A 55,798-nucleotide genomic window follows, 5' to 3' on the forward strand; every position below is an offset into this window, starting at 1 on the left:
TCACTTAAGCGGAGCAGCCTTTCGATCCACTGGATAACGGGTCTTTGAGATCTTCACCGTCCTTGGTCTTGATGGCCTTGGACGGTGATCCAGAAACAGCCCACCGATTCCTGCTCTCAGCTCCGACAATCGTGTTCCTGTTGCTGAAATCGGGTTGGCCGCCGCCATCACGATCAATTGCACGGCGATGTATTGAGCTACTGGTTTGAAGCGGATGTCGCCCGGAGAGCGGCCGAAGGCGACGGCTGCCTGACCGGCTTCGCGGCGGATGATGTTGTAGGCCAACAACAAGCCCCAGACCTCCTGGTAGACCAGCTCCGTTACCTTGCTGCGCAGGGTCATCGCATTCTGCTGCAGAGAGCTTTTGATATCCCGGAAGCCCAGCTCGATCTCCCAGCGCTCCTGATACAGCTTGGCGATGGTCTTGGCGCTGTAAGTATCCGCAGGCAGCGAGGTGAGCACTGTCTTGATCTTGTCCTTCACGGCGTAGCTGACTTCACGTACCTCCCAGTGCGTCGGCAGGTCGGGGTTGCGCTTTCGTGCCTGTGCCGACACCTTCATGCGCAGCAAACGATCGCCCTTGCCGTAACGAGCGACTTCCTCGCCAACCAGCCCTTGGCGGGCCGGAATCAGCCAGTGCCGGCTTTCCCCTGCGGCGCCCAGGCGCAACAGCAAGTCGGCACTCCAGAAGCCCTTATCGAACAGCGTCACCGACTGATTGGGAATCTGCTGCATAAACTCATCGGCCAAGCGCATCTCACTGCGCCGGTAGGGACTCACCTGCGCATCCAGAATCAGGTGCGAGCGCACGTTCATCAGGGCTACCAGTCGCAGCATGGGAAACGGCGTCTGGCGCTCGGTGGAGGTATTGCCGGAGCCGAAATGCTCTCGGAGTTCAGGCGTGTCTGGGGTGCGCAGGAGTGCGCCATCCACGGCCAATACTTGCAGGCCCTGCCAGGTATCGCCCTCATAGCGCTCGCAACCCCACTGGTTACCCGTCTGACGAAACAGCCACTCAACCGGATCGGCACCCAATCGTTTACGCGCCTCGGTGACACCGCTTCGGGCCAGCAGGTCGTGAGAGGCCAGCCCCTGGGCACAGATATTCAGGCGTCGTGCGACCTCATGCACCGGCTCGTCACGGAACAAGGCCATGCCAAGCACCAGCCAGAGCACCTGATCGCTGGGCAGACGCCGCCGCCTTATGGTGGCCTGGGCGGACAAGTCCAGAGCGGATGCCACCCACTCGATCGGGATGTTTTGGGTGAAGGTGCTCAGATCCGAGAAGTTGAACAGTTCACCTAAGTCGAGCAGTTGCTGTTGCAGAGACATAAAAAATCCGATGCCAGGGACCTGACATCGGATTTTCGGGGAAGCCCCGTCAGGGCTCAAATGCTTAAGTGAACAGCATTACGGCATTGCCGGCGTTTTTTATGGCGTGTCTTGCTTACTCGTCGCTGCTGTTCTTGCGGGTCAGCAGGGCGGGACGCTCGCCACGCGGGCGCTTGTTCTCCAGGCTTTCCAACTGCTCCAGGCTGGGCAGGCGCTCACCCTTGCGGATGATCAGCGGTTGCTTGCTGTTGCGCGGATCGGCAACGGCTGGTTCACGCAGCGGGCGAGTTTCTTCGCGACGCGGGCCGTTGTTGTGACGCGGCTGACCGTTAGGCCGGCCGGTCGGCTTGCCGTTGCGTGGCTTGCCCTGGCCGCCCGGCTGTCCGCCGCTGCGCTTGCCGGCTGACTGGCCTTGACCCTGGCGTGGCTGACCGCCCTGGGCGTTGCTACGCCGTCCGGGGCGTGCCGGCGCCTTGCTCGGCGTGGGCACGTAGTCGGCACGATTGCCAAAGTTGTCGTATTCGTCATCGAGGAACTCCTCCGGATCACGATCCGGCGGCGGCATGACCGGCAATGCGGCCTTGCCCGCAGGGCTTGGCGGATTTGCCGTGGCGCCGTCCTTGCCCTTGCCTCCGCGGCGCTTGCGGTTGCGCTTGGCTTTGCCTTCGCCTTCGCCCTTGTCTTCGGCTTTCCTGTCCTCGCCGGCGGGTTTGGCAGGTTTGGCCGGCTCGTGACGTGGCTTGTTGGCGCGTGGCTGGCGCTCCGGGCGGGGTGGGCGGACTTCTGGTTTTTCCACCTCGATACTGTCCGGGTCGAAGCCCAGGGTATCGCCGTCGGCAATGCGCTGCTTGGTCAGGCGTTCGATGGCCTTGAGCAGCTTTTCCTCGTCCGGGGCCACCAGGGAAATGGCTTCACCACTGCGTCCGGCCCGGCCGGTGCGGCCGATGCGGTGTACGTAGTCTTCTTCGACATTGGGCAGCTCGAAGTTGACGACATGCGGCAGCTGGTCGATATCCAGGCCGCGGGCGGCGATGTCGGTCGCCACCAGGATACGAATCTGGTTGGCCTTGAAGTCGGCCAGGGCCTTGGTGCGGGCATTCTGGCTCTTGTTGCCGTGGATGGCGGCCGCACTTAGGCCATGCTTGTCGAGGTACTCGGCCAGGCGGTTGGCGCCGTGCTTGGTACGGGTGAATACCAGCACCTGCTCCCAGGCGCCCTGGGTGACCAGATGGGCGAGCAGGGCGCGCTTGTGGCTGGCCGGCAGGCGGAATACGCGCTGTTCGATGCGTTCCACCGTGGTGTTCGGCGGGGTGACCTCGATGCGCTCGGGGTCATGCAGCAGCTTGTTGGCCAGATCGGTGATGTCTTTGCTGAAGGTCGCGGAGAACAGCAGGTTCTGCCGCTTGGCCGGTAACTTGGCGAGGACCTTCTTCACATCGTGGATGAAGCCCATGTCGAGCATGCGGTCGGCTTCATCAAGCACGAGGATTTCCACATGGGACAGGTCGACGGCTTTCTGCCCAACCAGGTCGAGCAGCCGGCCGGGGCAGGCCACCAGCACATCCAGGCCCTTGGCCACGGCCTGGATCTGCGGGTTCATGCCGACGCCACCGAAGATGCACGTGCTGACCAGCTTGAGGTCGCGGGCGTACAGCTTGAAGCTGTCATGCACCTGTGCCGCCAGTTCGCGGGTCGGAGTCAGTACCAGCACGCGGGCCTGCTTCGGGCCGTGGCGCTGTTCGCGGTCGGGATGGCCGCCGGGAAACAGCAGCTCAAGCACGGGCAGGGCGAAACCGCCGGTTTTGCCGGTGCCGGTCTGTGCCGCCACCATCAGGTCACGGCCCTGCAGGACCGCCGGAATGGCACGCTGCTGGACGGGCGTGGGTTGGCTATAGCCTGCGGCCTCGACGGCGCGGACCAAGGCCTCGGAAAGGCCGAGGGAGGCAAAGGACATGAGTCATCCTGTGTAGGTTAGGGCGTAGCCCGATGGGTCTGGGTGCCTCGCCTGAATCGCGTCTGGGTGAGCGATCCCGACCGGTCCTGCTGGCCTGCGAAGCAGGCGAACATCCGGGCGTGGGCGGAAAAGGCTGGCGGAGTATAACAGAGCTGCACGCTTGTGCAGCCCTGCTTGTCGTCTGGCTGTCGGGTGGTCAGCGCGGCAGGCCAAGGTTGTTCCAGATCGCCAGGCTGGGTTCGGCCTGGTTCAGCGTATAGAAGTGCAGGCCCGGTGCGCCACCGGCCAGCAGGCGTTCGCACATTTCGCTGACCACCTGCTCGCCGAACGCCTGGATGCTTTGCAGGTCGTCGCCATAGGCTTCCAGCTGCTTGCGGATCCAGCGCGGGATCTCCGCGCCGCAGGCGTCGGAAAAGCGCGCCAGCTTGCTGTAGTTGGTGATCGGCATGATGCCGGGGGTGATCGGCAGTTCCACGCCCAGCTTGCGCACACGCTCGACGAAGTAGAAGTAGCAGTCGGCGCTGAAGAAATACTGGGTGATCGCGCTGTCGGCACCGGCCTGGCACTTGCGCACGAAGTTGTGCAAATCGTCTTCGAAGCTACGTGCCTGCGGATGCACTTCCGGGTAGGCGGCCACTTCAATGTGGAAGTGATCACCGGTCTCGGCGCGGATGAACTCGACCAGTTCGTTGGCGTAGCGCAACTCGCCCGAGGCCATGCCCATGCCCGAGGGCAGGTCGCCACGCAGGGCAACGATGCGCTGAATGCCATTCGCCTGGTAGGTATTGAGCAGTTCGCGCAGTTCGGCCTTGCTGTCACCAACGCAGGACAGGTGCGGCGCGGTGGGCACTTTCACTTCGCCGTCGAGTTGCAGCACGGTGTTCAGTGTACGGTCGCGGGTAGAGCCCCCGGCACCGTAGGTGCAGGAGAAAAAGTCGGGTTGGTAGCTGGCCAGTTGGTGGGCCACGGTGAGCAGCTTTTCATGGCCGGCATCGGTCTTGGTGGGAAAGAACTCGAAGCTATAGCGTCGATCGGAGGTACTCATAAGCGAATCCTGGAGGCTTGCAGGCCAGTGATGGTCTGGGAGTCCTTTGATCGCTGAAGGCTGGAGGCTGGAGGCTGGACGTAAAAGCAACTCGGCGGTGCTCTTCCGTTCAGCCTCTAGCCTCCAGCCTCCAGCGGCCTTCTTAGTAGCGATAGGCGTCCGGCTTGAACGGGCCTTCGACGGTTACGCCGATGTATTCGGCCTGCTTGGTGGTCAGTTGGGTGACAACTCCACCGAAGCCCTTGACCATTTCCAGGGCCACTTCTTCGTCCAGTTTCTTCGGCAGCACTTCCACGGTCAGGCGCTCGGCTTTCTTCTCGGCGGAGAGTTCGGCGAACTTCTGCTCATAGAGGAAGATCTGCGCCAGTACCTGGTTGGCGAACGAGCCGTCCATGATGCGGCTCGGGTGGCCGGTGGCGTTGCCCAGGTTCACCAGGCGGCCTTCGGCGAGCAGGATCAGGTAGTCATCGTTGCTCGGGTCGACGCTCTTGCCGGTGCGGTGGATCTTGTGCACCTGCGGCTTGACCTCTTCCCAGCCCCAGTTGGCGCGCATGAAGGCGGTGTCGATCTCGTTGTCGAAGTGGCCGATGTTGCACACCACGGCGCGCTTCTTCAGCGCCTTGAGCATGTTGGCGTCGCACACGTTGACGTTGCCGGTGGTGGTGACGATCAGGTCGATCTTGCCCAGCAGGGCCTTGTCGATGCTCGCCTCGCTGCCGTCGTTAAGGCCGTTCAGGTAGGGCGATACCACTTCGAAACCGTCCATGCAGGCCTGCATGGCGCAGATCGGATCGATCTCGCTGACCTTGACGATCATGCCTTCCTGGCGCAGCGACTGGGCCGAGCCCTTGCCCACGTCGCCGTAACCGATCACCAGCGCCTGCTTGCCGGACAGCAGGTGGTCGGTGCCGCGCTTGATGGCGTCGTTGAGGCTGTGACGGCAGCCGTACTTGTTGTCGTTCTTGCTCTTGGTCACCGAGTCGTTGACGTTGATCGCCGGGACTTTCAGGGTGCCGGCCTTGAGCATGTCGAGCAGGCGGTGCACGCCGGTGGTGGTTTCCTCGGTGATGCCGTGGATCTTCTCCAGCATGGCCGGGTAACGCTCGTGGATGATCTGGGTCAGATCACCGCCGTCGTCGAGGATCATGTTGGCATCCCACGGCTGACCGTCCTTGAGGATGGTCTGCTCGATGCACCACTCGTACTCCTCCTCGGTCTCGCCCTTCCAGGCGAATACCGGGATGCCGGCGGCGGCGATGGCGGCAGCGGCCTGGTCCTGGGTGGAGAAGATGTTGCAGGACGACCAGCGCACTTCGGCACCGAGGGCGATCAGCGTTTCGATCAGCACTGCGGTCTGGATGGTCATGTGGATGCAGCCGATGATCTTCGCGCCGGCCAGCGGCTGGCTGGCCGCATACTTGCGACGCAGGCCCATCAGGGCAGGCATCTCGGACTCGGCAATGATGATTTCCTTGCGACCCCAGGCGGCCAGGGAAATGTCGGCCACCTTGAAGTCGGTAAAACCGGCAGGCGTCAGTACAGCGCTCATAGGATGAGTCTCCATTCGTTGTCTGCGAATGGGCGCCGTTGATGCGTATGGGTAACGCCCTGACCGAGCCTGACAGACGGGAGGCTGAGGCGAATCTGTTGCCGAGCGGCGGGTGATTCGAAACAGCTCTGGCGTCTGCTGCAGCGCCCCTCGGACAGGTGGCGGGAGCGGCGGGGCTGAGCCCGTCGCGCAAAGCCCATGCAGTATAGCGAGCGGCAGGTGGCAAGCCCATGCTTTTTAGTGCCTTCGGTCGGCTCTGCTAGTGGCGTTTTACCGCCTGCCGGCCTACCGTGCAGGAAGCGCCGGCAGGGGTCGGCGCCTGTTGCCGAGTCAAGGAGCCCTGCATGACGACCGCTTACTGGTGTGTGTTGATCGCCATTTTTCTGCCCTACCTGGCCACGGGGGCGGCGAAGTTTTTTGGTGCCGGTTACGGGCCGCAGGCCAACAGTGATCCGCGGGCCTTTCTGGCCGGCCTGCAGGGCTGGCGGCGGCGCGCCAACAATGCCCAGCAGAATGCGTTCGAGGTGACCCCGGCGTTTGCCGCTGCCGTACTGATCGCCCACCAGGTCGGCGTTGCCGAACAGTTGCTGCTTGATCAGCTGGCCGTGGCCTTTGTGGTCAGCCGGCTGTTGTACTTCGTTTGCTACCTGGCCGACTGGGGGCCGCTGCGCTCTCTGGTCTGGGCCTTTGGCATGGCAATGATCGTGGCGTTGTTCGTGGTGTCGGCCTGAGCCTGGCGAGGCTGGGCGCGCCGCCTGCCAGGGTATTAGGGCCTTAGCCGGATTGGCGGCGGGTCATCCCTGGTAACGCCCTGGGCGTTGACGGCCGGGCCGATGTGGCGATACTGGCGGCGTTTTCTGCCCACAGGTTGTCGTGTCATGAAATATCCGCTGGTGTTGCTTGTTCTGGCTGGTCTGGGTTTGCAGGGCTGTGATTCGGTGGATCCGAATTCGCCGTTGGGCAAGCGCCAGGCGCTGTTCAAGGAGATGCTGCGTACCAGCGAAGACCTTGGCGGCATGCTGCGTGGCCGCCTGCCTTTCGACGAGCAGGCATTTGCCAGCGGTGCCGTGCGTCTGGACGAGCTGACGGCACAGCCCTGGCAGCATTTCCCGCAGGTGCGTGACGAGGGAGATAGCCGCGCGCGTGACGAAGTCTGGCAGCGTCAGGCGCGCTTCCAGGAATTGGCCGATGCGCAGATGGCCAGTACCCGGGCGCTTGCCGAGGCTGCGGCGCGGCCACCGTTGCAGGCCAAGACGCTGGCACCCCTGGTTGCCCGCGTGGAGGCTGATTGCAAAGCCTGTCATAGTGAGTTCCGCCGCTACTGAGCCGTGTTTGTCGAACGCCGCCAGCGCTGTTAGAGTGCCGCGCCTTATCCCCCATGCAAATGGATTTGCCCGGCTGGGGGGCTATGGAAAGCCGGGCCTCATTGATTGCGAGGTCACCTCATGCGTTTCTCTTCCCTGTTCTGCATTGCTGCTTTCTGCCTGGTGGGCGCCCACGCCCAGGCGGCGGGTATTGAGGCCGCTGGTCTTGATCAGGCCAAGGCCAAGTGCGAAGAGCAGCTTTCCGCCAACCAGGAAACCCTGGGCCAGCTCAAGGCCTTGGGCCAGGCGCTCAACAATGAAAAACTCAGCGGCGCGGTGGCTCAGGCTGAAGGCGGTTGTGATCAGCTGGCCGCTCAGGCGGCCGGTTCGCAACAGGCCGGTCAGGCCAACGCCACCCTGGACAAGGTCAATGCCGCTGGCGATGCCCTGAAAAGCCTCGGCTCGGTATTCGGCAACTAAGCCAGCCGTAACGTCAAAAACCTCGCCAGAGCGATCTGGCGAGGTTTTTTTCTGCCTACAGTCCTTTCAGATCGGCTCGAATGTGTGACGTGCCAGCGGGATGCTCTTCTTGGGGCGCCTTGTTCAGGTGCCACAATTTCCTTGGCCCCGTAGCGTAAAGAACGAGCGCATGAAGGCCTGGGCAATTCAACTAACTGCAGCTGGCAGGATGTTGTTTTTGCTCTGCCATTCAGGTTGCTGGAATTGGCCGTTCTGGGTCAGAGCACGCTGGTCAAGGGGTGCTCGCGCGGGGATGCAGGTTATTGTTGAGCCTGCATCTCGGCAGGGCGCGCGTAGCTGGCGGTCAGGCTGGCGCTGCCCAAGCTGTTGGCGTGGAGCATGTAGCCGACCAGTGCCGGCATGGCTTTTTCGTCCAGCTCCAGACGCGGAACCTTCAGTGCGTGCACGGTGAACACATAGCGGTGGGCCTTGTCGCCGGCAAGTGGGCAGGCGCCACCGAAGCCGGGCTGGCCGAAGTCGGTCAGGCTCTGCACGCTGCCCGCCGGCAGGGTCGCGCCGCCGGGCTGCCCGCTCCCTTCAGGCAGGCCGCGGCTGTCAGCTGGCAGGTTGAAGACCAGCCAGTGCCACCAGCCAGAGCCGGTCGGGGCATCCGGGTCGTAGACCGTGACAGCAAAACTGCGGGTACCGGCTGGTGGGTTCTGCCAGCTCAGGGCTGGCGCGCGGTTGTCTCCGCTACAGCCGAAGCCTTGATACTCCTGAGCCTTGCTCAGGGGCTGGCCCTCCTGCAGTTGCGGGCTGTTCAGTTCGAAGGCCAGGGTGTGGCCGGCCATGCCCAGGCCGGTCATGACCAGAGCGAATGCAAGGGATTTCATCGGCGACTCCGTCGTCAGCTAGGTGTTAGCTGCAGTCTGACGATGCGGCATCCTGCTGGCGCGCCCGGATCGCTCAAGTGTTAGCCCGTTTCGCGCGTTTGCCGCAGCTGGCTGGGGCTCATCCCGTAGTGACGCTGGAAGGCTGCGGCGAAGCGTGATGGTGACTGGTAGCCGCAGCTCGCAGCGATTGCGCCGAGCGGTTCGGACGAGGCGCTGACCAGGCCGAGGGCCTGCTCCATGCGGGCATCCTGCAGCAGGCGACGAAAGGAGATGCCTTCGCTGGCCAGCTTGCGGCGCAATGTGGCTGGGCTCATGGCCAGGTGGGTGGCCAGCTCTTCGGCTTGCCAGTGGCGACTCAGATCGCCGCGCAGCAGGTGCAGCGCGCGTTCTTGCCAGTGCAGGGGGCGGCGGTTGAACAGCACCCCGGCCTGGCCGGCCTCGGCCAGCGCCAGCATCAAGCCCTGCCAGGCATGCTCGGCGCGGGCGCCCCGCAGGCTGCCGGCCTGGGCCTCGGGCAATAATCCGAGCAGCTGTTCGAAGGCGTGAAGGGCGCTGGCATTCGGCGCAAAAAGCTGAGCCGGCTCGCTGCTGCCGAGCCCGGCCAGTTGTGCGCCATACAGCTCGTGCAGGCGTTGCAGCCAGCCGTCCTGCTCGCCCAATGCCCAGGCCTGATAGGTCCCGCTGGCGGTATCCGGCTGGTTGATCAGCTCTACCCGTTGCGGGCCGCGCAGGGCCAGCCAGCTGCCGGCCGGACAACGCCACAGGCGTTCGCCGATGCGCAGGGTTTTCTCGCCATGGGTCACCGCGATCAGTAACGGACCAAAAATCGGCGTGCGCTGCAGGCGCTGGGTCTGGAAGCAGTGGAATGACAGCAGGGGGAGGCTGGGCATGGACAATCCCTTGGGGCCATGAAGCAGAAAGCCCCGCCGGAGCGGGGCTTTCTTATAGCACGGGCGGGGGCTTACAGGCCGGCTGCGGCGCGCAGGGCTTCGACCTTGTCGGTCTGTTCCCAGGTAAAGGTAGTGAAGCTGTCGTTGCCGACGGTCTTCTGTTGCGGAGTGCGGCCGAAGTGACCGTAGGCGGCAGTGGCCTGGTACATCGGGTGCAGCAGGTCGAGCATGCGGGTGATGGCGTAGGGGCGCAGGTCGAAGACTTCGCGCACCAGCTGGATGATCCGCTCTTCGGCAATCTTGTGGGTGCCGAAGGTGTTCACCGAGATGGAGGTCGGCTGAGCCACGCCGATGGCGTAGGAGACCTGAATCTCGCAGCGCTCGGCCAGGCCGGCGGCAACGATGTTCTTGGCCACGTAGCGGCCGGCGTAGGCCGCCGAGCGGTCGACCTTGGACGGGTCCTTGCCGGAGAAGGCGCCGCCGCCGTGGCGGGCCATGCCGCCGTAGGAGTCGACGATGATCTTGCGCCCGGTCAGGCCGCAGTCGCCCACCGGGCCGCCGATGACGAACTTGCCGGTCGGGTTGATGTGGAACTGGGTGTCCTTGTGCAGCAGTTCGGCCGGCAGGGTGTGCTTGACGATCAGCTCCATCACCGCTTCCTTGAGATCGGCCTGGCTGATCTCCGGGTTGTGCTGGGTCGACAGCACCACGGCGTCGATGCCGACCACTTTGCCGTTCTCGTAGCGGCAGGTGACCTGGGATTTGGCGTCCGGGCGCAGCCACGGCAGCAGGCCGGACTTGCGCGCCTCGGCCTGGCGCTCGACCAGGCGGTGCGAGAGCACGATGGGCGCCGGCATCAGTACGTCGGTTTCGTTGCTGGCGTAGCCGAACATCAGGCCCTGGTCACCGGCGCCCTGGTCTTCCGGCTTGGCACGGTCGACACCCTGGTTGATGTCCGGGGACTGCTTGCCGATGATGTTCAGCACGCCGCAGGTGGCGCCGTCGAAGCCGACGTCGGAGTTGGTGTAGCCGATGTCGCAGATCACGCCGCGGACGATCTGCTCGAGGTCGACCCAAGCACTGGTGGTGACTTCACCGGCGACGATGGCCACGCCGGTCTTGACCAGCGTTTCCACCGCGACGCGGGCGTGCTTGTCCTGGGCGATGATGGCGTCGAGGACGGCATCGGAGATCTGGTCGGCGATCTTGTCCGGATGGCCTTCGGACACCGATTCAGAGGTAAACAGGGAGTATTCGCTCATTTCTTGGTCCTATCTGTCCTGCAAGGGTCAGTCCTGGGGTGAGTGGGTCAGGGTTTGGCGAAGTGCCGCACCTGGATCTGGAAACCGTTCTTCAGGCCCAGGTAGAGGCTTTCCCCTACCCGCAGCCCGGCTGCCTCGGCCCAGCGGGCCAGGTCGTCCTGCTCGAAACCCAGCCACAGGTCGCCACAGGCCTCGCGGGCCCAGGCCTGGTTATGGCTGCATAACTCGGTGATCAGCAGATGCCCGCCGCTGTTGATCAACGGGCTGAGCTGGCGCATGGCTTCGGCTGGTGCGGCGAAGTGGTGCAGCACCATGTTCAGTACCACGCAATCGACGGGGCTGTGCGGTTGCTGCAGGGCGTCGGCCAGTTGCAGCTGAACATTGCCCAGGCCTTCGCGCTCGCAGCGCTGGCGGGCCAGTTCGAGCATGGCCGGGCTGTTGTCCAGTGCGCTGACCTGGGCAAAACGCCGGGCCAGCTCGGGGAGAAAGGCGCCGTCGCCGGGGCCGACTTCCAGGGCGGTGGCCTGACGGGTCAGCGGCAGCGCATCGAGCAGGCTGAGCAGACTGTCGCGATACTGCGCCAGGCTGGCGATCAGGTCCTGCTGGGCCTGGAAGTTGCTGGCCATGCGCGCGAAGAACTCGCGGCTGGCTTCGGCGCGCTGGCCATGCACCGCGCGGATGCGCGCCTGCAGGTTGTCCGGCACAGGCAGCCTATCCAGCTCCTCAAGCAGCGCAGCATGCAGCGCACCACCCGGCAGGGCGCGACGGTAGAACACCGCATTGCCTTCGCGGCGTGTCGCCAGCAAACCAGCCTGGGCCAGCACTTTGAGATGGTGGCTCATGCCGGATTGGCCGATGGCGAAGATCTGCGCCAGCTCCAGCACGCCGAACGAGTCATTGGCCAGCGCGCGCAGTACCTGCAGGCGCAGGGGGTCGCCTGCCGCTTTGCAAAGGGCAGCCAGGTCGTCGGCGGGCTCGTGGTCGAGCGAAGGCAGCGGCAGGCTCATAGTCCGGGCAGTCTAGTCGGACATTTCGTGGTCAGCAACGGCAATATCAAAAATTCTTGATATTGCGCAAAGGCGCCGTGCGGCGCGTCGTCTGCTTTTACTGTTTGCCCCGGCAGGGGGTGGTGGGGGAAAATGCCGGCCTTTTCCGTGATCAGCCCCCCGCAGGAGATTAGCGATGCCCAGCCGTCGTGACCGAGCCAATGCCATCCGCGCCCTCAGCATGGATGCTGTGCAGAAAGCCAACAGCGGCCACCCGGGCGCGCCCATGGGTATGGCGGATATCGCCGAAGTGCTGTGGCGTGACCACCTCAAGCACAACCCGCAGAACCCGCAGTGGGCCGACCGCGACCGCTTTGTGCTGTCCAACGGCCATGGTTCGATGCTGATCTACTCGCTGCTGCACCTGAGCGGCTACGACCTGTCGATCGACGACCTGAAGAACTTCCGCCAGCTGCACAGCAAGACTCCGGGGCACCCGGAATACGGCTACACCCCGGGCGTGGAAACCACCACCGGCCCGCTGGGTCAGGGCATTGCCAACGCCGTGGGTTTCGCCCTCGCCGAGAAGGTGCTGGGCGCGCAGTTCAACCGTCCTGGTCACCAGATCGTCGACCACCACACCTACGTGTTCCTCGGCGACGGCTGCATGATGGAAGGCATCAGCCACGAGGTCTGCTCGCTGGCTGGCACCCTCGGTCTGGGCAAGCTGATCGCCTTCTACGACGACAACGGCATCTCCATCGATGGCGAAGTGCACGGCTGGTTCACCGACGACACCCCGGCGCGTTTCGAAGCCTACGGCTGGCAGGTGATCCGCAATGTCGACGGCCACGACGCCGAGGAGATCCAGACCGCGCTGCAAACCGCCCGTGCGGAAAGCGAGCGTCCGACGCTGATCTGCTGCAAGACGGTGATCGGCTTCGGTTCGCCGAACAAGCAGGGCAAGGAAGAGTGCCACGGTGCGCCGCTGGGCAATGATGAAATTGCCGCGACCCGTGCCCAGCTCGGCTGGAACCATGGCCCGTTCGAGATTCCCGCCGACATCTATGCCGAGTGGGATGCCAAGGCCGCCGGTGCTGCCCGCGAAGCCGAGTGGAATGAGCGCTTTGCGGCCTACGCTGCTGCCCATCCGCAGCTGGCTGCCGAGTTCAAGCGCCGCATGGCCGGTGAGCTGCCAGCCGACTTCGCCGAGAAAGCTGCCGCCTATGTCGCCGACGTTGCCGCCAAGGGTGAAACCATCGCCAGCCGCAAGGCCAGCCAGAACGCGCTGAACGCCTTCGGCCCGCTGCTGCCGGAATTCCTCGGTGGTTCGGCCGACCTGGCTGGCTCCAACCTGACCCTGTGGAAGGGCTGCCAGGGCGTACAAGCCGGCGATGCTTCGGGCAACTACCTGTTCTACGGCGTACGCGAGTTCGGCATGAGCGCGATCATGAACGGCGTGGCCCTGCACGGCGGTTTCATCCCGTACGGCGCGACCTTCCTGATCTTCATGGAATACGCGCGCAACGCCGTGCGCATGTCCGCGCTGATGAAGCAGCGCGTGCTCTATGTGTTCACCCACGACTCCATCGGTCTGGGTGAAGACGGCCCGACCCACCAGCCGATCGAGCAGCTGGCCAGCCTGCGTGGCACGCCGAACCTCGACACCTGGCGCCCGGCTGATGCCGTGGAGTCCGCGGTGGCCTGGAAATTCGCCATCGAGCGCGCCGACGGCCCGTCCGCGCTGATCTTCAGCCGGCAGAACCTGCCGCACCAGGCGCGCAGCGAGCAGCAGTTGGCCGATATCGCGCGGGGTGCCTACGTGCTCAAGGACTGCGCCGGCGAGCCGGAATTGATCCTGATTGCCACCGGTTCGGAAGTCGGCCTGGCCATGCAGGCGTTCGACAAGCTGACCGAGCAGGGCCGCAAGGTGCGCGTGGTGTCCATGCCATCGACCAGTGTGTTCGACCGCCAGGACGCCGCCTACAAGCAGGCCGTGCTGCCGGTCGAGGTGGGCGCGCGCATCGCCATTGAGGCTTCGCATGCCGACTACTGGTACAAGTACGTCGGTCTGGAAGGACGCATCATCGGCATGACCAGTTTTGGCGAGTCGGCCCCGGCCGCGCAGCTGTTCGAGGAGTTCGGCTTTACCGTCGAGAACATCGTTGCCACCGCCGACGAACTTCTCGACAGCTAAAAGACGCTGGAGGCTGGAGGCTGAAGGCTGAACGATAAGCGGCACGCGCTGTTTTCTCGTTCAGCCTTCAGCCTCCAGCCTTCGAGCGGCTTGTGACCAGGCAGGCCCCATGCAGAATCGATCTTATCGCGTCGCTCTCAACGGCTATGGCCGTATCGGTCGTTGCGTGCTGCGCGCCCTGCATGAGCGTGGGCCGGCGGCTGGCCTGGAGATCGTCGCGCTCAACGACCTGGCCGACCAGGCCAGCGTCGAGTACCTGACGCGTTTCGATTCCACCCATGGGCGCTTTCCCGGCGCGGTGGAGGTAGACGGCGACTGCCTGCACATCAATGGTGAGTGTGTGCAGGTGCTGCGCCACAGCACGCCGGAAGCCATCGACTGGGCGGCGCTGGGCATCGACCTGCTGCTGGAGTGCTCTGGACAGTACACCAGCCGCGAACAGGCCAGGCGTTTCATCAACGCCGGCGCACCGCGCGTGTTGCTCTCGCAGCCGATGGCCAGTGAGGCGGATATCGACGCCACCGTGGTCTATGGCGTCAATCAGCAGTGCCTGCGCGGCACGGAACAGCTGGTTTCCAACGCCTCCTGCACCACCAACTGCGGTGTACCGCTGCTCAAGCTGCTCAACGAGACAGTGGGTATCGAGTTCGTCTCGATCACCACCATCCACTCGGCGATGAACGACCAGCCGGTGATCGACGCCTACCACCACGAAGACCTGCGTCGCACGCGTTCGGCCTTCCAGTCGGTGATTCCGGTATCGACCGGCCTGGCCCGTGGCATCGAGCGCCTGCTCCCGGAGCTTTCCGGGCGTATCCAGGCCAAGGCTATCCGTGTGCCGACGGTGAATGTATCGTGCCTCGACATCACCCTGCAGATGGCCCGCGACACCACGGCCCAGGAGATCAACCAGTTGCTGCGCGAGGCCGCCCAGGCTGGGCCGCTCAAGGGGCTGCTGGCCTATACCGAGTTGCCGCACGCCAGCTGTGATTTCAACCATGATCCCCATTCCGCCATCGTCGATGGCAGCCAGACCCGCGTGTCCGGCCCGCGTCTGGTCAACCTGCTGGCCTGGTTCGACAACGAATGGGGTTTTGCCAACCGAATGCTCGACGTCGCGGCCCACTGGCTCGACGTTGCCGCTGCTACCAACCAGCCCAGATGAAGGACTGATGCCATGACTGTTTTGAAGATGACTGACCTCGACCTCGCTGGTAAGCGTGTGCTGATCCGCGAAGACCTCAACGTCCCGGTGAAAGAGGGCGTAGTGAAGAGCGACGCACGCATCGTCGCCTCGCTGCCGACCATCAAGCTGGCTCTGGAAAAGGGTGCGGCGGTCATGGTCTGCTCGCACCTGGGTCGTCCGACCGAGGGCGAATACTCCGAAGAGAACAGCCTGGCGCCGGTTGCCGCCTACCTGAGCAAGGCGCTGGGCCGCGAAGTCCCGCTGGTCAAGGACTACCTCGACGGTGTCGAGGTCAAGCCCGGCGAGGTCGTGCTGTTCGAGAACGTGCGCTTCAACAAGGGCGAGAAGAAGAATGCCGACGAGCTGGCGCAGCAGTACGCGGCGCTGTGCGACGTGTTCGTCATGGATGCCTTCGGTACCGCCCACCGCGCCGAGGGTTCGACCCACGGGGTAGCCAAGTTCGCCCCGGTAGCTTGTGCCGGCCCGCTGCTGGCCGCCGAGCTGGAAGCCCTGGGCAAGGCGCTGGGTAACCCGGCCAAGCCGATGGCGGCCATCGTCGCCGGCTCCAAGGTGTCGACCAAGCTGGACGTGCTGAACAGCCTGAGCCAGATCTGCGACCAGCTGATCGTCGGTGGCGGCATCGCCAACACCTTCCTCGCCGCTGCCGGTTTCCCGGTCGGCAAGTCGCTGTACGAAGCCGACCTGGTGGACACCGCCAAGGCCATCGCCGCCAAGGTCAGCGTGCCGCTGCCGGTGGATGTGGTGGTGGCCAAGGCCTTCGCCGAAGACGCCGCAGCGACCGTCAAGCGGGTGGCCGATGTAGCCGAGGACGACATGATCCTCGACATTGGCCCGCAGACTGCTGCGCAGTTTGCCGAGCTGCTCAAGGCCTCGCAGACCATCCTGTGGAACGGCCCGGTCGGCGTGTTCGAATTCGACCAGTTCGGCAACGGCACCCAGGCGCTGGCCCAGGCCATCGCCGAGAGCCCGGCGTTCTCTATTGCCGGCGGTGGCGACACCCTGGCGGCGATCGACAAGTACGGCGTGGCCGAGCAGATCAGCTACATCTCCACCGGCGGCGGCGCTTTCCTCGAATTCGTCGAGGGCAAGGTGCTGCCGGCAGTGGCTGTTCTGGAGTCACGCGCCTGATGGCGTGGAAGGCCATGGGCCGGCTGGTTCGTGGCCTGTTGCAGAGGAGCAGGTTTATGCGCAAACAGGTCAGTCTCTGGCTGTCGGGCGCGGTATTGGCAGGTTGTGCGACTACTCCGCAGCCCGGCCCCTGGCAACATTGGCAGTGCGACAGTGGCGTGGAGCTGCATTGGCGGCTGGTTGACGAGCAGGCCGAACTGCGTCTTGACGGTGCCCAGCGCTTGTACCGTCTGGCACAGCAACCGGCAGCCTCAGGCGCGCTGTACAGCGACGGCGAATTGGCCCTGCACACCAAAGGCGAACAGGGCCTGCTGTACTGGGTGGCCGACGATGACCTGATCGGCCGCGACTGCAAGGCGCAATAGGGCAGCAGCAAACCGCGCGGCACGCTGCAAGTAGACGCGAGAGTGCCGCCTGGGCTGTTTATTGCGGGCTTGCGGCTTGTCGCTGTTTTCAAGGCTTGAACCGAGTCTGCCGCTGCGGCAGGCTTGCACACGATTAACGACCCCCCATCGGGAGACTGGAAACTCATGGCACTTATCAGCATGCGTCAGATGCTCGACCACGCCGCCGAATTCGGCTATGGCGTGCCGGCCTTCAACGTCAACAACCTCGAGCAGATGCGCGCGATCATGGAAGCGGCCGACAAGACCGATTCCCCGGTGATCGTCCAGGCTTCCGCTGGCGCCCGCAAGTACGCTGGCGCGCCGTTCCTGCGTCACCTGATCCTCGCGGCCATCGAAGAGTTCCCGCACATCCCGGTGTGCATGCACCAGGACCACGGCACCAGCCCGGACGTCTGCCAGCGCTCGATCCAGCTGGGCTTCTCCTCGGTAATGATGGACGGCTCGCTGCGTGAAGACGGCAAGACCCCGGCCGACTACGACTACAACGTCCGCGTGACCCAGCAGACCGTAGCCTTCGCGCACGCCTGCGGTGTATCGGTGGAAGGCGAGCTGGGCTGCCTGGGCAGCCTAGAAACCGGCCAGGCCGGCGAAGAGGATGGTGTCGGTGCCGAGGGTATTCTCGACCACAGCCAGATGCTCACCGACCCGGAAGAGGCCGCTGACTTCGTCAAGAAGACCCAGGTTGATGCCCTGGCCATCGCCATCGGCACCAGCCACGGTGCCTACAAGTTCACCAAGCCGCCGACCGGTGACATCCTCGCCATCGAGCGCATCAAGGAGATCCACAAGCGCATCCCCAACACTCACCTGGTGATGCACGGCTCGTCTTCGGTGCCACAGGAGTGGCTGGCGATCATCAACCAGTACGGTGGCGACATCAAGGAAACCTACGGCGTGCCGGTCGAGGAAATCGTCGAAGGTATCAAGTACGGTGTACGCAAGGTCAACATCGATACCGACCTGCGCCTGGCCTCCACCGGTGCCATGCGTCGCATGATGGCCGAGCAGCCGAGCGAGTTCGACCCGCGCAAGTTCTTCGCCAAGACCATCGAGGCCATGCGCGACATCTGCATCGCCCGCTACGAAGCCTTCGGTACCGCCGGCAACGCCTCGAAGATCAAGCCGATCTCCCTGGAAGGTATGTACCAGCGCTATGCCAAGGGCGAGCTGGCCGCCAAGGTCAACTGAGCCTGGCCGATGGTCTAGTGGCATCCGTGCCGGGGCCTGCCATGCTGTAGGCAGGTCCTGTCACGGAGGTGCTTATGGCCCTGCTACGCGCCATCGGTTTCTGTTTTCTTCTGCTAGTCGCGCCGCTCGGTGCTTTCCTTGCCAGTTACCCGCAGCTGGTGGCTGATGCGCTGTCCCAGTGGCTGGGTACTGCGGTCAGTCGTGGCCAGCTGGGTTTGGCTTTCATGCTGCTGACGGCGCTCTGTCTGCGTATCGATCTGGGTGTGCGGCGTCGTTATCAGCAGCGCCAGGCTCTTGTGTCGAGCTGACGGCTAGCGGCTTTGCCCGGAGCAGTGCATGACGGCATTGCGTTATCTGCAGGGTTATCCGCTCCACCTGCAACAGCAGGTAGGCGTGCTGCTACAGCAGCAGCGTCTGGGTGACTACCTGGCCCAGCGTTATCCAGAGCGTCACGCCGTGCAGAGCGACAAGGCGTTGTACGCGCATTGCCTGCAACTCAAGCAGCGTTTCCTGCGCAGCGCGCCGGCCATCGACAAGGTGCTCTACGACAGCAAGCTGGATGTGCTGCGGCATGCGCTGGGCCTGCATACGGCGATTTCCCGGGTGCAGGGCGGACGACTCAAGGCCAAGAAGGAAATTCGCGTGGCCAGCCTGTTTCGCGAAGCGCCGGCGGCCTTTCTCGACATGATCCTGGTGCATGAGTTGGCTCATCTGCGCGAGAGTGAGCACAACAAGGCCTTCTACCAGCTGTGCCAACACATGCTGCCGGGTTACGCGCAGATCGAGTTCGACCTGCGTGCCTGGCTATGCTGGCGCGAAGCGACTCAGCAGACTGCCACGACCTGCCAGTAGCGTGGCGTGCCTTCCCGTTGCAGGCTGACTTCATCGCCTTCCTGCAGGCCGAGCAGTGCCTGGCCCAGCGGCGCCTGGGGGCTGATCACTTGCACGCGCAGGGCGTTTTGCTGCAGCCGTGTGCCGGCGGCCATGGGCAGCAGCCATAACCATTGGCACTGCTCCTGGGCATCCTGCAGGGCGACCAGGCTGGTCAGCTGAACGCGGCCTTGCTGATCGACCGGGCGCAGTTGCAGGTTGTGTAATTGCTGGAGGGCCTGGCGTATTTCCAGGCAGCGCTGCTGCTGGCCGTTGGCCAGGTAGGCGGCCTCCAAGCCGCGCGTGTCGTACTTGTTTTCGGCTTTGCTCTGCTCGTGGGTGGCCGCCTCGTGGCTGGCCTGCAAGGCACGTTCGGCCAGCTGCAGATCATCCTGCAGGTGCTCGTGCAACTGTTGCAGCAGCAGCGTCTTGTCGAACATCAGGCTTGCCAATAGCTGCGGCCGCGGCCGTCACTCTTGGCGCGATAGAGCTGCTGGTCGGCCTGCTGCAGGCACTGTTCCAGTTCCTCTCCCGTGGTCTGATGGATACCCGCGCTGAACGACAGTGGCGGTGCGCCGATGGCGTACTTGATGTGCGCACACTGTGCGCGCAGCTGTTGCAGGCTGTCCGCCAGTTGGGCGGCGGGTAGCGTGCTGAGCAGGGCGAATTCCTCTCCTCCCAGGCGGCCGATCAAGGCGTGTGGCAGGCACTGCCGAGCGGCCTGGGCAAAGCCCACCAGGGCGGCATCGCCACTGGCATGGCCAAACTGGTCGTTGATCTGTTTGAACAGGTCGAGATCGAGCATGGCTACGCTCAGACCCTGGCCCTTGCGTGCGGCCTGTTGCAGCTGGCGGCAGGCGTTGTCATAGAACGAGCGACGGTTGTGCAGGCCGGTCAGCGAGTCGAACTGCGCCGCCTGTTTGAGTGCGCGCAGCAGGTCACGACGTTCCAGCGTCGACATGACCCGGCAGTTGAGCTCTTCCGGACAGAAGGGTTTGCGCAGGAAGTCATCGGCACCGTGTTTGATGAATAGTGCGCTGAGCGAACCCTTGGCGTCGGCGGACAGGCCGAGAATGATCAGTTCGCTGCGGCGCATCTGCTGGCGCAGCAGTTTGACCAGCTCGAAGCCGCTGAGACCGGGCATGCTGTGGTCGACCAGAAACAGGTCGATATCCGGCTGCTCCTGGAGGATGCGCAGGGCTTCGTCGCCATCCACGGCATCGATGATCTGGTACAGGTGCGGAGTGAGTACCCGGCGAATGTAGTGGCGGGTTGCCTCGGAATCCTCGGCAATCAGGATCTTCACCTGGCAATTGCGTTCCAGACGGTGAATCAGGCGCAGCACGTAGTCGTAGGAGTGCTGGCTTTCCTTCAGCACATAGTCGACCACGCCCTTGAGCAGCAGCTCGTCGCGACGCTGTTCGTTATAGGAAGAACTGAGCACGATGCACGGCAGGCTGTACTGCAAGACCAGATCAACCACTTCGCCGTTGGGCGCGTCGGGCAGGTTGAGGTCGACGATGGCAGCGAAGAACAGGTTGGCCGAGGTTTCCAGCAACAGCTGTGCCTCGCCAAAACTGGCGCAGAACACCGGTTGTAGTGCGCCATCCTGGCGGAACAGATGCTCGAGTACCTTGAGCACCAGTGGACTGTCTTCGATGACCAGGATATTACGCACGATATTCTCCACGACGACGGGCCGATGATGGCACAGCCCGCGCAGGCCTGCCATCGCGCCCGCTTTCAAGGCAGGCGCAGAATTCGCCATGCGCCGAACAGTACCAGGGCGACGATCAGCAGGCCGATCAGCAGATCCGGGTAGGCCGAGCCGCTCCAGGCGACCAGGCCGGCGGCCAGCAGCAGTCCTAGATTGGCCAGGACGTCATTGGCTGAGAAGATCAGCGAGGCGCGCATGTGCGTACCGCCATGGCGCTGGCGGTGTACCAGCCATAGACAGGTCAGGTTCACGGCCAGCGCTGCACCGCCCATGGCCAGCATCAACGTGGACTGCGGCTCGCTGCCATACAGGAAGCGGCGCACGACATCCGCCAGGATCAGTACTGCCAGTGCGGCCTGAACCCAACCGGCATAATGGGCGGCGCGGCGCTGGCGTAGCAGATCATGACCCACGGCCCATAGTGCCAGGCCATACACGCTGGCATCGGCCAGCATATCCAGGCTGTCGGCCAGCAGGCCGCTGGACTGCGCCCACCAGCCGCCGAGCAGCTCGGCGACAAACATCAGCCCATTCAGCGCCAGCAGAATGCAGAGGGTCTGGCGTTGTGCCTGCGCAGTTGTCGGGTTGTCCGTTGCGTGGTCATCGCTGCGCAGGGGGCGTGACTCCAGGCAGCGCGCCGCCAGTTGGAGGTTTTCCACGGCTTGCTCCACGGCGCTGTTGGGGGCGGCAAGGCAGAGCAGCAGCTGGCGCTGTGACAGATCAATACGCAGTTGTTCGATACCCGCGATATCAGCCAGGGCCAGGCGCACCAGGCGTTCCTCGGCCGGACAATCCATCCGGCGTAATTCGTAGCGCAGCAGCCAGCCTTCGGCGGGGAGCGGAGCCTCAGCGCCCGGCGCGGTTGCCGCGCAGGTGTTTGGGCAGGTACAGGTGGGTTTGGACATGGCAGGGCTCCGGCAGCGTGGCCCGGGCAGGCTATGCTCTAGGCACGCAGGGTGACGGGGAGTACGGTGGTGTCCAGTGATTATGCAATCTATCGGCAACTGGTGTCGCAGCTGTTGGCCGGCGAAGAGCAGTTACCCAGCCTGCCGAGTATTACCCTGGCGATTCGTCGCGCGCTGAGCCAGGGGCAAGCCAGCCTGGCCGAGCTGGCGCGGCTGATCAGTCGTGATCCGGCGTTGACGGCGCTGCTGATCAAGTACGCCAGCAATCCGCTGCAGCGCTTGCGCCGGCCGGCTCGCAACCTGGTCGAGGCGCTGAACACCCTGGGTTTGCCGCAGGTCGACAGCATTACCATGCTGCACAGCGTGCGCAGCCTGTTCACCCTGCACAGTGCCGGGCACAAGAAGGTGTTCCTGCAGGTGTGGGAGCGCCTGCTCTTGCAGACCAGCCTGTGCTGTTTTCTGGCCCGGCGTCTGGTGGCGTTGCCGGTGGAACAGGCCATGCTGGTCAGTCTGCTCAGCGAGATTGGCAGCCTGGCGGTGCTTTCGGCCTTTCGTCAGAACATGGGCGAAGCGGAGCAGGGTATCTACCAGCGGCTGTGCGATGAGTATCGCGGTGGCCTGGGGGTGATCATGCTGCGCAAGTGGGGGGTGGCGGATGAGTACGTCGAGGTCATCCGTCATGCCGGCGACTGGCAGCATGGCGACGCGCTGCCGCTGGGCCTGCTGGATGTGCTCAACCTGGCGCGTTGGCATACGCTGCGCGCGCAGGGCGAGGCGGCGTTGCCCGCGCTGCAAAGCCTGGCCGCCTATGCCAAACTGCCGGCAGCACTGGATTTCATGGATGAGCGCGGCCAGCTGAACCTGGTCTCCGCGCATGCCGAGGAGATCCAGGCGATTCTCGATAGCCTGCGTTAGCGGCTTAGAGCTGGCGTACGCGCAGGCTGCGGCCCTTGATGCGCCCGTTGCTCAGCTGCTCCAGCGCCTGGCGGGCCAGCGCGCGTTCCACGGCGACCAGTGCCTGGTGGTCGAACAGGCTGATCTTGCCGATCTTGTCGGCGGGGATTGCGCCGTTGCCGGTCAGCGCGCCGAGGATGTCGCCGGGACGCAGCTTGTCCTTGCGTCCGGCGGCGATACACAGGGTGTGCATGGGCGGCAGCAGCGGCTCCAGGCTGGTTTTCAGGCCGGCCAGCGGGAACCAGGCGGCGGCCTGGCCTTGCAGTGCCTCGATGGCCTGCACGCGACGCGCTTCGGCGGGGGCTACCAGACTCACCGCCAGCCCCGTTTCGCCGGCCCGCCCGGTACGTCCGATACGGTGTACATGCACTTCCGGGTCGCGGGCCAGTTCGACATTCAGCACCAGTTGCAGGCCTTCGATGTCCAGGCCGCGCGCCGCCACATCGGTGGCTACCAGGACGCTCAGGCTGCGGTTGGCAAACAGTGCCAGTACCTGGTCGCGTTCGCGCTGTTCGAGGTCGCCATGCAGGGCTGCGGCGGAAATCTTCTCGGCTTCCAGACGGGCCACCAGCTCGTCGCATTGCAGGCGGGTGGCACAGAAGGCCACCGCGGGTTGCCGGCGGAAATGCCGCAGCAGGTGCAGTACGGCGTCGTAGCGCTGTTCGGCCTGGATCTCGTAGAAACGTTGCTCGATCTGCGTATTGTCGTGCTGAGCCTGTACTTCGACACGCGCCGGGTCGCGCAGGAAGCGGGCCGCCAGTTGCTCGATGGCTGGCGGGTAGGTGGCCGAGAACAGCAGGGTCTGGCGCCGCGTCGGGGTTTGCGCGATGACCTCGGCAATGCTGTCGATGAAACCCATGTCGAGCATGCGGTCGGCTTCGTCAAGCACCAGGGTATTCAGCCCGGAGAGGCTCAGCGTGCCCTTGCGCAGGTGTTCCTGGATACGCCCTGGCGTGCCGACGATGATGTGTGCGCCATGCTCCAGTGAACCGATCTGTGGGCCGAAGGGGACGCCACCACACAGGGTCAGCACCTTTATATTCTCGGCGGCGCGCGCCAGGCGGCGGATTTCCTTGGCCACCTGATCGGCCAGTTCGCGAGTCGGGCAGAGTACCAGCGCCTGGCAGCCAAAGTAGCGCGGGTTGATCGGCTGCAGCAGGCCGAGGGCGAAGGCGGCGGTTTTCCCGCTGCCGGTCTTGGCCTGGGCGATCAGGTCGCGCCCCTTGAGGATCAGCGGCAGGCTGGCGGCCTGGATCTCGGTCATCTGCTGGTAGCCCAGGCTGGACAGGTTGGCCAGCATGGCCGGGCTCAGGGACAGGGAAGAAAAGGCGAGGGTCACGATGCAGCCTGCAGAATAAGGAGGCACTAGTGTAACAGCTGGCGACCAGCCTGCTTGAGCCGGCGATCACCGGCACTGGGCGACCATTTGCCAGCGGCGGCCAGCGCAGGGCGCTGGTATCATGCATCGGATAAGGGGTGGGAGTATGTCTGTACCCCTGTACCGGGCGGCTGTTCTGCCGGTCTGGTGACAAGGCGATATCCTGGCAGGTGGCTTGATGCTGAAGCGAATTGCGGTAGCCGATGTGCGTGTCGGCATGTACATCCAGGAGTTCTGCGGGTCATGGATGGATCATCCGTTCTGGAGGAGCAAGTTCGTGCTGTCCAGCCAGGCGGACCTGCGGCGGATTCGCGAGAGCAGTATTGGCGAGCTGTGGATCGATACCAGCAAGGGCCTGGATGTCGCCGCGGGTGTGCAGGCGCAGACGGCTGAGGAGGCCGCTGCCGAGGTCGAGCAGCGGCTGCTGGCTGCCGCGCAGGATACTCCGCCACCGCGCGCCAGCATGGCCGAGGAAGCCCAGCGTGCGCTGAAGCTCTGCCAGCGCTCCAAGCAGGCGGTGATGGCCATGTTCAGCGATGCGCGCATGGGCCGGGCAATTGGCGTCGAACAGGCCGGCGAGCTGGTTGAGGAAATCACCGAATCGATCATCCGTCACCCCAATGCGCTGATCAGCCTGGCGCGCCTGAAAAATGCCGATGAATACACCTACATGCACTCGGTGGCGGTCTGTGCGCTGATGATTGCCCTGGCTCGCCAGTTGGGTCTGGAGGAGCGCCAGGTGCGTGAAGCCGGGCTGGCCGGGCTGCTCCACGACATCGGCAAGATGGCGGTGGACGATCAGATTCTCAACAAGCCTGGCAAGCTCACCGAAGCCGAGTTCGTTGCGGTCAAGGCGCATCCCGAGGCAGGCAGTCGCATTCTCCTGGAGAGCAAACAGGTCAGCGCGCTGGTGGTGGATGTCTGCCTGCACCACCATGAAAAAGTCGACGGTACGGGCTACCCGCATCGCCTGAATGGCGAGCAGATCAGCCTGTTCGCCAAGATGGGCGCCGTGTGCGATGTCTACGATGCGATTACCTCGGATCGCCCCTACAAGAAAGGCTGGGACCCGGCGGAGTCGATCCGCAAGATGGCCGAATGGAGCAAGGGGCATTTCGACGAGGCGGTCTTCCAGGCCTTCGTCAAGTCGGTGGGCATCTACCCGGTGGGCGCGCTGGTACGTTTGCAGAGCGGGCGCCTGGCGGTGGTGGTGGAGCAGCACGAGAAGTCGCTGCTGACGCCCAAGGTCAAGGTGTTCTTTTCCGCCAAGTCACGCCTGCCGTTGCCGCAGGAAATCGTCGACCTGGCCAAATGGGCCGGCCAGGAGAAGATCATCGGACGCGAAGACCCACAGGAGTGGGGGTTCCGCAACCTCGACGAGTTGTGGAGCGGTTTGCCCGAGCCGCGTGCCTGAGCAGACGGCTGCGCGCTGCGGCACGTCTGGCAAAATGCGCGGGATGATTTGACCGCCGCGCGGCACTGCGGCACCGTGCGGCGATGTTTTCCACGCACCGCGCCCAGCCATGCAGCACATTCTGATTGTCGAAGACGAAGCCGCGATTGCCGATACCCTGCTGTTTGCCCTGCAGGGTGAGGGCTTTCGCACCAGTTGGGTAAGCCTGGCGGGCGACGCACTGGCACTGCATGCGCGTGAGCCGGCCGACTTGTGGATTCTCGATGTCGGCTTGCCCGACATGAGCGGTTTCGAGGCGTGCAAGCAGTTGCGGCGCAGCAGCGAGGTGCCGGTGTTGTTCCTCACCGCGCGCAATAGCGAGATCGACCGCGTGGTCGGCCTGGAGATTGGTGCCGACGACTATGTCAGCAAGCCGTTCAGTCCGCGCGAAGTGGCGGCGCGGGTCAAGGCCATCCTCAAACGGGTACGCCCGGCTGTCGCGCAGCCAGCGGCCGCCGCACCCGAGGTCTTCCACTATGATGCGTTGCGTCAGCAGATCAGCTATCACGGCCATGTGCTGGCCCTGACTCGCCATGAATTGCGCCTGCTGCACTGCCTGTTGCAACAGCCGGAGCGGGTGTTCAGCCGCGAGCAGCTGCTGCAGGCCAGTGGTGTGAGTGCCGAAGCCGGCTATGAGCGAACCATCGACAGTCATATTCGCGCCTTGCGCAGCAAGCTGCGTCAGGTACGCGACAGCAGTGAGGCGATCCATACCCATCGTGGCCTGGGCTACAGCCTGAGGCTGCAATGAGCGGGCTGCGCCTGCCCGGCATGCCGCTGGGGGTACGCATCTTTCTGGTGTACTTCTGTTTCGTCGGGCTGGCCGGCTGGTTCGTGCTGTCCACGGTGATGGAGGAAATTCGCCCCGGAGTCCGGCAAAGCACCGAGGAAACCCTGGTCGACACCGCCAACCTGCTGGCCGAACTGCTGCGCGACGACCTGCGTGACGGCCGCCTGCACGAGCGCGACTGGCAGGCCTTGTTCCAGGCCTATGGGCAGCGCCAGCCGCAGGCGCAGATCTGGGACATCGCCAAGAACAGTGTCAGCCACCGTATCTATGTCACCGATGCACAGGGCCGCGTGCTGCTCGATTCCAGCGGTGTGGCGGTGGGCCAGGACTATTCACGCTGGAATGATGTCTACCTGACCCTGCGTGGCCAGTATGGCGCGCGCTCCAGTCGCGAGGTTGCCGATGACCCGCAATCCTCGGTGATGTATGTGGCAGCGCCGATCCGCGACGCCGGGCGGATCATTGGCGTGGTCTCGGTGAGCAAGCCCAGCCGTACCCTGCAACCCTACATCGAACGCTCGCAACGGCGCCTGGCCTGGTTTGCCGCAGGTTTCAGCCTGCTCGGCCTGCTCGTCGGTGCGGCGCTGTCCTGGTGGCTGAGTGCGGCGTTGCGCCGCCTGACCGGCTATGCCGTGGCGGTGGCCGCCGGCCAGCGTGCCAGCCTGCCGCAGGGGCGGGGTGGCGAACTGGGCCAGCTGGCCCGCGCCCTGGAGCAGATGCGCGCCGAGCTGGACGGCAAGGCCTACGTCGAGCACTACGTACATACCCTGACCCATGAACTGAAAAGCCCGCTGGCGGCCATTCGAGGTGCCGCCGAACTGCTCGAGGGCGAGATGCCGGCGGCGCAGCGCCAGCGTTTCCTGGGCAATATCCAGCAGGAAAGCGCCCGTCTTCAGCAGCTGATCGAGCGCCTGTTGGGGCTGGCTCTGGTGGAGCAGCAGCAGAGCCTGCAGCAGGTCCAGCCGGTGGCGCTGCGGGCGCTGTGCGAGCAGCTCTGCCAGGGACAGGCCGCGCGCTTGCAGCGTGCCGGGCTGCACTGTACCTGGCAGATGGATGAGTCGCTGCAGGTGCTCGGCGAGCCCTTCCTGTTGCAGCAGGCGCTGGCCAACCTGCTGGACAACGCCATCGACTTCAGTCCGTCCGGCGCTACCCTGGAATGGCGTGCCGAGCGCCAGGGCGAACAGCTGTGCGTGCGGCTGTTCAATCCTGGCCAGGCGATTCCCGAGTATGCCCTGGCACGCCTGACCGAGCGCTTCTACTCGCTGCCGCGGCCGGGCAGCGGGCGCAAGAGCACCGGCCTGGGCCTGAACTTCGTTGCCGAGGTCGCCGCGCTGCATGGTGGGCGCCTGGAGGTGGGTAACGTGGCAGGTGGCGTGCAGGCCAGTCTGTGCTTGCCGGCGGCCTGAGCCGGCCTGCACAGGTTCTACACACACTCTGCACCAGACCTGCATAAAACCTGCATCGGGCGGCTGCACGCTAGGCCTGTCTGCCCCTAGGGCCTTGTGCAGGAGTGCCGCGATGAACCGAGAAATGACTGTGAAGCTGGGCCTGGTCGCCTTGCTGATGATGTTACTGATGATCCCGCTGCTGCTGATCGGCGGCCTGGTCGAGGAGCGCCAGGGACTGCGTGATCGGGTCCTGGAGGATATCGCCAACAGCGCCAGTCGCCAGCAGCAGGTGATCGGCCCGTTGCTGGTGCTGCCCTATCGCAAGACCGTGCGCGAATGGAAAACCCACGCCAAGACCGGGCAGCGCTATGAGGAAAGTCATGTCCGCCAGGGACGCCTGTATTTCCTTCCGGAACGCCTGCAGGTGACCAGCGAGGTGAGTAGTGAGCCACGCAGCCGGGGTATCTACCAGGCCCTGCTGTACCACAGCCGCAACCAGTTCAGCGGGCATTTCCAGGTGCCGGCGAACTACGGGATTAGCGCCGACTGGGCCGACTATGTCTTCGATACGCCCTATCTGAGCGTGGGAATCAGCGATATCCGTGGCATTGAAAGCAGCCTGCAGCTGCGCTGGAACGAACAGACCCTGGCGTTTGCCCCGGGTTCGGGGGAGCTGTTGCTGGAGTCCGGTGTGCACGCCGATCTGCCATTGCCATCGACCGCCGGGCAACAGCTGGCGTTTACCTTCGACCTGGCCCTGCAGGGTACCCGGCAGCTCGCCCTGAGCCCCCTGGGGCGGGACAGTCAGTGGCAGATGCGAGCCGACTGGCCGCATCCGAGCTTCGTCGGCCAGTTCCTCCCGCAGCGTCGTGAAGTGACGGCAGAGGGCTTCACGGCACACTGGCAGAGCAGTTTCTTTGCCACCAACTATGAGGAGCGCCTGCAGGCCTGCCTGGGGCACCGGCATTGCCTGAGCGACAGCGACAACCCCTTTGCGGTGAGCTTCATCAACCCGGTCGATCAGTACCTTAAGAGCGAGCGGGCGATCAAATACGCGTTGCTGTTCATCGCCCTGACCTTTGCCGGTTTCTTTCTTTTCGAGGTGCTCAAGCGCCTGGCGGTACACCCTATGCAATACGGCCTGGTCGGGCTGGCCCTGGCGCTGTTTTACCTGCTGCTGCTGTCGCTGGCCGAGCATGTGCCGTTTGCCCTGGCCTACCTGCTGGCGGCGGCAGCCTGCGTGTTGCTGCTGGGCATCTATCTCAGCGCGGTATTACGCAGTGCCTGGCGGGGCGGTGCCTTTGCCCTGGCCCTGGGACTGCTGTATGGCTTGCTGTATGTCCTGCTGGATGCCGAGGACTACGCCCTGCTGATGGGCTCGCTGCTGGTATTCGGCCTGCTGGCCGGGGTCATGCTGCTGACGCGCCGGCTGGACTGGTACAGCCTGGGCAGGGGGGCGTGAGCATGCCTGCGTCTCCCGCGTGGTGGTTGCGCCTGGTGCGTCTGGGCGGCTGTTATCTGCTCGGCCTGATTGCCGTAGGGCTGCTGCTGGTGGCGTTGCTGATGACCGGGCAGTTCCGTGTGGTGGCGCTCTGGCAGGCCAGTGGCCTGCCCCTGGCGCTGCTTCTGGAGCGTCTGCCTGGCGAGTTCTGGCAGGCCCTGCTGGGCCTGCCGCTGCACAGCCAGCCCGTGGCCTTGCGTTCGTTGCTGCAGTTTCTGCTGGCCTACGCGCAGCTGGCCTGCCTGCCGGCAGGGCTGTGTTACTGGCTGTGGTATCGGCGATGAGTGGCCTGCGCGAAGAGCGCCGGCAGGGTCGCCGCCTGGCCTGCTGGCTAGCCTGGCACTGGCGGGGTGCGACCAAAGGAGGGGCATGCCGTTGCGAACCGTGCGCCAGGCCTCTAGCGCGGGCCTGGGCGTCGCTTGATGGGCGGCCGCCAGGGAAATCCTGCGACGAAAGTCTGACTGGTTGAATTGCCGGCGGCTGCTAACTTGAACTCTGTATAACAAAAACAACACGCGGAGGTCCCTCATGTCCTTGTCAAAAGAACAGGCAGCAACTGCCTACTGGAAAGAAAACCTACGGCTCATGCTGGGGCTGCTGGCGGTGTGGTTCGCGGTGTCGTTCGGCGCCGGCATCCTGTTCGTCGAGCAGCTCAACGCTATTCAGTTCTTCGGCTTCCCCCTGGGCTTCTGGTTTGCCCAGCAGGGTTCCATCTACGTGTTCGTGCTGATGATCTTCTTCTACGTGTGGAAGATGAATCAGCTCGATCGCAAATACGATCTGCACGAAGAGTGAGTCGACGAGCATGGCTACCCAAACCCTGATTTACCTGTTTGTCGGTGCGACCTTCGCGCTGTACATCGGCATTGCCTTGTGGACCCGTGCCGGCTCCACCAGCGAGTACTATGTGGCCAGCAAAGGCGTACACCCGGTACTCAACGGCATGGCCACCGGTGCCGACTGGATGTCCGCAGCGTCCTTCATTTCCATGGCCGGGATCATCGCTTTCGCCGGTTACGATGGTTCGGTCTACCTGATGGGCTGGACCGGCGGTTATGTGCTGCTGGCCATGTGCCTGGCGCCCTACCTGCGCAAGTTCGGCAAGTTCACCGTGCCGGACTTCATTGGTGAGCGCTATTACTCCAAGGCCGCACGGCTGGTCGCCGTGGTCTGCGTGATCTTCATCTCCTTCACCTACGTCGCCGGGCAGATGCGTGGCGTCGGTATCGTCTTCTCGCGCTACCTGGAAGTGAGCATCGAGACCGGCGTGGTGATCGGCATGGCGATCGTGTTCTTCTACTCCGTACTCGGTGGCATGAAGGGCATCACCTATACCCAGGTGGCACAGTACTGCGTGATGATCTTTGCCTACATGGTGCCGGCTATCTATGTGTCGATGATGATCACCGGCAACCCGATTCCGCAGCTGGGCTTTGGCAGCGAGGTTAGCGGTACCGGGCAGAGCGTTGTTGAACGCCTCAACGGGCTGGGTGCCGAGCTGGGCTTTACCGCCTACACCGATGGCAGCAAGTCGATGACCGACATGTTTTTCATCACCATGGCGCTGATGGTCGGTACTGCGGGTCTGCCGCACGTGATCGTGCGCTTCTTCACCACGCCGACCGTGCGTGACGCGCGCAAGTCGGCGGGTTACGCGCTGCTGTTCATTGCCATTCTCTACACTACCGCGCCGGCCCTGGCGGCCTTTGCGCGCACCAACCTGTTGTCCACCGTACCCAATGCCAGCTACCAGGAACTGCCGAGCTGGTTCAAGACCTGGGAAAACGCTGGCCTGATCGGCTGGATGGACAAGAACAACGACGGCATCATCCAGTACGGTCCGGGCGCTGCCTTTGCCGGCAAGCCGGAATTCACCGGCGAGCGCGGCGAGAATGGCGAACGCCTGCTGAAGAACCCGGCGACTCCGGCCGAGACCGAGCTGTACGTGGACAACGACATCATGGTTCTGGCTAACCCGGAAATCGCCAATCTGCCGGGCTGGGTAATCGCGCTGATCGCCGCCGGTGGTCTGGCTGCCGCCCTGTCTACCGCTGCGGGTCTGTTGCTGGTGATTTCCACGTCGATCTCCCATGACCTGCTGAAGAGCACCCTGCGTCCGAACATCAGCGAGAAGGGTGAACTGCTGGCTGCGCGTCTGGCGGCCGGCGTGGCTGTGGTGGTCGCCGGTTTGTTCGGTATCTACCCGCCGGGCTTCGTTGCCCAGGTGGTGGCCTTTGCCTTCGGTCTGGCGGCTGCGTCGTTCTTCCCGGCCATCGTCATGGGGATCTTCTCGAAGAAGATGAACAAGGAAGGGGCGATTGCCGGCATGGTGGTGGGCCTGGCCTTCACCTTCAGCTACATCGTCTACTTCAAGTTCATCAACCCGACTGCCACCGCAGCCGACTGGTGGTTCGGTATCTCGCCGGAAGGCATCGGTACCTTGGGTATGCTGTTCAACTTCGCTGCTGCGGTTATCGTTGCCAAGCTGACCTCGGCACCGCCGGAGCGTATCCAGCACCTGGTCGAAGACATCCGTGTACCGCGTGGTGCCGGTGCCGCCATCGACCACTGAGTAGACCAGCATGACCTTCAACGCCCCGGCTTGCCGGGGCGTTTTTGTTGGTGTCGCGTATGGGGCAAGGCGGCCTGTTCAGGCCTCGGGCGTTGGGCTGATCTGGATGCGATTACGGCCCTGCTGCTTGCTCTGGTAGAGCGCCTGGTCGGCCAGGCGCAACAGGTCGTCGGTGGCCTGTCGGGTATTGTCGGCTATACCAATGCTCAGCTCGATGGGCGCGCTCCCTGGCGCACAGTGTTCTTGCAGATAGCCTTGCAGGCGTTTTGCCAGGCTGGCCAGGCCGGTCGCGTTGCTGTCGCGGGCGGCTAACACGAACTCGTCACCACCCAATCGGGCCAGGTAATCCTGCTGTCGTGACAATGTGCGCAGGGCTGCAGCCAGCAGCTGCAGCGCCTGGTCGCCACGTTCATGGCCATGCTGGTCATTGATTCGCTTGAAATGATCGATATCGATGACCATCACGGCCAGGCGGCCACTTGGCTCGCTTTGTAGTTGCTGCCAGCAGCGCGCGAAACCACGACGATTGAGCAATCCGGTGAGCGGGTCGGTGTCGGCCAGTTCCTTGAGGTCGCTGATCTGCTGCTGGCGACTGGCGGCTTCCTGGCGCAGTTGCTGTAACTCCAGGGTCAGGTGCAGCTGCAAGGAGATGGCTTCGCTGATCAGTTGCAGGCGTTGCCGGGTGGCGTCGTCCAGCGGCCGCCGTTGCTGGCTGGCCGCACACAGTGTGCCAAGGGTTTTCTCGCCGTGGACCACCGGCAAGACGATGAAGCTGCGAATGCCCATGGCCACTCCGGGGGTGTCAGGAAACAATTGCTCCATGCAGTCGCTGTGCTGTATGCCCTGGCTGAACATGTGCCGGCACAACGATTGGCTCCAGGCGCTCTCGGCACCTTCGTACAGAGGCAGCTCCGGGTCGGCATCGACCAGGATGACCCGCTGCAGCTGGGTATTCCAGTCGATCACGGTGATGAAGCTGGCCTGCATGCCGCACAAGTCCTTGACCAGCCTGAGCAGTGGTCGTGAAAGCGCTTCAAGCATGCGGTCGGCAGACGGATCGCTCATCCACAGGACTCATTCAGAAGGAAATACTGCAAGCGTAGTGCGCTCCGGCAGGCTATTCCATCGTGCATCCGTCGGCCTCGCTGGCGAGTAATGCCGCCTTGCGGGCCAGGCCCCAGCGATAGCCGGCCAGGCCGCCATCGGCAGCCAGCACGCGGTGACAGGGCACCAGCAGGGCCACCCGATTGCTGGCGCAGGCGCGGGCGACCGCACGTGGGTGGCTGCCCAGGCGGGCCGCCAACTGGCTGTAGCTTTCGGTGCGGCCGCAGGGAATCTCCTGCAGGGCGCTCCAGACGCGCTGTTGGTAGGGCGTGCCGGTTAGGTCGAGGGGCAGGGCAGGGGGGTGTCCGGGGTCCTGCAGGTACTGCTGTATGGCCGTCAACGCGTCGTGCAGGCTGCCGTCGCTGCATAGCGCGGCGTCCGGATAGGCGGCCAGCAGTTCAGCGCACAGGGCTTGCGGCTGATCGCCCAGTGCCAGCCAGGCAATGCCGCGCGGGGAAGCGGCCAGCAACAGCTGGCCCAGCGCACAGGGCGCCAGTTGGTAGTGCAGGGTGGGCGTCATGCCGGGGGTCTCCATGGCCAGGCCTGGGCTACAGTGTGCGCCTGCGGCGCGTTGGGTCAAGCCGTGCGGCTATCGCGCTGTCGGCAATTGCCGTATAACAGGCGCCATGTGCCGTTGCCGAGCCCTGCGCCGAACTCCATGAAGACCCCGAAACGCCTGCAGCCGTTGCTGGAAGACGGCCTGATCGACGAAGTGATTCGCCCGCTGATGAGCGGTAAGGAAGCTTCGGTGTACGTGGTGCGCTGTGGCGACGAGCTGCGCTGCGCCAAGGTCTACAAGGAGGCCAACAAGCGCGGTTTTCGCCAGGCCGTGCAGTATCAGGAAGGGCGCAAGACGCGTAACTCGCGTGATGCACGGGCCATGGCGCGCGGCAGCAAGTACGGGCGCAAGGAGCAGGAGGAAGCCTGGCAGAACGCCGAGGTGGCCGCGCTGTTCCGCCTGGCCAATGCCGGGGTGCGGGTGCCCAAGCCCTATGACTACCTGGACGGCGTGCTGCTCATGGAGCTGGTCGATGACGGTTACGGTGATGCCGCGCCGCGCCTCAACGATGTCGACCTGCTGCCCGAGGATGCCCGCGAGTTCCACGCCTTCATGATCGGCGAGATCGTCAAGATGCTCTGTGCCGGCCTGGTGCATGGCGACCTTTCCGAGTTCAACGTGCTGCTCGACCCTTACGGGCCAGTGATCATCGACCTGCCGCAGGCGGTGGACGCGGCGGCCAACAATCACGCCTTCAGCATGCTGCAGCGTGACGTGCGCAACATGGCCGAGTATTTCGGCCAGTTTGCCCCCGAGCTGCTCGACACCCGTTATGCCGAGGAAATGTGGGCGCTGTTCGAAGAAGGCAAGCTGACGCCCGACAGCCCGCTGACCGGTAAGGTCGAGGAAACGCAGGACAGTGCCGATGTGCAGGCCGTACTGCGCGAGATCAAGGCGGCGCTGGCCGACGAGGCGCGCCGTCAGGCCGCCCTGCAGGCCGATGACCAGGAAGCGCCGGAGCCGACGCCGCCCTGGGCGCGTTGAACGGCTAAACGGCGGCGTTGTCCCAGTCGCCAGGTTCCTGCTGTCGAGTCTTGCCATGTTGCTGCGCCTGTTTTGCCTGCTGTGCTGCCTGAGCCTGCCGAGCTTCGCCTGGACGGCGGCACAGCGCTGCCCGGCTGGTCAGGCACTGGTCTGTGTCGGGCTGTGTCTGTGTGTGGACGAGCAGTCGCCGCTGCATCGCGGTGTACAGGAAGTGGCCGTGCCAGGCTTGCGCGACTGGATCATCGCTTCCCGGCAGCGCGCCCTGGCGGCGGGCACCCAGCCGATCCCCGCCGCCCTGCGTGAAGCCCTGGCTGGCTATTTCGATCGCGCCCTGCTGGAGCAGGTGCGCTACCGGGTCGGCGATCCCAACCCGACCAGCCTCAGCCATGGTGTGCTGCAGAACCCGGACATCAATGCCATCACCCTGATCGACGTCGTGATCTTCCAGCATGCCCACGAGGCCGAGCAGGACGTGGCGCTCTGGGCGCACGAGCTGCTGCATGTGCAGCAGTACCTGGAACTGGGCGTGGAGGGCTTTGCCGCACGTTACCTGAGTGACCCGGACAGCCTGGAGCGTCCGGCCTATGCCTTGCAGAACGAGGTGCGCCTGGCGCTCAGGAGGCGCAACAGGCTCCCTGCTCCAGGCCCCTGAGGATCGGGCAGTCGGCCCGCTGGTCGCCCTGGCAGCTATCGGCCAACTGGCGCAGGGTATCGCGCAGGCTGCTCAGTTCGGCGATGCGCTGCTCCAGATTGGCGATATGTTGCAGGGCCAGGGCCTTGACCTCGGCGCTGCTGCGCTGCTGGTCCTGCCACAGGCCGAGCAGCTGACCGACTTCCTCCAGGGAAAAGCCCATGTCACGGGCATGCTTGATGAAGTTGAGCCGGCGTAGGTCGTCTTCGCCGTACTGCCGGTAGCCGTTGGCGCTGCGTCCGGCTGCCGGCAGCAGGCCGATCTGTTCGTAGTGGCGCAGCATCTTGGCGGAAAGCCCGCTGCGCCGGGCGGCCTGACTGATATTCATACGGCCTCCGTGACGAGTTGCTGCAAGGCCGTGGCATCCAGGGTTTCCGTGGCCAGCAGCTGGCGGGCGGCGCGCTCCAGCAGGGCACGGCGGGCTTCAAGCAGTTGCAGGCTGCGTGCAAAGGCATGGTCGATCAGCGCGCGGATCTCTTCGTCGATCGCTGTGGCGGTATTGGGCGAGTAGTCGTGCCGTGTCTGCCAGCCCGCCAGGTCGTTCGCCAGGAAGGCCTGCGGTTCGCGTTCCAGGGCGATATGTCCGAGGCGTTCGCTCATGCCGTAGCGGGTCACCATGGCCCGTGCGATGTCGGTTACCTTGGCCAGGTCATCGGCGGCGCCGGTGGACAGCTGGCCAAACACCAGCCATTCCGCGGCGCGCCCGCCAAGCAGTACGGCCATCTTGTCCTGCAGCTCGTCACGGGTCATCAGGAAGCGGTCTTCGGTAGGCCGCTGGATGGTGTAGCCCAGCGCACCCATGCCGCGCGGAATGATCGACACCTTATGTACCTTGTCGCTGCCCGGCAAGGCCATGGCCACCAGGGCGTGGCCCATTTCGTGATAGGCGACCACTTCGCGCTCGCGGGGGTTGAGCAGGCGATTGCGCTTTTCCAGACCGGCGACTATGCGCTCGATGGCCGCGGTGAAATCATCCATCGCCACCGCATCGGCCTGGCGGCGGGTCGCCAGCAGGGTCGCTTCGTTGACCAGGTTGGCCAGGTCGGCGCCGGTGAAACCGGGGGTCAGTGCGGCGATCTGCTGGGGGTCGACATCGTCGGCCAGCTGCGCCTTGCGCAGGTGCACGGCGAGAATCTGCACACGCCCGGCACGGTCCGGGCGATCGACCAGCACCTGGCGGTCGAAGCGTCCGGCGCGCAACAGCGCCGGGTCGAGGATCTCCGGGCGGTTGGTGGCGGCGAGCAGCACCAGGCCGCCGCGGCTGTCGAAGCCGTCGAGCTCGGCCAGCAACTGGTTGAGGGTCTGCTCCTTCTCGTCATGCCCGCCGCCCAGCGGGCCAACGCCACGGGCACGGCCGAGGGCGTCCAGCTCGTCGATGAAGATGATCGCCGGTGCCTGGGCGCGGGCCTGCTCGAACAGGTCGCGGACCCGTGCGGCGCCGACACCGACGAACATTTCGACGAACTCCGAGCCGGAGATGGAGAAGAAGGCCACCCCGGCCTCGCCGGCCACGGCCTTGGCCAGCAGGGTCTTGCCGGTGCCGGGCGGGCCAACCAGTAGGATGCCCTTGGGCATGCGTCCACCGAGTCGGCCATAGCCCTGGGGGTCCTTGAGGAAGTTGACGATTTCCTGCAGTTCTTGCTTAGCCTCGTCGACACCGGCGACATCGGCAAAGCTCACCCGGATGTCGGTTTCCACATAGACCCGCGCGCGACTCTTGCCGATCTGCAGCATGCCACTGCCGCCCATGCTGCCCAGGCGCTTGAGCAGGAACAGCCAGATGGCGAAGAACAGCAGGGCCGGCACCACCCAGGACAGCACATCGCGCAGCAGGGTGCTTTCCAGCTTGCCGCTGTAGCGCACCGGGTACTGTTCGAGCAAGGCGGCCAGCTGGGGTTCCACGCGCAAGGTGGTGAAGCGCAGTTGGCCACCGCTGAGGGGTTCCTTGAGGCGGCCTTCGATCTGCCGTTCGCTGATGGCCAGTTCGCTGATGCGGCCTTCCTTGAGTTGGCTGACGAACTCGCTGTAGGCAATGCGTGCGACCGGCTGCTGGTTGTCCAGCAGGCTTTGCAGGAGCAGAAAGGCGATCACGGCGATCAGCCAGTAACTGATGTGGAAAGGGGCGTGCTGTCTCATCAACCGTTCCATCGCGTCATGGGCCAGGCCGCCATTATGCGCAGAAAGCCGTGACGCCGCCTGACCGGGATCAGCGCCCGCCGCGGATATTCAGGGTCACGCCCAGTTCGGCGGCGATGGCCAGCGGCAGCAGCAGGGTATCCAGTAGCAGGCTGGCTGGCAGGTCCAGTGCCGCATAGCGGGGTGGCAGTGCACCGAAGCGCTGCAGCGGGCAGCAACCGTCGTTGAGGCTGTACCAGTCCAGGCGGGTGCCGGAGTAGATGATCGGTGCATCGGCCTGGGCGGCATCCAGGGTGCGCAGGCTGGCACAGCCGCCGAGCTGCAGGCAGGCCAGCAGCAGGCAGGCGGCCAGCGTGCGCTCAGTCATGGCTGCCGTTGTGGTGCTCGCCCCAGCGCGGCAGCAGGTCCTGGGGAATCTGCAGGCAGTTGAGGATGCGCGCCACGACGAAATCCACCAGGTCGTCGAGGGTCTGCGGCTGGTGATAGAAGCCCGGCGAGGCGGGCAGTATGGTGGCGCCGAGGTTGCTCAGCTTGAGCATGTTCTCCAGATGGATGCTCGAATAGGGCGCTTCGCGCGGCACCAGGATCAGCGGCCGGCGTTCCTTGAGGGCGACATCGGCCGCCCGCTCGATCAGGTTGTTGCAGGCGCCACTGGCGATCGCCGAGAGGGTGCCGGTGGAGCAGGGCACCACCACCATGGCGGCCGGCGCGCTGGAGCCGGAAGCCGGCGGGGCCATCCAGTCTTCCTTGGCGTAGACGCGAATCTGTCCGGGGGCGGCGCCGGTGTATTCGCTGAGAAACTGCTGCATGGCCTGCGGCTTGCTGGGCAGCGCCACATCGGTTTCGGTGGCCATGACCAGTTGCGCGGCCTTGGAAATCAGGAAATGCACCTCGCGCTCTTCCTGCACCAGACAGTCGAGCAGGCGCAGGCCGTACTGCGCGCCAGAGGCGCCGGTCATGGCCAGGGTGATGCGTTCGGGACCGTTCATGCGTGCTCCTTGGCAAAAGGTTTGAGCTTGGCTTGGCGCAGGCCGCCAAGCAGGGCCAGCAGGTTGACTGCGAGCAGGAAACTGCCGATGCGCAACTGCGGGCTGGCAATGAGCAGGTGGTCGAGGCATCGGTAGATCAGCCACAGCACCAGCAGGGCCTGCAGGCTCAGGCCGAATCGCACCAGCCGCGGAGTGCCCCGGCCTACCAGCAGGTAGCACAGCACGGGTGCATAGAACATCAGCAGCGCCAGGGGCGCGCGCGTATCGGTCAAGATTTGCCGGTTGCTGGTTACCAGAATCAGGGTGGCCAGCACCATCAATAAGGCATACAGCCGATTTACTAGCCGATAGACCCAGCCCTGGGCAGCAGAGCCGGGCAACGTTTCCGTGGTGGAAAGACTGCCTGGTGTCCGATAGGGGTTGAAGTCATCCATGCCTGCCTCCGTAAGCCGATATGCGCGTCAGGCCTCCAGCGCCTTGGCCAGCTTGCCATGCAGGCCGCCAAAGCCGCCGTTGCTCATTACCACGATCTGGGTGCCGGGCATGGCTTCGGCCTTGACCCCGGCAATGATCGCTTCCAGAGAATCACAGACCTGCGTCGGTACGGTCGAGGTCGCCACGGTGCCAGCCAGATCCCAGCCGAGATTCGGCGGCGCGTACCAGTACACCGAATCGGCCTGTACCACGGACTGCGGCAGCCCATCGCGGTGCGCGCCCAGCTTCATGGAGTTGGAGCGCGGCTCGACAATGGCGATCAGTTTGGCGCTGCCGATGCGCTGGCGCAGGCCATCGAGTGTGGTGGCGATGGCCGTGGGGTGGTGGGCGAAGTCATCGAAGATGGTCACGCCATTCACCTCGGCGACCTTCTCCATGCGCCGCTTGGCATTGATAAATCGGCCCAGGGCCTCGATACCCAGCGCCGGCACCACGCCGACATGCCGCGCTGCGGCCAGTACCGCCAGGGCGTTGGCCACGTTGTGCTGGCCGGTCAGGTTCCACTCGACGATGCCTGCCAGCTTGCCGTCGTAATGCACTTCGAAGCGCGAGCCGTCGGCGGCCAGCAGGCGTGCCTGCCACTGGCCACCTTCGCCCGTGGTCTGCACCGGGGTCCAGCAGCCCATCTCGATCACCCGCTTGAGCGCCGTTTCACTGGCCGGATGAATGACCAGGCCTTCGCTCGGTACGGTACGCACCAGGTGATGGAACTGCCGTTCAATGGCCGCCAGGTCCGGGAAGATGTCCGCGTGGTCGAACTCCAGGTTGTTGAGAATGGCGGTGCGTGGGCGGTAATGGACGAATTTGCTGCGCTTGTCGAAGAAGGCGCTGTCGTACTCGTCGGCCTCCACCACGAAGAACGGCGTGCCGCCCAAACGCGCGGAGATGCCGAAGTTCTGCGGCACCCCGCCGATCAGGAAGCCCGGGCTCATGCCGGCCTGTTCCAGCACCCAGGCGAGCATGCTGGAGCTGCTGGTCTTGCCGTGGGTACCGGCCACGGCCATGACCCAGCGGCCCTGCAGCACATGGTCGGCCAGCCATTGCGGGCCGCTGACATAGGGCAGGCCCTTGTTCAGTACATATTCCACCGCCGGATTGCCGCGGCTCATGGCATTGCCGATCACCACCAGATCCGGCGCCGGCTCCAGCTGGGCCGGGTCGTAGCCCTGGATCAGCTCGATACCCTGGGCTTCCAGCTGGGTGCTCATGGGCGGGTAGACATTGGCATCGGAGCCGGTGACGCGGTGACCAAGTTCCTTGGCCAGCACTGCCAGCGAGCCCATGAAGGTGCCGCAGATGCCGAGGATATGAATGTGCATGGAAACTCCAGGGTGTACCGCGCCAGGGCGCGCCAGATGGCCGCGAGAGTAGCACAGCCCCCGGCAGCCGCCCCAGTCCGGGGCAGGCGGGCAAACGCTTGTTTGGATTGCGCTTTCCACTAGAGTTAATGCAGCATCCCTGCACGTTGTCGCCTGCGCTCAGGTGGCGATGTCCCTTGACCCTACTGCGAGAGCCAGCATGCGAATCGTCCAAGCCACCCTGGAACACCTCGACCAGCTCACTCCGCTGTTCATCAAGTACCGTGAACTCTTTGGCCAGGTGGCCTACCCGGAGTCTTCGCGCAAGTTTCTTTCCACCCGTATCAGCCGCAAGGAGTCGGTGATCTACCTGGCCATGCCGGATGACGAGGAGCGCATCCTCGGTTTTTGCCAGCTGTATCCCAGCTACTCCTCGCTGTCGCTGAAGCGCGTGTGGATCCTCAACGACATCTACGTTTGTGAGGATGCTCGTCGCCAGTTGGTCGGTGACCATCTCATCCAGGCCGCGAAGAAGATGGCCAAGGAGACCCAGGCGATCCGCATGCGGGTTTCTTCGAGCATCAACAACGACGTGGCGCACAAACTCTATGAGTCGCTGGGCTTCGTCGAAGACCACGAGTTCAAGAACTTCATCCTGCCGATCAGCCAGGACTGAGCGTCAGTGTCGGCGAATGCCATGCCGTTGTAGCTTGCGGTACAGCGTGTTGCGACTCAGGCCCAGTTGCCGCGCGCAATCGCTGACATTCCAGGCGTGCGCCTGCAGGGTGTCGAGCAGTGCCTGGCGCTCGGCCTGTTGCAGTGCCCCTGCGCTGGCCTGTTCGGGGGGCGGGCTGGCCTGGCGCAGTTCTGCCGGCAGGGCCTGCCAGTGCAGCGTGCCGCCTTCATGCAGGGCCAACAGACCGCGCAATACATGGCGCAGCTGACGCACATTGCCCGGCCAGGAATAGTCGAGCAAGGTACGGCGACAGGCCTCGCTGAGCGGCGGCGGGCTGCCCTGGGCTTCCTCGGCCAGCAGGCTGTCCAGTAGCGCAGCGCGGTCCTCGCGCTCGCGCAGGGCCGGCAGCGCCAGGGCCAGGCCATGCAGGCGGTAGTACAGGTCGGCGCGGAACTGGCCGCTGGCCACCCGTTGCGCCAGGTCGTGATGGCTGGCGCTGATGACTCGCACATCCAGCGCCTGGCTGTGCCCACCCAAGGGTTCTACCTGACGTTCTTCCAGCACCCGTAGCAGGCGGGTCTGCAGGGCCAGGGGCATATCGCCGATCTCGTCGAGCAACAGGGTGCCGCCCTGTGCCTGGAGCAGCTTGCCGCGCATGCCTTCCTTGCGTGCTCCGGTAAAGCTGCCGCCCTGGTAACCGAATAACTCACTCTCGATCAGGCTTTCCGGCAGCGCCGCGCAGTTCAGGGCAACAAAGGGCTGCTGGGCTCGTGAGCTGATCTGGTGCAGGGCCTTGGCGAAGACTTCCTTGCCGACACCGGTTTCGCCCTGCAAGAGCAGTGGCAGGTCACGTTCGTAGGCGCGCAGGCCCTGCTGCAGGGCGCGTTGCAGGCGTGGGTCGCGCAGGCACGGCCCGCGCCGTGCGACCACCTGGCCAGGTAACGGTGCACAGCGTGTTGCCGGGTTTGCCTGGCGGGCCGGCTGGCGCAACAGGGCAAACAGGGCGTGGCCATCGTGGCGGTACAGCGGCCAGCCCAGGCGAGGCTGGCGGCGTGCCTGGGCCAGCAGCTGGCCCAGCGTGCAGGCAAACAACTGCTCCAGTGACTGGCCGCGCAACGCCTGCTGGCTGTGCCCCAGCAGGTTGACCGCGGCGGCATTGGCCGCCAGCACCCGGCCCTGCTCGTCGAAGGCCAGCAGACCCTCGCTGAACAGGCCCAGGCATTCGCCCTGGGGATGGAAACGCAGCAGCCAATGCTGCTCATGGCAACGCAGGAAGTAGGCACTTTCGATCACTTTGGCCGACAGGTTGACCAGCGCCATGCTGTGGAACTGCTGTTGGCGGCTGGGAGCTTCGCGCACCGAGGACAGGTCGAGTACGGCGAGCAGTTCGCCCTGGTCATCGAACAGCGGGGCGGCCGAGCAGCTCAGGCTGCTGTGGCACTGGCGGAAGTGCTCCTGGCGATGAATGGTCAATGGCTGGCGCTCGACCAGGCAGGTGCCGATGCCGTTGGTGCCTTCGCCGGCTTCGCTCCAGTCGGCGCCCAGCCACAGGCCGGCGCGCTGGAACAGCGGACGGTCGCCCGCGGCCGCCAGGCATTCGAGGATTACCCCCTGGGCATCGGTGAGCAGCAAGGCATGGCCGTCGCCGGCCAGTTGGCGCTGCAGGTTGTGCATCTCACCACTGGCTACGCGCAACAGGGGTTGCAGGTATTCGCGGCGCTCCAGCATACGGCCGTGCTCCAGCACGCAGGGTGCCAGCCACTGGCCGGGATCGAGCTGGTGCTGCTCGGCGCAGCGCTGCCAGGAGCGGGCGATCAGCGGGTCGCTGGCAGGTTGCAGGCTGGACATGGTCGGGCGCTCCGCGGCGGGTTCTGCGGCAGCATCGGCGATCGTCAGCGAACTGGCAATGCGCGAATGACCGAACGGTCAGCAGCTGTGTCATTTCCGGGACACTGTCATGGCACAGCTGTGTCATGGCGGCCACAGGGCCGTCTGCGGCACCGGCGGCAGAGGCTCTAGGACGGCCTTCCAAGCGCTTGGCCTGGCTCTTGCTCCGGGCATCGGACGGGTGCGTCCGCGTCCTCGCCTGCCACTGGCGGGTGCAGACGGCCCGGCGCTAACCAACAACAAGATCCAGGAGCAGCCTCATGCGTTATGCCCATCCCGGCACCCCCGGTGCCATCGTCAGCTACAAGGCCCGCTACGGCAATTTCATCAACGGACGCTTTGTGCCGCCGTTGCAGGAACAGTATTTCGTCAACAGCACGCCGGTTACCGGCGCGGCAATTGCCGAGTTTCCGCGTTCCGATGCCAGCGATATCGAGCGTGCGCTGGATGCGGCGCATGCCGCGGCACCCGCCTGGGGGCGCACCTCGGTGCAGGCGCGCAGCCTCATCCTGTTGAAGATCGCCGAGCGCATCGAGGCCAACCTGGAGCTGTTGGCGGTGACCGAGACCTGGGATAACGGCAAGCCGATCCGCGAAACCCTGAATGCCGATATTCCCCTGGCGGCCGATCACTTCCGCTATTTCGCCGGCTGCATCCGCGCCCAGGAAGGCAGCGCGGCCGAACTGGACGAACACACGGCGGCCTACCACTTCCACGAGCCGCTGGGCGTGGTGGGACAGATCATCCCCTGGAACTTCCCGCTGCTGATGGCCGCCTGGAAGCTCGCCCCGGCGCTGGCCGCCGGCAACTGCGTGGTGCTCAAGCCGGCCGAGCAGACCCCCCTGGGCATCAGCGTGCTACTGGAAGTGATCGGCGATCTGCTGCCGCCCGGCGTGCTCAACGTGGTGCATGGCTTTGGCCGCGAAGCGGGTGAGGCGCTGGCCACCAGCAAGCGTATCGCCAAGATCGCCTTTACCGGCTCCACCCCGGTTGGTGCGCACATCCTGCGCTGTGCAGCGGACAACATTATTCCGAGCACCGTCGAACTGGGTGGCAAGAGTCCGAACATTTTCTTCGCCGACATCATGCAGGCTGAGGCGGAGTTCATCGAAAAGGCCGCCGAAGGGCTGGTGCTGGCCTTCTTCAACCAGGGCGAAGTGTGCACCTGTCCGTCGCGGGCGCTGATCGAAGAGTCCATCTATCCACAGTTCATGGCTGTGGTGATGGAGAAGATCGCGCGCATCCGCCGGGGTGATCCGCTGGACAGCGAGACCATGGTCGGCGCCCAGGCCTCGGCCCAGCAGTTCGAGAAGATCCTCGGCTACTTCGACATTGCCCGCGCCGAGGGCGCCGAGGTGCTCACCGGTGGTGCGGCGGCCGAACAGGCGGAAGCGCTGCAGGGGGGCTTCTACATCCAGCCGACCTTGCTCAAGGGGCATAACGGCATGCGTGTGTTCCAGGAGGAAATCTTCGGCCCGGTGGTGGCGGTGACCACCTTCCGCGACGAGGCCGAGGCCCTGGCGATTGCCAATGACAGTGAGTTTGGCCTGGGCGCCGGGCTGTGGACGCGCGACATCAACCGTGCCTACCGCATGGGGCGGGCCATCCAGGCCGGGCGGGTGTGGACCAACTGCTACCACCTGTACCCGGCGCATGCCGCTTTCGGCGGTTACAAGAAGTCCGGGGTTGGCCGCGAAACCCACAAGATGATGCTCGATCACTACCAGCAGACCAAAAACCTGCTGGTCAGCTACGACCCCCGTCCGCTGGGCTTTTTCTGAGCCAGCGTTGATCTGTGGCAAGCAGCCTCGACAACTTTTTACCGAGGCTGCGTCTCTAACCCTGTGCATAGGCACAACGCCTCAATAAGGAAATTCTGATGAGCAGCACATTCTTTATCCCTGCGGTAAACATGATGGGCCTGGGCAGTCTCGACGAGGCCATGCAGGCCATTGCCCGCTATAACCTGCGCAAGGCGCTGATCGTCACCGACGCCGGGCTGGCCCGCGCCGGGGTGGCGGAACGGGTTGCCGGGCTGCTGGCCGAGCAGCGTATCGACGCGGTGATTTTCGACGGTGCGCAGCCCAACCCGACCATTGGCAATGTGCAGAAGGGCCTGGCGCTGCTGCGCCAGAGCCAGTGCGACTTCATCATCTCGCTGGGCGGCGGTTCGCCCCACGATTGCGCCAAGGGCATCGCGCTCTGCGCCACCAATGGCGGCGAGATTGCCGACTATGAAGGTGTCGACCGCTCCAGCAAGCCGCAGTTGCCGTTGGTAGCGATCAACACCACGGCCGGCACGGCCAGCGAAATGACCCGTTTCTGCATCATCACCGACGAAAGCCGCCACGTGAAAATGGCCATCGTCGATCGCAACGTTACGCCGCTGTTGTCGGTCAATGACCCGGCGCTGATGGCCGCGATGCCCAAGGGGCTGACGGCGGCCACCGGCATGGACGCACTGACGCATGCGGTGGAGGCCTACGTATCGATCGCTGCCACGCCGATCACCGATGCTTGCGCGCTGAAAGCCATCGAGCTGATTGCCCGGCACCTGCGCCAGGCCGTGGCGCAGGGTGATGACCTGCAGGCCCGTGAGCAGATGGCCTACGCACAGTTCCTCGCCGGCATGGCCTTCAACAACGCGTCGCTCGGCTATGTACATGCCATGGCGCACCAGTTGGGCGGTTTCTACGACCTGCCTCATGGGGTTTGCAATGCGGTGTTGCTGCCGCATGTCGAGGCCTTCAATGCCCAGGTCAGCGCGGCACGCCTGCGCGATGTGGCCAAGGCGATGGGCGAATCGGTGGAGGGGTTGTCCGAGGCGGCCGGTGCGGAGTCTGCGCTGGCGGCTATCCGCCGTCTGTCGGTGGATATCGGCATTCCCGCCGGCCTGGCCGAGTTGGGCGCGCGTCGCGAGGACATCCCCACCCTGGCCGCCAATGCCCTCAAGGATGCCTGCGGCCTGACCAATCCACGCCCGGCCAGCCAGGCAGAGATCGAGGCAATCTTCCACGCGGCCTTCTGAGGGGCTGGCAACCTTACCGAGCTTGCTCCAGCCCGACGCTGTCTCTAAGGTGCGTCGGGTTGGCGCATGGGGCGCCGACATTGTCCGGATGTTCCCGCATGTGGTCGTTTCGCGCCTGGCGCCAGCGTCGCTGGCTGGCCCGCCATCCCCTCGATCCCGCGCTGTGGCAGCAGGTGGTCGCTGCTCTGCCTTTGCTGCATGGCCTCACCGAGGCCCAGTTGCACTGCCTGGCCCAACGTAGCCTGCTGTTTCTGCGTGACAAGCGCCTGAGCTGTGTCGGCGATTTGCCGCTGGACGATTACCAGCGCCTGCGCCTGGCCGCCCAGGCCCAGTTGCCGCTGCTGGCGCTGGATGACCTGGATTGGTACCAGGGCTTCCATGAAATCATCCTGTATGCCGACGACTTCCTCAGCCCGCAGCGCTACCGCGACAGCACGGGTGTCGAGCACCAGTGGGACGATGTGCGCAGCGGCGAGGCGTGGTTGCAGGGGCCGGTGATCCTGGCCTGGCCTGGCGTGCAGGAAAGTGGCCAGTGGCACGGCTACAACCTGATCATTCACGAGCTGGCGCACAAGCTGGACATGCTCAATGGCGACGTCAACGGGCTGCCGCCGCTGCATGCGGACATGCGCCTGGAAGACTGGAGCCACAGCCTGCAAACGGCGTTCGACGATCTCAATGCACAACTGGATGCCGACCCGGCAGCAGATACGCTGATCGATCCCTACGCAGCGAGTTGCCCCGGCGAGTTCTTCGCCGTGTGCAGCGAGTACTTCTTCAGCGCGCCCGATCTGCTCCTGCAGGCTTATCCGCAGGTCTATCGGCAGCTGCGCCTGTTCTACCGGCAGGACCCGTTGCAGCGCCTGCCGGCTACGTCGATATAGCCATAAGTCGCTAGCCGGGCGCGGGGCTTGCCCCTATAATCGCCGCACTTTTTTGGCCCGCTCGCAGGAGTCGCCCCATGAGCTACAGCAAAATCCCGGCCGGCAAGGACCTGCCCAACGATATCTACGTGGCTATCGAGATCCCGGCCAACCATGCGCCGATCAAGTACGAAATCGACCATGACAGCGACTGCCTGATGGTCGACCGTTTCATGGCCACGCCGATGTTCTACCCGGCCAACTACGGTTTCATCCCGCATACCCTGGCCGACGATGGCGACCCCCTCGACGTGCTGGTCGTCACCCCCTATCCGGTGGCGCCGGGCTCGGTGATCCGCTGCCGCCCGGTGGGTGTCCTGAACATGACTGACGAAGCAGGCGGCGACGCCAAGCTGATCGCCGTGCCCCATGACAAGCTGACCCAGCTGTACACGCACGTGCAGGAATACACCGACCTGCCGGCTCTGCTGCTGGAGCAGATCAAGCACTTCTTCGAGAACTACAAGGATCTGGAGAAGGGCAAGTGGGTCAAGGTCGAAGGCTGGGGCAACGCCGACGAGGCCCGTGCAGCAATTACCAAGGCGGTTGCGGCTTACCAAAAATAAGTCTGGACCACCCTCGAAAACCGGCTCACAAGGCCGGTTTTTTTATGCCTGGTGATTCAGCATACCCTGGCAGACCATCGGGGTATTTCGCCGGGCTGAGCATTCAGCTAAGGTGCTTTATACCTCCTTGGGAGTATCGGGATGCGTCGCTGCCTGCTGTTGCTCTGCTGTCTTGCGTTGCTGGCCTGTCAGGGCGAGCAGGACGAGTTGCGTCTGGGCAGCAATCGCTGGCTGGGTTATGCACCGTTCTACCTGGCCGATGACCTCAACTGGCTGGAGTCCAGCCGTATCCGCCTGGTCGAATACCCCAGCGCCACCGGCGTATTGCGCGGGGTGCGCAATGGCCTGCTGGATGGCGGCCTGCTGACCCTGGATGAAGCCTTCAAGCTGCAGAGTGAAGGGCATGACCTGGAACTGCTGCTGGTGGCGGATATCTCCCTGGGCGCCGATGCCCTGTATGCCCGTGCGCCGCTGCGCAACCTGGCGGATTTGCGTAACCGGCGCATCGGAGTGGAGAACACCGCGTTGGGCGCGTTCATTCTCAGCCGCGTACTGGAGTTGGCCGAGCTGCGCCGTGATCAGGTCAGGATTGTCGACTTGCCGGTCCATGAACATGTCAGTGCCATGGCGGCCGGGCGTATCGATGCGGTGATCAGCTTCGCTTCGCAAGGGCCGGCCCTGCAGGCGTTGGGCGCACGGCGCATCTTCGACAGCCGCGAGCTGCCTTATGAAATCATCGATGTGCTGGTAGTGCGCCGCGACCGGGTCTCGCCGGCCCGGCGCAAGGCTTTGCAGGCGCTGTGGTATGACAGCCTGCGCATCTGGCGGGAGAATCCGCAGAACAGCGAGGAGCGTCTGCAGCGTCGTCTCGGCCTGGACGCTGCCGGCCTGCAGCTGACCCGCGAAGGGCTGTTGCTGGGCGATGCGGCACTCAATAGGCAATGGCTCGAACAGGGCCAGCTGCGAGACAACCTGCAGCAGTTGCACGACTACCTGCTGCGCATCGGCCTGTTGCGCAAGCCAGGTAATCCCGACGCGCTACTGCCCCAGTGCCGCGAGGACGCGCCATGCTGACCCACCTGTCGCTGCGTCGTTCGCTGCCGCTGTTGCTGGGCCTGGGAGCCTTGCTGTTCAGCGTATTGCTGGTCACCACGCTGCTGCCGCGTAGCCTGGATGAAGCGCAGCGCACCTGGCGCAACCACGTCAACCAGAGTCTGATCCTGCTGCAGAGCAGCCTGGCCGATCACCTGCGCCAGGGCCGCCAGGCCGAACTGGAGAACGATCTGGCCGATCTGGCCAGCCTGGCCGATGTGCGCTGGGCCATGGTCCTGGATGGCCGCCAGCAGGTGATCGCGGCGACCCGCCTGGGTTTGCGCCCTGGCCAACTGGGCATACCGGATCAGGTCACGCTGGCCGGTTACGCGGTGGACAATCGCAGCGACTGGCTGGCGCATGGCGAGCAGCGCTTCCTGGCCATCTATCCACTGGGGCGTGTCGATCTACAGGGCGCACCAAGCGGCGAGGTGCTGCTGGTCTCCCTGGACTTTGCCCCGGTGTTGCAGCATACCCGGAGCAATGCCTGGCTCTACCTCGGGCAGACCCTGTTGCTCTTGCTGTTGCTGGGCCTATTGCTCAATTACCTGTACAGCCGCCTGGTAACCCGCCGCCTGGCGCGCCTGGAGCATGCGGCACGGCGCTTTGCCAGTGGCCAGTTGCAACAGCCGGCGGATGTCGACGGGACAGACGAGATTGGCCAGCTGGCTGCAACCTTCAACCAGATGATGGTGCAGCTGCAGGCGCGTCAGGCCGCCTTGCAGGAAAGCGAGGAGCTGCTGCGCAAGCTGATTGATGCCGCGCCGGTGGGCATGCTGGTGGTGGATGACGAGCTGCGCGTGATCCAGGCCAATCCCGCGGCGGCGGCGCTGTTTGGCTGTGCGGCCGAGGAGCTGTTCGGGCAGATCCCGGAAGACCGCCTGGTGCAGAGCAATGCCCGTCAACGCCTGCTGCAGGCGCCGCCCAGTCGTGCCGTGCAGCTCAATGCCTGGCGTGGTGACGAGCAGGTGCCGCTGGAGATCAGCCTGACGCCCTTCCTGCGGCATGGTCAGTCGCTGCGCCTGGTGTTGTTGCGCGATATCAGCGAGCGTCTGCAGGCTGAGCAGCGTCTGCGCTTTCTGGCGCATTTCGATCCGCTGACCCGCCTGGCCAACCGCAACTATGTCCAGCAGCGTCTGGAGCAGTTGCTGGATGCGCGTTGTCCGCTGAGTCTGCTGTTTCTCGATATCGACCATTTCAAACGCATCAATGACAGCCTGGGCCACGAGATAGGTGACCGCCTGCTGGTGGAAATTGCCGAGCGCCTGGGCACTTTGCTACCGGAGCGTGCCTTGCTGGCCCGCTCTGGCGGCGACGAGTTTGTCCTGCTCCTGGAAGGCTTCGCGGAGGAGCCGGCTATGCAACTGGCCGAGCGTCTCTGCCTGCTGTTCGAGCAGCCGTTCCGAGTGCGTCAGTACCAGTGCCGGGTATCCGCGAGTATCGGCCTGGCGGTGGCCAGCGGTCAGCCGGGTAGCGCCAGTGAGTTGCTCAAGCAGGTCGACCTGGCGCTGTACGCGGCCAAGGATGCCGGTCGCAACCGGGTGGCCTGTTTCACGCCGCAGCTGGCCGAGGCCGTCGAGGATCGCCAGCAGCTCGAAGAAGAGCTGCGCCAGGCCCTGCAGCATGATGAACTGGTGCTGCACTATCAGGCCAAGGTCGATGGCCAGGGGCGGGTCAAAGCCATGGAAGCGTTGCTGCGCTGGCAGTCGCCCGGTCGCGGTCTGGTGCCTCCCAACCAGTTCATCCCGGTGCTCGAAGAAAGCGGCCTGATCATCGAGGCGACACGCTGGGTGTTCCGTCAGGCCTGCCGACAGGCGCGCCTCTGGGCCGAGCAGGGCGCCAGCCTGCGCGTGGCGGTCAACCTGTCGCCGCTGGATTTTCGCCAGGGCGATCTGGCCGGCAGCCTGCTGCAGATCCTTGCCGAGGAAGGCGCAGAGAGCGACTGGCTGGAGCTGGAAGTCACCGAAAGCGCCCTGCTGGATGCCGATGCCAGTGTGCTCAGTTGCCTGCAGCGTCTGCGTGCAGCGGGGCTGCCGCTGTTTCTCGATGATTTCGGTACCGGTTATGCCTCGCTCAGCTACCTGCGTCGCTTCCCCTTCGATGGCATCAAGATCGATCGTCAGTTCGTCAGTGGCCTGCCCGACTGTACGCAATCGGTGGCGCTGGTGCGTGGCATGCTGACCATGGCTCACCAGTTGGGCCTGCAGGTCGTCGCCGAAGGCGTGGAAAACGAACGTCAGGCGGCCTTCCTGCGCCTCAATGGCTGTAACCAGCTACAGGGCTTCTATTACGCGCGACCGCTGCCAGCGGCGCAGTGCCAGGCTCAGGGATGCCTGGTTGGGGTGCAGGGGTCGTAGCGCGTGTTCGAGATTGCCCTGTTGCTGGGCGCCGGCCTGCTGGCCGGTGCGATGAACGCCCTGGCCGGTGGTGGTACTTTCTTTTCCTTCCCGGCGCTGTTGGCCATCGGCTTGCCGCCGATCACCGCCAATGCCACCAATGCCGTGGCCCTGTGGCCGGCGAGTATGGCCGGTGCCTGGGCGGCACGCGCGCGGCTGGCCGAACTGCGCGGCTATCTCTGGCCTCTGCTGCTGGCGGCCCTGCTCGGCGGTTTGGGCGGTGGCTTGCTGCTGCTGGCCGGTGGCGATGAACTGTTCGCCGGGCTGATCCCCTGGTTGCTGTTGCTGGCTACCCTGCTGTTTGCTGCCAGTCCCTGGCTGAGTCGCTGGCGTGCCGGCGCTAGCGACGTGCCGGCGCATGGCCCAGGATCATTGACCGGTCATCTGCTGGTGTCCCTGTATGGCGGCTACTTCGGCGCCGGCATGGGGATCCTGCAATTGGCCGCGTTGAGCATCGAGGGCCACCCGCTGGCGCGTGCCAATGCCCTGAAGAATCTGCTGTCGGCGGTGATCTATAGCGTTGCCAGCCTGACGTTCCTGTTCGCCGGGCGGGTCAGCCTGTATCCCTTCCTGCTGCTGCTGGGCGGCGCCACGCTGGGAGGATACCTGGGCGGGCGCCTGGGCGAGCGCCTGTCGCCACGCCTGCTGCGGGCTCTGGTCCTGCTGATCGGCAGCCTGATGACGGGCTACTATTTCACCGTCGATTGACCGCGGCGGTTTGCCCGGCATGCCGGCCTCTGCTAGTGTCGCGCCGGTTTTCGCCCTGCCGAGTATTGCCCCATGGCCCGTAAAAAAGCCCCGCTGGATTTCGAAACGGCGCTTGCCGAACTGCAAACGCTGGTCGAGCGCCTGGAAAGTGGCGAGTTGCCGCTGGAAGAGTCGCTGACGGCCTTCGAACAGGGGGTGCGGCTGACCCGTGACTGCCAGGATGCGCTGAATCAGGCGGAGCAGAAGGTTCAGCAACTGCTCGAGCGCGATGGCGAGGTGCAGCTCAGCCCCTTCGAGGTCGAGCCATGAGCGAGGCCTTGCAGCAGTATCAGGCGCGCTGCCAGGCGCGTGTCGATGCGGCCCTGCAGGCGTTGCTGCAGGCGCCTCTCGGTGAGTTGGAGCGCCTGTATGCCGCCATGCGCTACAGCGTGGTCAATGGTGGCAAGCGTGTCCGTCCGCTGTTGGTGTATGCCGCCTGCGAGGCGCTGGGCGGGCAGGCCGCACAGGCTGATGCCGGCGCCTGCGCGGTGGAGCTGATCCATGCCTATTCGCTGGTGCACGATGACCTGCCGGCGATGGACGATGACGACTTGCGACGTGGTCAGCCGACTACCCACCGGGCGTTTGACGAGGCCGCGGCGATTCTCGCCGGTGACGGCTTGCAGAGCCTGGCCTTTGCCGTGCTCGCCGATGCCGCGCACAACCCGCAGCCGGCTGAACTGCGCTTGCAGATGATCGCCGAGCTGGCGCGTGCTGCCGGCCCGGCCGGCATGGTCGGCGGCCAGGCCATCGACCTCGGTGCGGTGGGCGTGCAGCTCGATCAGGCCGGACTGGAGCTGATGCACCGGCACAAGACCGGGGCGCTGATCGAGGCCAGTGTGTGCCTGGGGGCGCTAGCCAGCGGCCAGGCCGGGGCGGAGCAGCTGCAGGCCTTGCAGCGCTATGCCGCGGCGATCGGCCTGGCTTTCCAGGTGCAGGACGACATCCTCGACGTGGAAAGCGACACCGCCACCCTGGGCAAGACCCAGGGCAAGGACCAGGCCCATGACAAGCCGACCTACCCGGCGCTGCTTGGTCTGGCCGGCGCCAAGGCCTATGCGGCGAGCCTGTGCGACGAGGCGCTGCAGGCGCTGGCTGCCTTCTCCGGCGAGGCGGATGCCTTGCGCGAGCTGGCGCGCTACATCATCGCGCGCCGTCACTGAGGCGTTTCAGCGCAGCAGTTGCTCCTGCAGGGCGCCGATCAGGTCGCTCTGACTGACGATGCCGACCAGGCGCTGCTGGTCGTCGAGCACCGGCAGGCTGTGCAGTCCCTGGCTGGACAGCAGGCCGATCATTGCGCTGACTGACTGCGTCTCCTGCACGCTGCGCACCGGGGTACTCATCAGCTCGGCCACACGCAATGGCTGGCGCAGTCCCCAGGCCAGCTGTCGGCGCACGCCACGCGGCCGGCTGAGCAGGTCGACCAGGCTGACCACACCGACCAGCCGGGCCTGTTCGTCGAGCACCGGCAGGCTGCGGATACGATGCCGACGCAACATCGCCATGGCTTGCGTGCGGCTGGCCTGCGGGCTGATCCAGCGCAGGTCGCGGGACATGATGTGGCGGGCCTGCAGGTCGCCGACCCGGCGGCGCAAGGCCAGCTGCTCGCCAGCCTGCAGCAGGCGGGCCAGCTCCTCCGGGGTGATGTCCACGAAGGCATCGAATTCGGCGAGTACCTGCTCCAGGTCGTCACTGGAAATACCCGCCCTGCCTTGCGGTGGCGGGTCCTGCGTAGCGTGGCGCGGCTCGTTGGTGCGGCGCAGCGGATAGGGCGAACCGCTGAGGTTGAGATAGCACAATGCACAGCCCAGCAGGCAGGCCAACATCACTAGCAGCGCTAGCAGCACGCCTGGGCCCTGACCGGCCATGGGTGGTTCGGCCAGGGCCAGCACCACCGCCAGCGCACCGGCGGGTGGGTGCACGCAACGCAGCAGGCTCATCAACAGCAGGCTCATGCCCAGTGCCAGCCCAGCCAGCCATAGGCTGGGTAGTTGCAGACTGTTCAGCAACAGTGCCAGTGGCGCGCTGCACAGGTAGCTGCCGAGCAGCGCCCAGGGCTGCGCCAGGGCGCCGGAGGGGACGGCAAACAGCAGCAGGGCCGACGCAGCCAGTGGGCCGAGCAGGTGCAGCAGGCTCAGGTTGTCCAGCCAGTAGCTACCCAACAGGCTGCACAGGGCCAGGCTGGCAGCGCAGCCGAGGCTGGCGCGCAGGGCGTGGCGCAGGTTGCTGACCTGGAGAATGTCGAACAGGCGTGGCACGTGAAGGGTTTCCGGCAAAGGGGCGCAGTCTGCCAGATGTTGCGGCGCGCACCAAATGGGTGCTTCTACCGAGGAGGGTGAAAGTTATTCATCCACGGGCTGGCGCTGTGCCAGCTCCAGCAGGGTCTGGCGCAGCCAGCGATGCGCCGGATCGTTGTCCAGGCGGCGAGCCCAGTACAGATTGAGGGTTACCGTGGGCAGGGCGATGGGCATGTCCAGCAGGCGGTTGCCCAGTCCGCCATTGAGCAGTTCGGCGTAGCGTCGTGGCAGGCTGAGCAGCCAGCCGCGCTGGCGGACCAGCAGGGCGGCTGACAGGTAGTGCTGGCAGCGTTGCCGCACCTGGCGTTGCAGGCCCTGTTGGGCGAGGGCCAGGTCTTCCACGCAGAGGCCGCGGCGCCGCGAGGTGACGGCGACATGCTCGGCCTGCAGGTAGCGCGCGGCATCCAGCTCGCCGGCAAACCCGGCGGGGGCCATCACACACAGCGGCTCCTGCAGCAACTGGCACTGGCGCAGCTCGGTGTCGGTGGGGCGGGCGATTTCCACGGCCAGGTCGATCCGTCCCAGTTCCAGTTCGCGGCGCAGCTCGGCCCAGTGCAGGCTGCTGCTATGCACCTGGAGCAACGGGGCTTGCTCGGCGAGGCAGGCGATGGCCTGCGGCAGCAGCAGCGGTTCCATCTGTTCCGGCATGTTCAGGCGTACGCGCCGGCGCGCCTGAGCTGGGTCGAAGCTTTGCAGGGTGCGCAGGCTGTCTTGCAGGCTGTCCAGGGCGTCGAGAATGCCCGGGGCCAGCTGCTCGGCCAGCGGGGTAGGCAGTACGCCACGCCCTTCGCGAATGAACAGCGGGTCGCCGAGCTGCTCGCGCAGGCGGGCCAGGGCGTGGCTTACCGCCGACTGGCTGAGGTGCAGCAGCTGGGCGGCACGCGTCAGGTTGCGCTGCTGATAGATCATCGCGAATACGCGGAACAGGTTAAGGTCGAGGCGGCCGAGCAGGCCGCTTTCATGCGCAGTTTTCATGGTCTGGCTCGCAGCTCACGGAAACCTCACGCTATCAGCCAGGCATGCCTTGGTAATCATGCATCAGCTGCATGGATAGCAATGCATAAGCATCAGTTCTCCCAGGGCGCCTGGCTGCCTAGCATGGCGGCAAACAACAACAGGCGGAGCCCTTGCCATGGACGAACAGACCTACCTTGCCCAACTCGACCAGCTCCAGCAGGCTCACTGGCCGGCCGGGGTGCCGCGTCAGGTGCATTACCCGTTAGGTGAGCAGCCGCTCTGCGACTACCTGCGCACCTGGGCGCGCCAGCAGCCCGAGGCCATCGCCCTGGACTTCTACGGGTACAGCCTGAGCTGGGCCGAGCTGGACCACCTCTCCGAGCGCTGCGCGGCGCTACTGGTCGAGCTGGGCGTGCAGCCGGGTGACCGCGTCGCCCTGTTCATGCCCAACTGCCCGCAGCTGCACATCGCCTTTTACGGGCTGCTCAAGTGTGGCGCGGTGTATGCGCCGGTCAGTCCGCTGAGCAAGGCGCTGGAGCTGAGTTATCAGCTCAAGGACAGCGGCGCCCGGGTCATTCTCTGTTTCGATCAGCTGCTGCCGGTGGTGCGTGCGGTGCGCGAGGACTGCGCGCTGCGCCATGTGCTGGCCACCAGCCTCAGCGAACTGCGCCCGGCGCAGCCGAGCATTCCCGTACCCGACCTGCTGCTGGCAGCGAAAGTCAGCGGCGATGACTTTCTCGACTTCTACGCGGCGCTGGCCGCCTGCACGGCAGCAGCACCGACGCACCGTGTGCAGCTGGATGATCTCGCCGCGCTGAACTACACCGGCGGCACCACCGGCCTGCCCAAGGGCTGCATGCATAGCCATCGCGACATGCTCTACACCTGCGCCAGCTTTGTGCCGACGGCCATGCACTTGCAGGCCGATAGCGTATTGCTGAATTTCCTCCCGGAATTCTGGATCGCCGGGGAAAACGCCGGCCTGCTGTTCCCGGTATTCGCCGGTTGCCGCCTGGTGTTGCTGGCACGCTGGGATGCCACGGCCTTCATGGCCGCGGTGCAGCACTACCGGGTCAGCCACTGCGGCCTGCTGGTCGACAGTGCCGCCGAGGTGCTCGACCACCCGCAGGTGGCTGACTACGACCTGCGCTCGCTACAGCGCACCGGCAGCATTTCCTTCATCAAGAAACTGACCCGCGACTACCGCGCGCGCTGGCGCGCACTGACCGGTTGCACGCTGTTCGAGTTCAGCTTTGGCATGACCGAAACCCACACCTGCGACACCTTTACCTGGGGCCTGCAGGACGCCGACTTCGACCTCACCAGCGCGCCGACCTTCGTCGGTCTGCCGGTGCCCGGCACCCAGTTCAAGGTCTGCGACTTCACCACGGGCGAGCTGCTGCCGTTGGGCAGCGAAGGCGAGCTGTGCCTGCGCAGCCCGGCGCTGATGCACGGCTACTGGCAACGCCCGGAAGAATCCGCCGCCGCGCTGAGGGAAGGCTGGCTGCACACCGGCGACCTCGGCCAGATCACCACGCAGGGTTTCATCCGCTACCTCGGCCGGCGCAAGGAAATGCTCAAGGTCAACGGCATGAGCGTGTTCCCCAGCGAGCTGGAGGCCCTGCTTGGCCAGCACCCGGCCCT

The 55,798-nt window shown here is 64.8% G+C and carries 54 protein-coding genes and 1 riboswitch (1 of these 55 cut by a window edge); of the genes, 31 read left to right on the forward strand and 23 right to left on the reverse strand.

Annotated elements, in window-relative coordinates; all coding sequences use genetic code 11:
* The 4 genes from CW360_RS15440 to ahcY form a co-directional block, all read right to left on the reverse strand.
* Entirely contained in the window at positions 1-1,332 is a 1,332-nt protein-coding gene (locus CW360_RS15440; RefSeq protein WP_170307333.1) for an IS4 family transposase, read from the reverse strand.
* A gap of 115 nt (positions 1,333-1,447) precedes the next feature.
* Positions 1,448-3,286 (reverse strand): RNA helicase RhlE2, encoded by a 1,839-nt coding sequence (gene rhlE2 / locus CW360_RS15445; protein ID WP_101194307.1) that lies wholly within the window; start codon positions 3,284-3,286, stop codon positions 1,448-1,450.
* Between the two features lie 196 nt (positions 3,287-3,482).
* Positions 3,483-4,331 carry a methylenetetrahydrofolate reductase [NAD(P)H] gene (gene metF, locus CW360_RS15450; protein ID WP_101194308.1) on the reverse strand — a complete coding sequence of 283 codons (849 nt, stop codon included), beginning with the start codon at positions 4,329-4,331 and terminating at the stop codon, positions 3,483-3,485.
* A gap of 142 nt (positions 4,332-4,473) precedes the next feature.
* A complete protein-coding gene (gene ahcY / locus CW360_RS15455) occupies positions 4,474-5,880 on the reverse strand; it encodes an adenosylhomocysteinase (protein ID WP_093984691.1) in 1,407 nt (468 codons plus the stop codon).
* A 23-nt stretch (positions 5,881-5,903) separates the two neighbouring features.
* Positions 5,904-6,038: riboswitch (S-adenosyl-L-homocysteine riboswitch) on the reverse strand.
* Positions 6,039-6,224: 186 nt separating this feature from the next.
* Here ahcY and CW360_RS15460 point away from each other — a divergent pair.
* From CW360_RS15460 to CW360_RS15470, 3 genes are all read left to right on the forward strand, one after another.
* Positions 6,225-6,611: an MAPEG family protein gene (locus tag CW360_RS15460; protein WP_093984692.1), complete on the forward strand. Its 387-nt coding sequence runs from the start codon at positions 6,225-6,227 to the stop codon at positions 6,609-6,611.
* 147 nt (positions 6,612-6,758) lie between these two features.
* Positions 6,759-7,205, forward strand: coding sequence for a c-type cytochrome (locus CW360_RS15465; protein WP_101194309.1), 447 nt, complete (start codon positions 6,759-6,761; stop codon positions 7,203-7,205).
* Between the two features lie 120 nt (positions 7,206-7,325).
* Entirely contained in the window at positions 7,326-7,664 is a 339-nt protein-coding gene (locus CW360_RS15470; RefSeq protein ID WP_093984694.1) for a hypothetical protein, read from the forward strand.
* A gap of 299 nt (positions 7,665-7,963) precedes the next feature.
* Here the strand turns inward: CW360_RS15470 and CW360_RS15475 are convergent, their stop codons facing one another.
* The 4 genes from CW360_RS15475 to CW360_RS15490 form a co-directional block, all read right to left on the reverse strand.
* Positions 7,964-8,536: a YbhB/YbcL family Raf kinase inhibitor-like protein gene (locus CW360_RS15475; RefSeq protein ID WP_101194310.1), complete on the reverse strand. Its 573-nt coding sequence runs from the start codon at positions 8,534-8,536 to the stop codon at positions 7,964-7,966.
* 80 nt (positions 8,537-8,616) lie between these two features.
* Positions 8,617-9,426, reverse strand: a complete 810-nt coding sequence (locus CW360_RS15480; protein ID WP_101194311.1) for a helix-turn-helix transcriptional regulator — start codon at positions 9,424-9,426, stop codon at positions 8,617-8,619.
* Between the two features lie 71 nt (positions 9,427-9,497).
* Entirely contained in the window at positions 9,498-10,688 is a 1,191-nt protein-coding gene (metK, locus tag CW360_RS15485) for a methionine adenosyltransferase (RefSeq protein WP_101194312.1), read from the reverse strand.
* 47 nt (positions 10,689-10,735) lie between these two features.
* A complete protein-coding gene (locus CW360_RS15490; protein WP_093984697.1) occupies positions 10,736-11,695 on the reverse strand; it encodes an ArsR/SmtB family transcription factor in 960 nt (319 codons plus the stop codon).
* A gap of 175 nt (positions 11,696-11,870) precedes the next feature.
* Here CW360_RS15490 and tkt point away from each other — a divergent pair, with 175 nt between their 5' ends.
* The 7 genes from tkt to CW360_RS15525 all read left to right on the forward strand — a co-directional run bounded on the left by tkt (position 11,871) and on the right by CW360_RS15525 (position 18,653).
* Positions 11,871-13,871 (forward strand): transketolase, encoded by a 2,001-nt coding sequence (gene tkt / locus CW360_RS15495; RefSeq protein ID WP_101194313.1) that lies wholly within the window; start codon positions 11,871-11,873, stop codon positions 13,869-13,871.
* Between the two features lie 109 nt (positions 13,872-13,980).
* On the forward strand, positions 13,981-15,036 hold the full coding sequence (gene epd / locus CW360_RS15500; RefSeq protein ID WP_101194314.1) for an erythrose-4-phosphate dehydrogenase: 1,056 nt from the start codon (positions 13,981-13,983) through the stop codon (positions 15,034-15,036).
* Between the two features lie 12 nt (positions 15,037-15,048).
* The gene (locus CW360_RS15505) at positions 15,049-16,206 is read left to right on the forward strand and encodes a phosphoglycerate kinase (RefSeq protein WP_101194315.1); all 1,158 of its coding nucleotides are present in this window, start codon (positions 15,049-15,051) and stop codon (positions 16,204-16,206) included.
* A 56-nt stretch (positions 16,207-16,262) separates the two neighbouring features.
* Positions 16,263-16,571: an MliC family protein gene (locus tag CW360_RS15510; protein ID WP_093984701.1), complete on the forward strand. Its 309-nt coding sequence runs from the start codon at positions 16,263-16,265 to the stop codon at positions 16,569-16,571.
* 165 nt (positions 16,572-16,736) lie between these two features.
* Positions 16,737-17,801 (forward strand): class II fructose-bisphosphate aldolase, encoded by a 1,065-nt coding sequence (gene fba / locus CW360_RS15515; protein ID WP_093984702.1) that lies wholly within the window; start codon positions 16,737-16,739, stop codon positions 17,799-17,801.
* 74 nt (positions 17,802-17,875) lie between these two features.
* Positions 17,876-18,109, forward strand: coding sequence for a hypothetical protein (locus CW360_RS15520; protein WP_093984703.1), 234 nt, complete (start codon positions 17,876-17,878; stop codon positions 18,107-18,109).
* A 28-nt stretch (positions 18,110-18,137) separates the two neighbouring features.
* Positions 18,138-18,653 carry a YgjP-like metallopeptidase domain-containing protein gene (locus tag CW360_RS15525; RefSeq protein ID WP_101194316.1) on the forward strand — a complete coding sequence of 172 codons (516 nt, stop codon included), beginning with the start codon at positions 18,138-18,140 and terminating at the stop codon, positions 18,651-18,653.
* On the opposite strand, the gene CW360_RS15530 is transcribed toward CW360_RS15525, so the two are convergent.
* The 3 genes from CW360_RS15530 to CW360_RS15540 all read right to left on the reverse strand — a co-directional run bounded on the left by CW360_RS15530 (position 18,626) and on the right by CW360_RS15540 (position 21,293).
* Positions 18,626-19,111: a GreA/GreB family elongation factor gene (locus tag CW360_RS15530; RefSeq protein ID WP_093984705.1), complete on the reverse strand. Its 486-nt coding sequence runs from the start codon at positions 19,109-19,111 to the stop codon at positions 18,626-18,628. The genes CW360_RS15525 and CW360_RS15530 overlap by 28 nt on opposite strands.
* Positions 19,111-20,349 (reverse strand): GGDEF domain-containing response regulator, encoded by a 1,239-nt coding sequence (locus CW360_RS15535; RefSeq protein ID WP_093984816.1) that lies wholly within the window; start codon positions 20,347-20,349, stop codon positions 19,111-19,113. The genes CW360_RS15530 and CW360_RS15535 overlap by 1 nt, the downstream gene beginning before the upstream one ends.
* A 65-nt stretch (positions 20,350-20,414) precedes the next feature.
* Complete coding sequence (locus tag CW360_RS15540) at positions 20,415-21,293, reverse strand: cation efflux transmembrane domain-containing protein (RefSeq protein ID WP_188390279.1); 879 nt, start codon at positions 21,291-21,293, stop codon at positions 20,415-20,417.
* A 69-nt stretch (positions 21,294-21,362) separates the two neighbouring features.
* Here CW360_RS15540 and CW360_RS15545 point away from each other — a divergent pair, with 69 nt between their 5' ends.
* The gene (locus CW360_RS15545; protein WP_157825312.1) at positions 21,363-22,208 is read left to right on the forward strand and encodes an HDOD domain-containing protein; all 846 of its coding nucleotides are present in this window, start codon (positions 21,363-21,365) and stop codon (positions 22,206-22,208) included.
* Positions 22,209-22,212: 4 nt separating this feature from the next.
* Here CW360_RS15545 and dbpA read toward each other — a convergent pair whose 3' ends face one another.
* Positions 22,213-23,589, reverse strand: coding sequence for an ATP-dependent RNA helicase DbpA (gene dbpA, locus CW360_RS15550; RefSeq protein ID WP_101194394.1), 1,377 nt, complete (start codon positions 23,587-23,589; stop codon positions 22,213-22,215).
* A gap of 214 nt (positions 23,590-23,803) precedes the next feature.
* Between dbpA and CW360_RS15555 the strand changes: the two genes are divergently transcribed.
* From CW360_RS15555 to CW360_RS15585, 7 genes are all read left to right on the forward strand, one after another.
* On the forward strand, positions 23,804-25,039 hold the full coding sequence (locus CW360_RS15555) for a cyclic di-GMP phosphodiesterase (protein ID WP_101194318.1): 1,236 nt from the start codon (positions 23,804-23,806) through the stop codon (positions 25,037-25,039).
* A gap of 109 nt (positions 25,040-25,148) precedes the next feature.
* Positions 25,149-25,829, forward strand: coding sequence for a two-component system response regulator CreB (creB, locus tag CW360_RS15560; RefSeq protein WP_101194319.1), 681 nt, complete (start codon positions 25,149-25,151; stop codon positions 25,827-25,829).
* A gap of 20 nt (positions 25,830-25,849) precedes the next feature.
* Complete coding sequence (gene creC / locus CW360_RS15565) at positions 25,850-27,274, forward strand: two-component system sensor histidine kinase CreC (RefSeq protein WP_101194395.1); 1,425 nt, start codon at positions 25,850-25,852, stop codon at positions 27,272-27,274.
* 112 nt (positions 27,275-27,386) lie between these two features.
* On the forward strand, positions 27,387-28,718 hold the full coding sequence (gene creD / locus CW360_RS15570) for a cell envelope integrity protein CreD (RefSeq protein WP_093984710.1): 1,332 nt from the start codon (positions 27,387-27,389) through the stop codon (positions 28,716-28,718).
* 2 nt (positions 28,719-28,720) lie between these two features.
* Positions 28,721-29,041, forward strand: a complete 321-nt coding sequence (locus CW360_RS15575) for a hypothetical protein (RefSeq protein WP_133063655.1) — start codon at positions 28,721-28,723, stop codon at positions 29,039-29,041.
* Between the two features lie 244 nt (positions 29,042-29,285).
* Complete coding sequence (locus tag CW360_RS15580; RefSeq protein ID WP_093984712.1) at positions 29,286-29,552, forward strand: DUF4212 domain-containing protein; 267 nt, start codon at positions 29,286-29,288, stop codon at positions 29,550-29,552.
* 10 nt (positions 29,553-29,562) lie between these two features.
* On the forward strand, positions 29,563-31,329 hold the full coding sequence (locus tag CW360_RS15585) for a sodium:solute symporter family protein (protein WP_101194320.1): 1,767 nt from the start codon (positions 29,563-29,565) through the stop codon (positions 31,327-31,329).
* A gap of 78 nt (positions 31,330-31,407) precedes the next feature.
* Here the strand turns inward: CW360_RS15585 and CW360_RS15590 are convergent, their stop codons facing one another.
* Together CW360_RS15590 and CW360_RS15595 are read right to left on the reverse strand one after the other, a co-directional pair.
* On the reverse strand, positions 31,408-32,394 hold the full coding sequence (locus tag CW360_RS15590) for a sensor domain-containing diguanylate cyclase (RefSeq protein ID WP_101194321.1): 987 nt from the start codon (positions 32,392-32,394) through the stop codon (positions 31,408-31,410).
* 52 nt (positions 32,395-32,446) lie between these two features.
* Positions 32,447-32,953 (reverse strand): methylated-DNA--[protein]-cysteine S-methyltransferase, encoded by a 507-nt coding sequence (locus CW360_RS15595; protein ID WP_157825313.1) that lies wholly within the window; start codon positions 32,951-32,953, stop codon positions 32,447-32,449.
* Positions 32,954-33,091: 138 nt separating this feature from the next.
* Here CW360_RS15595 and CW360_RS15600 point away from each other — a divergent pair, with 138 nt between their 5' ends.
* Both CW360_RS15600 and CW360_RS15605 read left to right on the forward strand, forming a co-directional pair.
* On the forward strand, positions 33,092-33,976 hold the full coding sequence (locus CW360_RS15600; RefSeq protein ID WP_093984716.1) for a PA4780 family RIO1-like protein kinase: 885 nt from the start codon (positions 33,092-33,094) through the stop codon (positions 33,974-33,976).
* Between the two features lie 55 nt (positions 33,977-34,031).
* Positions 34,032-34,628 (forward strand): eCIS core domain-containing protein, encoded by a 597-nt coding sequence (locus CW360_RS15605; RefSeq protein ID WP_093984717.1) that lies wholly within the window; start codon positions 34,032-34,034, stop codon positions 34,626-34,628.
* Here CW360_RS15605 and cueR read toward each other — a convergent pair.
* The 6 genes from cueR to mpl all read right to left on the reverse strand — a co-directional run bounded on the left by cueR (position 34,591) and on the right by mpl (position 39,606).
* Positions 34,591-34,995, reverse strand: a complete 405-nt coding sequence (gene cueR / locus CW360_RS15610) for a Cu(I)-responsive transcriptional regulator (RefSeq protein WP_093984718.1) — start codon at positions 34,993-34,995, stop codon at positions 34,591-34,593. The genes CW360_RS15605 and cueR overlap by 38 nt on opposite strands.
* The gene (gene ftsH / locus CW360_RS15615; RefSeq protein ID WP_101194323.1) at positions 34,992-36,803 is read right to left on the reverse strand and encodes an ATP-dependent zinc metalloprotease FtsH; all 1,812 of its coding nucleotides are present in this window, start codon (positions 36,801-36,803) and stop codon (positions 34,992-34,994) included. The genes cueR and ftsH overlap by 4 nt, the downstream gene beginning before the upstream one ends.
* A gap of 70 nt (positions 36,804-36,873) precedes the next feature.
* Positions 36,874-37,170 (reverse strand): YceK/YidQ family lipoprotein, encoded by a 297-nt coding sequence (locus CW360_RS15620; protein ID WP_093984720.1) that lies wholly within the window; start codon positions 37,168-37,170, stop codon positions 36,874-36,876.
* Positions 37,163-37,792, reverse strand: a complete 630-nt coding sequence (gene ubiX, locus CW360_RS15625) for a flavin prenyltransferase UbiX (RefSeq protein ID WP_093984721.1) — start codon at positions 37,790-37,792, stop codon at positions 37,163-37,165. The genes CW360_RS15620 and ubiX overlap by 8 nt, the downstream gene beginning before the upstream one ends.
* Positions 37,789-38,226, reverse strand: coding sequence for a hypothetical protein (locus CW360_RS15630; RefSeq protein ID WP_157825314.1), 438 nt, complete (start codon positions 38,224-38,226; stop codon positions 37,789-37,791). Before CW360_RS15630 ends, ubiX begins: the two co-directional genes overlap by 4 nt.
* Before the next feature lie 27 nt (positions 38,227-38,253).
* On the reverse strand, positions 38,254-39,606 hold the full coding sequence (gene mpl, locus CW360_RS15635) for a UDP-N-acetylmuramate:L-alanyl-gamma-D-glutamyl-meso-diaminopimelate ligase (RefSeq protein WP_101194325.1): 1,353 nt from the start codon (positions 39,604-39,606) through the stop codon (positions 38,254-38,256).
* Positions 39,607-39,805: 199 nt separating this feature from the next.
* Here mpl and CW360_RS15640 point away from each other — a divergent pair, with 199 nt between their 5' ends.
* The gene (locus CW360_RS15640; RefSeq protein WP_101194326.1) at positions 39,806-40,261 is read left to right on the forward strand and encodes a GNAT family N-acetyltransferase; all 456 of its coding nucleotides are present in this window, start codon (positions 39,806-39,808) and stop codon (positions 40,259-40,261) included.
* A 3-nt stretch (positions 40,262-40,264) separates the two neighbouring features.
* Here CW360_RS15640 and CW360_RS15645 read toward each other — a convergent pair whose 3' ends face one another.
* Positions 40,265-42,109, reverse strand: coding sequence for a sigma-54-dependent Fis family transcriptional regulator (locus CW360_RS15645; protein WP_101194327.1), 1,845 nt, complete (start codon positions 42,107-42,109; stop codon positions 40,265-40,267).
* Between the two features lie 299 nt (positions 42,110-42,408).
* Here CW360_RS15645 and exaC point away from each other — a divergent pair, with 299 nt between their 5' ends.
* The 9 genes from exaC (at position 42,409) to ispA (ending at position 52,063) form a co-directional block, all read left to right on the forward strand.
* Positions 42,409-43,929: an acetaldehyde dehydrogenase ExaC gene (exaC, locus tag CW360_RS15650; protein ID WP_101194328.1), complete on the forward strand. Its 1,521-nt coding sequence runs from the start codon at positions 42,409-42,411 to the stop codon at positions 43,927-43,929.
* A 98-nt stretch (positions 43,930-44,027) separates the two neighbouring features.
* Positions 44,028-45,176 (forward strand): L-threonine dehydrogenase, encoded by a 1,149-nt coding sequence (yiaY, locus tag CW360_RS15655; RefSeq protein ID WP_101194329.1) that lies wholly within the window; start codon positions 44,028-44,030, stop codon positions 45,174-45,176.
* Positions 45,177-45,274: 98 nt separating this feature from the next.
* A complete protein-coding gene (locus CW360_RS15660) occupies positions 45,275-46,060 on the forward strand; it encodes a M90 family metallopeptidase (RefSeq protein ID WP_101194330.1) in 786 nt (261 codons plus the stop codon).
* Between the two features lie 77 nt (positions 46,061-46,137).
* Positions 46,138-46,665 carry an inorganic diphosphatase gene (gene ppa, locus CW360_RS15665; RefSeq protein WP_093984729.1) on the forward strand — a complete coding sequence of 176 codons (528 nt, stop codon included), beginning with the start codon at positions 46,138-46,140 and terminating at the stop codon, positions 46,663-46,665.
* A 141-nt stretch (positions 46,666-46,806) separates the two neighbouring features.
* Positions 46,807-47,739, forward strand: a complete 933-nt coding sequence (locus CW360_RS15670) for an ABC transporter substrate-binding protein (RefSeq protein ID WP_101194331.1) — start codon at positions 46,807-46,809, stop codon at positions 47,737-47,739.
* Entirely contained in the window at positions 47,733-50,114 is a 2,382-nt protein-coding gene (locus tag CW360_RS15675) for an EAL domain-containing protein (RefSeq protein ID WP_101194332.1), read from the forward strand. The genes CW360_RS15670 and CW360_RS15675 overlap by 7 nt, the downstream gene beginning before the upstream one ends.
* Positions 50,115-50,117: 3 nt before the next feature.
* A complete protein-coding gene (locus tag CW360_RS15680) occupies positions 50,118-50,861 on the forward strand; it encodes a sulfite exporter TauE/SafE family protein (protein WP_281255638.1) in 744 nt (247 codons plus the stop codon).
* Between the two features lie 72 nt (positions 50,862-50,933).
* Positions 50,934-51,170: an exodeoxyribonuclease VII small subunit gene (locus tag CW360_RS15685; RefSeq protein ID WP_093984732.1), complete on the forward strand. Its 237-nt coding sequence runs from the start codon at positions 50,934-50,936 to the stop codon at positions 51,168-51,170.
* Positions 51,167-52,063: a (2E,6E)-farnesyl diphosphate synthase gene (gene ispA, locus CW360_RS15690; protein WP_101194333.1), complete on the forward strand. Its 897-nt coding sequence runs from the start codon at positions 51,167-51,169 to the stop codon at positions 52,061-52,063. The genes CW360_RS15685 and ispA overlap by 4 nt, the downstream gene beginning before the upstream one ends.
* A gap of 6 nt (positions 52,064-52,069) precedes the next feature.
* Here the strand turns inward: ispA and CW360_RS15695 are convergent, their stop codons facing one another.
* Together CW360_RS15695 and CW360_RS15700 are read right to left on the reverse strand one after the other, a co-directional pair.
* Complete coding sequence (locus CW360_RS15695; protein ID WP_133063656.1) at positions 52,070-53,158, reverse strand: HPP family protein; 1,089 nt, start codon at positions 53,156-53,158, stop codon at positions 52,070-52,072.
* An 84-nt stretch (positions 53,159-53,242) separates the two neighbouring features.
* Positions 53,243-54,172, reverse strand: coding sequence for a LysR family transcriptional regulator (locus CW360_RS15700; RefSeq protein ID WP_101194334.1), 930 nt, complete (start codon positions 54,170-54,172; stop codon positions 53,243-53,245).
* 157 nt (positions 54,173-54,329) lie between these two features.
* Between CW360_RS15700 and CW360_RS15705 the strand changes: the two genes are divergently transcribed.
* Positions 54,330-55,798, forward strand: the 5' portion of a protein-coding gene (locus CW360_RS15705) for an AMP-binding protein (RefSeq protein ID WP_101194335.1). It continues 223 nt past the right edge of the window; only the first 1,469 of its 1,692 coding nucleotides appear in the window; its start codon is at positions 54,330-54,332; its stop codon lies off the right edge, out of view.

This window comes from Pseudomonas fluvialis, from assembly GCF_002835605.1.
Lineage (GTDB): Bacteria > Pseudomonadota > Gammaproteobacteria > Pseudomonadales > Pseudomonadaceae > Aquipseudomonas > Aquipseudomonas fluvialis.

Coding starts and splice junctions, on each gene's coding strand:
- CW360_RS15555 (WP_101194318.1), top strand. CDS start 23,804: ATGCTGAAGCGAATTGCGGTAGCCGATGTGCGTGTCGGCATGTACATC.
- exaC (WP_101194328.1), top strand. CDS start 42,409: ATGCGTTATGCCCATCCCGGCACCCCCGGTGCCATCGTCAGCTACAAG.
- CW360_RS15630 (WP_157825314.1), bottom strand. CDS start 38,226: ATGGATGACTTCAACCCCTATCGGACACCAGGCAGTCTTTCCACCACG.
- CW360_RS15685 (WP_093984732.1), top strand. CDS start 50,934: ATGGCCCGTAAAAAAGCCCCGCTGGATTTCGAAACGGCGCTTGCCGAA.
- CW360_RS15475 (WP_101194310.1), bottom strand. CDS start 8,536: ATGAAATCCCTTGCATTCGCTCTGGTCATGACCGGCCTGGGCATGGCC.
- yiaY (WP_101194329.1), top strand. CDS start 44,028: ATGAGCAGCACATTCTTTATCCCTGCGGTAAACATGATGGGCCTGGGC.
- CW360_RS15590 (WP_101194321.1), bottom strand. CDS start 32,394: ATGAGCGATCCGTCTGCCGACCGCATGCTTGAAGCGCTTTCACGACCA.
- CW360_RS15675 (WP_101194332.1), top strand. CDS start 47,733: ATGCTGACCCACCTGTCGCTGCGTCGTTCGCTGCCGCTGTTGCTGGGC.
- rhlE2 (WP_101194307.1), bottom strand. CDS start 3,286: ATGTCCTTTGCCTCCCTCGGCCTTTCCGAGGCCTTGGTCCGCGCCGTC.
- tkt (WP_101194313.1), top strand. CDS start 11,871: ATGCCCAGCCGTCGTGACCGAGCCAATGCCATCCGCGCCCTCAGCATG.
- ppa (WP_093984729.1), top strand. CDS start 46,138: ATGAGCTACAGCAAAATCCCGGCCGGCAAGGACCTGCCCAACGATATC.
- fba (WP_093984702.1), top strand. CDS start 16,737: ATGGCACTTATCAGCATGCGTCAGATGCTCGACCACGCCGCCGAATTC.
- cueR (WP_093984718.1), bottom strand. CDS start 34,995: ATGAATATCAGTCAGGCCGCCCGGCGCAGCGGGCTTTCCGCCAAGATG.
- epd (WP_101194314.1), top strand. CDS start 13,981: ATGCAGAATCGATCTTATCGCGTCGCTCTCAACGGCTATGGCCGTATC.
- creB (WP_101194319.1), top strand. CDS start 25,149: ATGCAGCACATTCTGATTGTCGAAGACGAAGCCGCGATTGCCGATACC.
- CW360_RS15460 (WP_093984692.1), top strand. CDS start 6,225: ATGACGACCGCTTACTGGTGTGTGTTGATCGCCATTTTTCTGCCCTAC.
- creC (WP_101194395.1), top strand. CDS start 25,850: ATGCCGCTGGGGGTACGCATCTTTCTGGTGTACTTCTGTTTCGTCGGG.
- CW360_RS15645 (WP_101194327.1), bottom strand. CDS start 42,109: ATGTCCAGCCTGCAACCTGCCAGCGACCCGCTGATCGCCCGCTCCTGG.
- CW360_RS15640 (WP_101194326.1), top strand. CDS start 39,806: ATGCGAATCGTCCAAGCCACCCTGGAACACCTCGACCAGCTCACTCCG.
- CW360_RS15700 (WP_101194334.1), bottom strand. CDS start 54,172: ATGAAAACTGCGCATGAAAGCGGCCTGCTCGGCCGCCTCGACCTTAAC.
- CW360_RS15480 (WP_101194311.1), bottom strand. CDS start 9,426: ATGCCCAGCCTCCCCCTGCTGTCATTCCACTGCTTCCAGACCCAGCGC.
- CW360_RS15660 (WP_101194330.1), top strand. CDS start 45,275: ATGTGGTCGTTTCGCGCCTGGCGCCAGCGTCGCTGGCTGGCCCGCCAT.
- CW360_RS15580 (WP_093984712.1), top strand. CDS start 29,286: ATGTCCTTGTCAAAAGAACAGGCAGCAACTGCCTACTGGAAAGAAAAC.
- metF (WP_101194308.1), bottom strand. CDS start 4,331: ATGAGTACCTCCGATCGACGCTATAGCTTCGAGTTCTTTCCCACCAAG.
- CW360_RS15600 (WP_093984716.1), top strand. CDS start 33,092: ATGAAGACCCCGAAACGCCTGCAGCCGTTGCTGGAAGACGGCCTGATC.
- CW360_RS15575 (WP_133063655.1), top strand. CDS start 28,721: ATGCCTGCGTCTCCCGCGTGGTGGTTGCGCCTGGTGCGTCTGGGCGGC.
- CW360_RS15530 (WP_093984705.1), bottom strand. CDS start 19,111: ATGTTCGACAAGACGCTGCTGCTGCAACAGTTGCACGAGCACCTGCAG.
- CW360_RS15525 (WP_101194316.1), top strand. CDS start 18,138: ATGACGGCATTGCGTTATCTGCAGGGTTATCCGCTCCACCTGCAACAG.
- CW360_RS15605 (WP_093984717.1), top strand. CDS start 34,032: ATGTTGCTGCGCCTGTTTTGCCTGCTGTGCTGCCTGAGCCTGCCGAGC.
- ispA (WP_101194333.1), top strand. CDS start 51,167: ATGAGCGAGGCCTTGCAGCAGTATCAGGCGCGCTGCCAGGCGCGTGTC.
- CW360_RS15440 (WP_170307333.1), bottom strand. CDS start 1,332: ATGTCTCTGCAACAGCAACTGCTCGACTTAGGTGAACTGTTCAACTTC.
- mpl (WP_101194325.1), bottom strand. CDS start 39,606: ATGCACATTCATATCCTCGGCATCTGCGGCACCTTCATGGGCTCGCTG.
- CW360_RS15670 (WP_101194331.1), top strand. CDS start 46,807: ATGCGTCGCTGCCTGCTGTTGCTCTGCTGTCTTGCGTTGCTGGCCTGT.
- ubiX (WP_093984721.1), bottom strand. CDS start 37,792: ATGAACGGTCCCGAACGCATCACCCTGGCCATGACCGGCGCCTCTGGC.
- CW360_RS15620 (WP_093984720.1), bottom strand. CDS start 37,170: ATGACTGAGCGCACGCTGGCCGCCTGCCTGCTGCTGGCCTGCCTGCAG.
- CW360_RS15520 (WP_093984703.1), top strand. CDS start 17,876: ATGGCCCTGCTACGCGCCATCGGTTTCTGTTTTCTTCTGCTAGTCGCG.
- CW360_RS15465 (WP_101194309.1), top strand. CDS start 6,759: ATGAAATATCCGCTGGTGTTGCTTGTTCTGGCTGGTCTGGGTTTGCAG.
- CW360_RS15540 (WP_188390279.1), bottom strand. CDS start 21,293: ATGTCCAAACCCACCTGTACCTGCCCAAACACCTGCGCGGCAACCGCG.
- ftsH (WP_101194323.1), bottom strand. CDS start 36,803: ATGAGACAGCACGCCCCTTTCCACATCAGTTACTGGCTGATCGCCGTG.
- ahcY (WP_093984691.1), bottom strand. CDS start 5,880: ATGAGCGCTGTACTGACGCCTGCCGGTTTTACCGACTTCAAGGTGGCC.
- CW360_RS15470 (WP_093984694.1), top strand. CDS start 7,326: ATGCGTTTCTCTTCCCTGTTCTGCATTGCTGCTTTCTGCCTGGTGGGC.
- CW360_RS15510 (WP_093984701.1), top strand. CDS start 16,263: ATGCGCAAACAGGTCAGTCTCTGGCTGTCGGGCGCGGTATTGGCAGGT.
- CW360_RS15595 (WP_157825313.1), bottom strand. CDS start 32,953: ATGACGCCCACCCTGCACTACCAACTGGCGCCCTGTGCGCTGGGCCAG.
- CW360_RS15585 (WP_101194320.1), top strand. CDS start 29,563: ATGGCTACCCAAACCCTGATTTACCTGTTTGTCGGTGCGACCTTCGCG.
- CW360_RS15490 (WP_093984697.1), bottom strand. CDS start 11,695: ATGAGCCTGCCGCTGCCTTCGCTCGACCACGAGCCCGCCGACGACCTG.
- CW360_RS15505 (WP_101194315.1), top strand. CDS start 15,049: ATGACTGTTTTGAAGATGACTGACCTCGACCTCGCTGGTAAGCGTGTG.
- metK (WP_101194312.1), bottom strand. CDS start 10,688: ATGAGCGAATACTCCCTGTTTACCTCTGAATCGGTGTCCGAAGGCCAT.
- creD (WP_093984710.1), top strand. CDS start 27,387: ATGAACCGAGAAATGACTGTGAAGCTGGGCCTGGTCGCCTTGCTGATG.